Below are 48,793 nucleotides of genomic sequence, written 5' to 3' on the forward strand. Positions count from 1 at the left end.
GGATGCCTCCTTATGGAGAGAGGTGTGACGACAGTGTTCTCAGGCAACCTAATTTCCTTGATTTTGATTCTTGCAACAACACCTTCCTCAACATCGCAACTTTCAGCAGCAATTATCGGCTCCCATTCGGCAACATGGCTTCTGAAGTAGCCGAAGAACCTCGTCCTTATTCTCTCCCTTCTGACCTCTCCTCCATCCTTCCAAGTCAGATTTGCATCAACCATCTCCTCTCTGATCCTTATATCGGAGGACTTGAATCCGAGTCTCTTTCCTATCACACCCGTTCTGACGAAGAATACCTTCAAAACTCCGACTATATCTCCCTTTTCGACGAATCCATCCTCAATCGGCAAAAAAATTGAGTGTGTTATGGTCTTTTCCCCTTCAACCTTAGTCAGACCCCTTTCAACAACGTCAAAGGTTAGACCATGGGCATGCGGCATGATTGACAGTGGAGCGATTATGGTGTTCTGAGGAATTCTGACCTCTCGTAGCTTGATTAGCCTTACTTCTCCCTTCTTGACCTCTGAACTCTCATCAGCAACGAGAACTTTCCACTGGGTAAAAGGAGAAATTCTGTAGCTTATTCTGTCTTCCGCAACTCTTCTGTTCCCAATCCTTTTTCCGAGTTCTTCCCAGTAAACAATATCCATGATTTTTCAAAACAATATCGCTATAAAAATTTAACGGTGTTTTAACATTATTAAAAATAACATTTTAACATTTAACAATGTTAATTTTTCGGAAAGATTTAAAAAATTTTTGGTGTCTGGATATGCATGAATAGGAACGAGATGCTTGAATTCGCAGCTAAGCTGCACAGCCACCTAAGTCCGGGAGTTGCTCTGGGCATAAGGATGGCAGAGATTGCATATAAAAAGCTTGGAGTGAACTTCCGCGGGAAAGGACTTGTTGGGATTGCAGAGACAGCAATGTGCCTGCCGGATGCCTTACAGGTTGTTGCTGGAACAACACCAGGAAACAGGAACCTGATCATCAGGGATTACGGGAAGCTCGCCCTCTCCATCGTGAGATTCGACACCAAAGAGGGGTACAGGGTGGCGGTAAAGAAAGGAGCTGCCGAAAAATCGGATTTAATAAAAAAGTTCCTTTTCAGACTTGGAAAGCTGAATAAAGAAGAGGAGAAGAGGCTTGCTAAAGAATTTCTGAACCTTGAAGAGGAGTTTTTTGACGTTAGGAAGATAAAGATTACGATTCCGGTAGGTGGAACAAAGGAGGCGATAGTAGAGTGCGATGAATGTGGGGAACTTCAGCCGCTGGACTATGTTGCAGATGTTAACGGCAAAAAGATTTGCATTATGTGTAAAGGAGATCGTTATTTCAAGGACTCTTTTTGAGGTCTTCAACCGAAAAATTTAGGGATAAGTTTTATAATATTAATTACAACTGAATAAAGCAGGTGGTGTGATGGGGATTAGCAGGAGGGATTTTCTTAAAATATCGGCTATAGGAGGAACTCTTCTGTCTGGTCTCGGATCATATTACTTTCAGAGGGTTGCAGGAATTCAGCAGAGCGGTGTGGAACTGAAGACAGTTCGATCAGTATGCTCTCCCAACTGCACTGGAGCTTGTGGCTTTGAAGCGCTCGTTTATAATGGCAGGATTGAAACCCTGACTCAGGCAGCTGACTATCCCGAATCAGAATACGATCCGCGGGGCTGTCTGAGGGGGCAATCAATGGTCAATCTAATTTACGGGCCGGACAGGCTTAAAAAACCGCTTATTAGGGTTGGAAAAAGGGGGGAGGGGAAATTCAGAGCAGTGAGCTGGGATGAAGCTCTCGATCATGTTGCCGACAAACTTGTGGAGATAATGAGAAAATATGGTCCGGAGTCGGTTGCAATTTCGATACAAGTACCGGGTACAGGTTACGTGCATAAAGGGGCGATGGTAAGACTTGCATCAATGTTCGGCTGGAGCTCTCTACACGGCTACACCATGAACGGCGATCTACCAGCTTTCTGGTCTCAGACATTTGGTGTGCAGACTGAGGAATTTGAGTCACTCGAATGGGCAAATTCCCGCTATGTCGTCATATTCGGTTCAAACGTTATGGTCACTCGCCTTCCAGATGCGAAGTTCCTCACACTCGCCGCAGAGAGGGGAGCAAAGATAGCGGTTGTGGACCCCAACTTCACTCCCACAGCGGCGAAAGCCGATGAGTGGGTGCAGATAAACCCCTCAACTGACTCCGCCCTCGCTTTAGGAATAGTTCGAGAGATCATCAATAAGGGGCTGTACGATGAGGAGTTTATCAAAACTTACACCGACATGCCCCTGCTTGTAAGGCTCGACAACAAGAAGAGGTTGAGGGCACAGGATGTGAAAAGGCTTAAAGAGGTTGTCGAAAAGATGGATGTTCCCGAATATAGAGAGGTATTCGTCATCTATGACGTAAATAATGGCTTTAAGCCCGTTAATCCCGAAACCCTCGAGAGGGATTTTGATCCGATTTTGGAGGGAGAATTCGAGGTAAAACTTGTTGACGGGAAGACTGTAAAGGTTAAGCCCGTTTTCCAGCTTCTCAAGGAGGAGGTTGAAAAATACACGCCCGAGAAGGTTGCTGAAATCATAACCCCACCAAACAGAGACAAGTCTGAATACACTGAAACCATAAGAAGGCTTGCGGTAGAGATGGCAACTGTAAAACCTTTGCATATCATATACGGGGCGAGTAACTACCAGTGGTTCCACGGAGACCTGAAGGGAAGGGCTCTCTCCTTAATAGTAGCCCTCACGGGTAACATAGGAAAGAGTGGAGCTGGTATATCAACCTACGCTGGACAATTCAAGATAAGGTGGCCGCTCGGGGCATGGTGGAGCTTCAAGGGAAGGAAAAACAAGTGGGTTACCTACCTTCTCTGGATGAACAAAGAGTATAGGGAGAGCGAAGAATTCAAGAAGTACAACAGGGAGACACCATACCCGAAGAATGATGTCAAAGCCTTTCTCTTCGGATGGAACAATCCCTTCGACCAACACAATATGGCGAACAGAATGATAGAATATGCTGAAAGCGGGGAACTGGAGCTAATCGTTGCCATTGACTTCCAGATGACCACATCGTGCAAGTGGGCAGATGTTGTGTTGCCGGGAGTGACATGGTATGAGAAATACGAACTCACCGCAACGATTCTTCACCCCTACGTCCAGATTCAGCAGCCCGCTATTGAACCACTATTCGAGTGTATGCCGGAGATATGGATATTCAAGGAGCTGGCAAAAAGGCTTGTTGAAAGATGGGACGATGAGGAGCTTAAGAGAAGGATTGCCGAGTTCTACCCGGATTCCCAGCTGTTCATGGAAGAGGAGGAGGCTATAAGAGGAGGTAGATGGAACCTGAAACTTGCCAGAGAAATAGCGAACAAAGCCTCACTAAAGGCTATCGAGCTTATGCTCGAAACGGGAGGGGAACTTGTCGAAGGTATCACACTCGAAAAGTTGCTGAAGGGTCCCGTAAGGCTAAACCTCCCTACACCAAACAAAAGGCAGATTCCGTTCTGGGAGCAGATAAATCTCAAAAAGCCGTTTCCACCGCAGTCATTCCCAGTCCCGCTCTCAAAAACTGCAAGATTCGTTAAGAGTGGGAGGATAGAGTTCTACAAGGAAGAAGACGTTTTCATTGATCTGGGCGAAACTTTGCCGGTTCACAAAGACCCCTTCGTTGATACCGAATACAAGGTAAATCCCGAAGCGAAGATGAAGTATAAGTATGTTTATATCACAAGAAACGCCCTCTACAGAGTCCACTCGACTCACAGCAACAACATAACGATGCTCGAACTTCAGGACTTCAAGCCAAGAGTATGGATGAATCCTCAAACTGCTAAGGAGAATGGCATCAAAGAAGGAGATCTGGTTGAAGTTTACAACGATCGCGGCAAAGTTTATGGTTATGCGGTTTTTGATACAGGACTGCATCCGGGCGTCATAATCTTCGAGCAGGGATGGTGGAGCAGGTATCTGAGGGGGACTTCCTACAACTCCCTCACGTATCCATGGATCAAAGCCACTCATCTCGCCTACTTTGTTCCAGGAATATGGGAGCCCACCACAGCATGGAATGAGGCTGCATGCGCTGTGAGAAAGGTTCAGATGTAGGCGTGAAGGTGGTAGTATGGTGAGATACGGGATGGTCATTGACTTGAACAGGTGCATCGGATGCAGAAGCTGTGCCGTCATCTGCAAGATACACAACTCCTTACCGCCGGGGACTTGGTGGCACAGGGTGGAGACTGTCGGCTCCAGAGAGCATCATGTGTCTGTAGGGAAGTTTCCCGATCTGAGCGAGGTATATCTTCCAGTCCCGTGCATGCATTGCGACAATCCCCCATGCGTGAAGGTCTGTCCCGTCGGCGCTACTTGGAAGAGAGAGGATGGTGTGGTGCTGGTTGACTTTGAAAGGTGCATAGGCTGCAGATACTGCATGACCGCCTGTCCTTACGGAGTTAGACAGTTTAACTGGGAAGATAAGGAAAAGGCAATCGAGAAGGGGTTCAGGACAGCGGGTTTTGATGGAGAGTATGTTGATGGATACAGACATGGATATCCATTGGATCACAGGACGAAGGATGGTAGATTAGTTTACACCCCAGAAAGACCGAGGGGTGTGGTGGAGAAATGCACCTTCTGCGTGCAATACATTGATCAGGGATTGAAGCCCGCATGCGTCCGAGGCTGTCCGGGCAATGCCAGAATTTTCGGCGATCTCGACGATCCCAACAGCGAGATTTCGAAGGTTTTGAGAGACAAGGCTTATATCAGACTGCTTGAAGATGTCGGAACCGAACCAAAGGTTTTCTACATCCTGCCGGTGCGTAAGAAGGGCAGAGGGATTATTAGCTACTCAACCAAGCTGGAGGTGAAAAGATGAAATTTAGGGCAGCAATTGCAATACTACTCATCATCGCTGCAATAGGAATTGCAGCTTGGATTTACCAGCTTCAGGAGGGGTTGATAGTTACCAACATGCGTAATCCCTTCAGCTGGGGACTTTACATCGCCACATGGGCTTTCTTCGTCGGCACAGCTGCTGGTGGGCTTGTGGTTTCATCCGCGATCTACATCTTTGGGGCTAAGGAGTTTAAGCCGATTGCTCCTGTGGCTTCTACGACAGCTTTCATCTTCGCTGTGGGTGCAATGGTTATGGTGCTGCCAGACCTGGGTAGGGTGGACAGAATCTTCAACATCTTCCTGTATCCCAACTTCTCATCCCTCATGCCCTGGGATCTGATAGTTCTTTCCACCTATGCCTTCCTTTCGGCGATTTACACCTATGTTCTCCTCATGCCGAGGATAGCCGAAAAAGGTGTGCTGGGATTCCTGAAGAGAGGCTCTCCGAATGTGGACGAACTCAGGGAGAAGTCGGAGAGGTATGCCAAAATCCTCGCTCCCATCGCCCTGCCCTTCGCCATACTCATCCACACTGTTACTGCATGGGTTCTGGCAACACAGCTATCAAGACCTTGGTGGTACGGAGGGCTCCTTGCTCCAACCTTTATCGCAGCTGCGATTGCCACAGGTCCAGCGGTGGTGATACTTGCCTCACTTTTCGTTTACGGATACAACGAGAGACTTAAAAATGCATACAGACTGCTCGCGAAGATTTCTGCATCCTCCTCAGCAGCTCTCCTCTTCATGTATTACAACGACTTCCTCGTAAGATACTGGTGGGGAGAAGGACTGGAATACGAGGCTCTGGCAATCGTCTTTAAGGATTACCTCCACATTCACTTCCTCGAAATCGTGTTCATCCTACTCGCCGCTGCAATTCTTGCAAAAGCCGCAACGAAGATGGGGTTGGTAGTGGGTAGTGTCTTCGTGAACGTCGGTGTTTACTTCCACAGATTTCTGCTTATGCCTCCAGCCTATAACGTCTTCGCCTTCCAGATTGAAGGGTGGTCATATCCAATAGCTCTTGGAGAAGTGAGGGGAAGCCTGCTCAACCCCCAGCCCGTTTTCGTGGACTACTGGAACTATATTCCATCACCGGTAGAGATTGCGATCACCGCAGGGATTTCAGCAATTCTACTACTCGTTCTCGTTGCATTGCTGAAGGTTCTTCCAGTGAGCGAGGATACATGAAAGAGAAGATACTCAAACTCTTTTCCATAATTTTTTCCTATCCTGATGAGGAGAAACTTAAGACTGCAATTTCCCTTGCTGAAGAACTTGGATTCAGTGAGATAGCAGAGAAACTGAAAGTGGTGGATATGGTAGAACTCCAGTCTGAATACACACTTCTCTTCATTTCAGCTCACCCCTCAATCCCCTGTCCACCTTACCAGTCCTACTTCGAAGAAGGAAAGGTTTACGGGAGGGCTTCGGTGAGGATTAAGGACCTCTACCTGAAATTCGGTCTTGACTACGTTTATGAAGCTGAACCAGCAGACCACATCTCTGTCGAGCTCGAATTTCTGTCCTTCTATCCCGAACATTTGGATGAATTCAGGGATTGGTTTCTGAAGTTTGCTGACTGCGTGGAGAGAAATTCCAGCATCTATTCAATCTTTGCAAGGGCATTCAGGATATTTCTGACAGATGCGGGGCGTTGATGATTTTTACTGGCAATCAGATACAATCAGCCAGCAACTAAAAACCCTACTGCAAACATTAGATGCAAAAACAGCAGGGAAAAACCGAATTTTCGAAGGGTGAGACGTTCGGAAATCAACATTACGACAGTTGCGATTACTATGACGGGGATGGAGATGACCAAGGGGGCGAAAAAGTAGAACACTACAGCGAGAGGAATCAGGGAGAGATAATTTTTTGCATTCACCCCTGAATATATCCTGGAGTCTGCAAGAAAGAAGTTGAAAATCGTGAGGGAGAGGAGCAGAATGAGGGGGGTGACGATCTGCTGAATTCCTGCACCTGACACAAGAGCCATCATCGGGAAGGGGTAGGTTAAAGCAAGAGCTCCGAGCTTTGTTGAAAGTCTTCTGTCCCTTGTGATCTTAAGTAATGCGAAGAGAGAGGAGTAGAATATCAGAATGATAACGATTTCGGCATTCAGCAGAGCAAGGTAAATGGATACCACTGCGAGAACAGAGGGGAAGAGAAGGGAAAAATCCTTCCTTAGATTCATAAGGGGGTTGACTGAAAATAACGAAAGGATTGCGATAAGAATTCCAAGAATGCTGAAGTATTTCAACCCCAAAATGGTGGAGGCAAGCCATATGCTTATTACTCCCCCCATCCTTGGCAGGAGCTTCATAAGAAAATATTAAAGAACGGGGAAAAATAGAGGTTCTCCCTAAGATTTTCAGTTTTGTCAAACACCCTAAAAAGCTCGCTTACTTCCACCCCAGCAATCTCTTCTCTCCCTCGAGCCTCCTTATCTCAGTCACATCCTGCACAACCTCCAGCGTTCCCAGATATTCCCCCTCATCTTTAACCGCAAAATATCTTATGTGGATCATCCTTCCGCCGAGATTTATCCAGAACTCGGCAAAATTCCTCTCTCCGTTCCTGAAAGCCTTTAGGATTTTATCAACTATGTGCACACTTCTCGGCGGGTGGCAGAAGTGAACTTTTCTACCTATGATCGAAGGAGTGCGGGCGAATATCCTGTGCCCCCCTGAGTAGAACCTCACCCTGTCGTGTTTGTCAACGAAGGTGATGTCAAAAGGTAAAGCTTTGAAGATAGCGTTAATTTCTCTCTGCGAGACGTATCCCTCATCAAGTCTCAAATCCCCCTCTCTCACAACTTCGTATTCGTCGGGCTTTAGAAGCTGTCCCTTGAGCAAATTCTGCACCTCCTGAGGCAGGTTGATTAGCTGCTCGGCGGATATGGAGGTTTCGATTTGATAGGGATAAAGGGGCTCTGCTGAACTTTCCCATTTAGGAGGAGAGACTTTGTAGTAGCCTATGAGTTCCTCCTGCTCCCTTATTGCCCTCCACTCACCCTCACTCAGAAGTATCTTCAGGGTGGGATAGAAGATGTTGTTCTCCCTGAAGACCATATCGAGGAGTGCTGAGGAGACGTCTTTCGCTTTCTCAACAACCCTTCTAATGTAATCTTCCCACCTCTCTCCCGAATCGGTTGTAAGCAATTTGTGCAAAACTCTCAATCCAGCTCGAATCTCATCGTGCTTGAACCACAAAACGTTCGGGATTGCAGTTATCCCTCTCCTCTCGATGTAGGGAAATATCAGCATCTCTTCTCTATTGTAGTGGGTGTAGCCAACTTTAAGGAGTTCCGAGACAACTGTTTCCATTTCCTCCAGAATCTCGTCCTTCATCTCTTTTTCGAGAGTATTGGCTAAGAGTCCAAGCATTTCAGCGTCCTTAACTATTTCTCTGTTTTCGAGATAGAGTGTGTGAAGGGGATGCCCTTTGGGGATGTCGTCAGCACTGAATGCTCCTTCAACGCTCTCTCTGAAAAGCTCGACATGAATGTCGCACATTTTGGCTATTTCCCTCGTTGAAATCCCCTCTTTTACGAGTTCCTGCTCTATCAACGGTATTTCAAGGGGGGAGATGCTCGCAAGCACATCCTTAAACTGCTCCTTCAACTCGGCAACATCCTTTCCATCGTGTATTTGCCTGAGAAGATTCTTTAACACTTCTTTTTTATCTTCAGAATTAGCATTCATGAAAAAACACTTCCCAAAAATTATTTTATCTTTTCCCCGTAAGATTTCGATTTAACTCCCGTAAAATTTCGCGGAAAATAATTTATTGTTTAGTGTTGAGTAACGTTATGGCAGGAATAGCGGATTTGAGAGATGTATCCTTACCAGAGGCTCTGAGCAGGATGGTTGAAACGCTGGAAGAAATCAGTATTGGGGAGAAGGTTGAGTTTATCCTCGACAAGAATGCTAATATTGGAGCTATTGTTGAGCACATTTCCGATTATGCTGAGTGCGATGCAGAGCAGAAGGAAAAGTTCACCCTCCTTAGAGTGGTAAAGAAGGCCGATTTTGAAATAGGGGAAGAAGAGATTACAATAGACGAGAACACCAACGTCGGAAGGTTGATCGAGAAGTATCCCGATGCTATAGAGATTCTTGCCTCCTACGGCTTCACACCCCTCAAAAACCCGGTTCTCAGAAAAACCCTCGCCAAAACGATTACTCTTGAAAGGGCAAGGAAGTTGAAGGGCTTGAGTGATGCAGAATTTCAGGAAATGCTTGAGAAGCTGAGGGCTCTGCAGAAATGAGAGTCTCGAACAAGTGTAATTGGGTTAGATGAGGAGAGTGAGTAGTATGTCACTTGAAGAGTGGATTAAGGCTGAAAGCCTTGAAAAGGCTGAAGAGTATCACAAAAGATACAACTATGCCATAACCAATTCGATCAGGAGGAAAATACTCAGGATGATTCAGGAAGGTAAGAGCGAGGAGGAGATAATGCAGAGCTTATCCATAACCAAAAAGCAGCTGGATTATCACCTAAAAATCCTCGAATATGGATTTTGCATAAAGAGGGAGGGTGACAGGTGGATTGTTACCGAAGCAGGAAATATTGTAGACAAAATTAGGGGGTGAGGGAGCATGGAGATTGTTAAGAACGTATACTGGGTTGGTGTTAAGGACTGGAACAGAAGAATTTTTGATTCGTTGATACCTCTACCCCAGGGCACAAGCTATAACAGCTATCTGATAGTCAACAAGAAGACAGCACTTATAGATACAGTTAACCCCGGATTTGAAGAGAAACTGAGAGAAAACATCGAAAAAATTCTGGATGTGTCAGAGATAGATTACCTCGTCATGAACCATGCCGAGCCTGATCACGCTGGAGCAATTCCCTATATACTGGAGCTGAGCGATGCTGTGCTATTAACCACGGAAAAGGGAGCTGAGGTAGCCAAATCGTATTATGGAGTTCCTAAGGATAGAACAAAGGTTGTAGGAGATGGAGAGGTTATCAGCCTCGGCAGTAAAACCCTGAAGTTCATACACGCACCATGGCTTCACTGGCCAGAGACGATGTTCACATACCTCGTAGAGGACAGGATACTTTTCCCATGCGATTTCCTTGGCTGTCACACAGCTTACGGCTTCTACGACGATGAGGTGCCGGAGATCATCTACTACGCCCAGCGCTACTTCGGGGAGATAATGATGCCATTCAGAAACATGGGTAAGAAGGCGATGAAGAAGTTAAAGGAACTCGAAATAGACATCATAGCCCCCAGCCACGGTCCAATATACAGAAACCCGGAGAGAATCCTCTCTGCCTACGAGAAGTGGACTGTCGGAGAGACGAGGAGAAAGGTCATCGTTGTTTACGCGAGCATGTGGGGAGCTACGGAGAAAATGGTCAACCTGATCGCTGACATTCTTCTCTCAGAAGGTGTTGAGGTTGCAGTCCACAACCTCGCCTTCGCCGACATAGGAGAGATAGCAAAAGACCTCGTGGATTCGCGGGGAATAGTGCTGGGCACACCTACCGTTCTGGGAGGTATGCACCCCATCGCGTTGTTTGCTGTAAGCCTCGTTAAAGCACTGAGACCACCACTTCGCTACGGAGTCGCGGTTAGCTCATTTGGTTGGAGCGGTGGAGCGATGAAGCAAATCAGCGAGATGCTTTCACCTATGAAAATTGAGATTCTCGGTGCGGTGGAAGTTAAGGGCTATCCCTCTGAAGAGGACTTGGAGAAGCTTAGAAGAATAGCAAAGGAGCTTGCTGAGAAAGTAAAGGGGTAGTTGAATGAGGGTAAAAGTTGACCGATATCTGTGTGTGGGATGCGGAACGTGTGAGGAAATATGTCCTGAAGTTTTCAAGCTCGGCGATGACGGAGTAAGTAAGGTTATAGGAAGTTGCGATGATGTAGATTGCTGTGAAGAAGCTGCAGATAACTGTCCGGCTGGTGCGATAAGTATTGAAGAAGATTGACTGGGCTCAAATGTTCTGTGGTCACTATTTTTTAACCTACACTGTCGGGGAGGGTTCTAACTTCCGCCCGGTTCCTCAGCATTTTGTCAAACGTTGCCATAGTAATATTTAAGTCTAAGTCTATCTACTATAGCCATAACCCTTCCATACCAACGGCAGCGTTACAGCAAGGTAACCAAGCTGCACAAAAACTCTCAACCACTCCATCTTCACAGCATAGCCGAACATAACAGCCAGAATCCCGCCAACGATATTCTCGTTATGGAGGATGCTGCTCTCATCAAGTCCGAAATCGTATGCTGGTTCAAAGAGCCAGGTTTCCACACCTAACTCCTCCTCGGCAACCTCTATCAGCTCGTGGGTGCCATATCCTGCAAGCCCAGAGGATATGAATACCAGAAGCATGCTCGTTAAATAGAAGAACATCCTCATGCTCAGCCTGTACTCCATCCTGAGTATGGTGAAACTGAGTAAAAAGGCAACAAAAACTCCTGCCAATGATCCTATCACTGTCCCGAAGGTATCGTGGATTGCGAAGGGTGTCAGGAACAGGACAGCTTCAACCACTTCTCTGATAACAAACACATAGGCTATCAGGGCTACACCTCTCGCAATCCTCTTCCCCACCCTTGTCTCTATCTCCCTCCTCACATCTCTGCCAGCCATCCAGAGTATCATATATGTCAGAACGCCAACCGCGAGATAAGATGCAAAACCCTCAAAAAGCTCCCTTTGCCCTCCCTCCAGGCCTCCATAAACCCTGACAATAGCAAGAGCTATGCCTGCACCGGATAAAAGCGCTGCAATTGCACCATAATAGGCAAATTTGATCTCTCCCACCCTTCCAGTCCTTCTCAGATATGCTACTAGTATCGCTACAAGCAATACAGCTTCGAACCCTTCTCTCAATGAAATTACGAACTGTCCCAGCATGCTTAACACCGTTATATTTAGGCTATCCTAAATTTATAAATTTTTCGGTAAGTCTAAATTTTTACAAGTTTCAGAGCGAAAATGCCCCTCTTAAAATCTGAAAAGGAGATTGAAAATGCCAAGTTACCGATTTCACCTCCAGATTCTGATTCTCCAGACGCCCCCTTCACTCCCCTTTTCCACCTTCCATCCCTCCTTTGCTGCTATCTTCTCAATGTCCTTAACTGACGGAGGGTTATTGGTCAAAACCTCCAATTTATACACCCTCTGCATTGCGAGCTTCGTCATAATAACAGGATAAGGACAGACCATGTCTCTGCAATCAAGTTCGTAAAAATCTCCCTTCCTGACAAGACTTAGCTCCATTTCAATCACCTAAAAGTCTTTTGACATACTCAACCATCTCCTCGACGCTTAAGTTCTCTGCTTCCTTCCAGCCGTGGATGAAGACATCATAAAGCTGCTTTCCACCCTTTACCCTCCCACAAAGACCTATCTCAGCCAATGGATGACATCCACAAGCGTTGCTGCATCCGCTGACAGCAACAAACCCTCCATTTTCGGGCAATAGTCTTAAAACATCCTTTGCATGGAGAATTGTTTTGCCACAGAAGTTTGAAGCGCATGCAACATACATTCTCGGTTTGCTCAGGTCAAATTTCTCGCTCAGATGCTCCTTCAAAGCTTCGACATCGTCAACATCGGTAAACAAAACATTCTGCCAGGGTGTGAGCCTTATCCCGCCGAATTCATCAGCAACATCTGCAAGGAATCGCAGCTTGGAGGAGTCGAGAAGTCCGGCAAAGACCGGAAGGGTGTAGTAGAACTTTCCATCGTCCTGTAAACCCTCTAAATGTTCCGATGGAGCATTCAGGCTGAAATTATTCGCCCTTTCAAACTTAACCCCCATTCTTTGCTCGATTTCCTCCCTTATCCTCTTGCAACCCACCTTCTCAACAAAATTCTTGAACCTCGCCTCCCCTTTTCTCTCAGCATCGAACTCTCTGTAGAGATCAACTACAGCCTTTGCGAACTCAAAAGCCTCATCTTCGTAAACCAGAATTCCCAAATTCTTCGCCTTCCTCACCCCAGGCTTTGAGGCTCCTATTCCACCTCCAACCAAAGGAACGAAACCATCACCATTCCAGCAGAGTGTTAAGTCATGATTTTCTTCCCTTATACAATTATTCTCGCAGGTGGAAATGCCGATTTTGAACTTATGAGGGAGTCTGACGTAGTCCGGGTTGCCTGAGAAAAATTCCGTAATCTCCTTAACGAGCCAGTATGCATCATAACCCTTTTTCCCCGACAAAGGGCAGCAGACTGTGTTTCTAACATCTCCATGACAGACTTCAGAGAAAGCCTGACCGCATAAGTCTGTGGTGAAACCGAGCTTCTCCATCTCAAGGAATATTTCCAGAGCATCTTCAGCCTCAATCCAGTGTAACTGGATATCCTGCCTCGTGGTTATCTCGGCATAACCCCTACCATATTTGTCCGATAACTCTGCTATCCCTCTGAGTTGTTCTGTCGTCAGACTCCCTCCAGGTATTTTGACCCTGAGGAAATGGTCTGACCCGTTGCCATTGTCTCTACCCAAGGAAAACCTCCAGATGAACCTATCCAGCTTTGGCAGTTCAATATCTATTGCCATACTGGAATTAACATTGTTAAGTTAATAAATTTTTTGGATTAAGCCATTATTTTAAAATCATGGTCAAATCAGTCGTATAGGTTTACCTCAACCTCCTCTCCAGCCTTCAAATCCCTGTCAGTCACGACGAATCCGTCCGAAACTGCACTTCTCGCCATAGCCGAAACAAGGCTGACCTCATACTTCTCATCCGGTATTATAGATACGTGCGAGTGTCTAAAGCCTGCTGGCACAGCAAAACCATCCTTAAGCTTGATGAAGAGGAAGTAGCTAAAGCCCTTCGTGGGCAAAAAAACGTCTCCGGCAATCCTTGCCCTAATCTTCGGGAAGGGTCTGTCTCCCACGAAGAACCTTCTGAGGGAAAGCATTGCCGTAAAGCAACCGGCAGGCTTTCCGGGTAGGGCGAAAACAAGCTTATCGTCAACCACAGCAACAACCATCGGCTTTCCCGGTCTCTGCCTGACCCTGTAAAGTAGCATCTCTCCCATCTCTGTAAGAGCCTTCACGACGTAGTCCTTCTTACCTACACTGACTCCACCACTCGTCAGAACAACATCGTAATCCATCACTCCTCTCCTAATCATCTCCTTCACTCCGCTCTCACTGTCTCCAGCGGTGCCGAGAAAGTGAACTTCACAACCCCACTTTCTGAGAAAAGCAGCAATCATCGCCGAGTTTGAATCTGCAATAATCCCCTTCCTTATCTCATCTCCGTTGGAGAAGATTGCAGCCCTCAATCTCCTGTAAACCTTAACTCTCTCCACCCCAGCGCTGATCATTGCAGCGATTTCCTGCGGACCTATTTTCGAGTTCTTTGGTAGGAGTAGGTCGCCTCTTCTAATTTCACTACCCTTTTTAAGCACGTATTTCCCCCTGTCCACCCTGTCGGTTATTCTCATCAAGCCATCCTCTACCTCGGTTATTTCGACTTTAACAACCGTGTCGGCATTCTTCGGCATCTTTGCTCCGGTAGTGATGTAATAACACTCCCCCTCCCTTACATCTCTGTCCGTTACCTCTCCGGCGTAAATCTCCCCCACAATTCTGTAGCCTCTCATTCCTTCCTCAAGCCTAAGGGCATAGCCGTCCATCGTGGCGATGTCAAAGGGCGGTAGGTCCCTCTCCGCAAAAACGTCCTCTGCAAGCTCTCTGTCGAGGGAGTCCTCAACTCTAACCTCTTCCGTCTCCCGCCTGAAGTAGTACTTCTCCCTCAGCTCATCCATCAGCTTCCATGTTTCGTCTATAGTTGTCAGTTCTCGCATGAAAAATCAAGAAACTAAAAAAATATAACAGTTTGGTGGTTACCTTACTTCAAGGCTTCTGGTTTGAAGTGCTTTGCCAGCTTTTCGATGAAGTCCTCGAAACTTATCTTCGATAGCAATCCCCAGTCAAAGGGTTCAGCCTCTCTCAGCTCAATATAGAGGGCATTTGAGGGGCAAACTGCGATGCACGAGCCGAAACCATCGCAAAGCTTCTCATCTTTTAACCTTGCTTTATCATCCTTTAGTTCCAAAGCTGCAGTTGGACACGAATTGACGCATCTTCCACAGCCCGTGCAGAAGTCCTCGTCAATTGCTATGACCATCCTTCTCGTCTTCATACTCAGTGTCCTCTGTGTGCTTTCCTTTCAGCCTCCATCATGCTCTCGTCTATCTTGCCTGAGTATGGTTGAACATTTCCACTGACTCTGACGATGAACCCTTCCGTATCAAGTCCCCTGTTGAACTCTTCCTTCGCTTTTTCAACCATGAGATGGAGAGCATGACAGCATGGAACTTCCATCGTGTATATCTCCAGTTTACGAGCATCTGTTTCAGATACGAGCATCTTTATCCTCTCGAACATCCTCTTCGGGTCTTCGAGCATCGGACAGCCGATGATTACCGTTTCATCTTCGAACTTATCCCTAATCTCTTGATTAATGAGGACAGCACAATCAGCAGCAATGACTATCCTCTCTTTCTTCAGGAAGGGAGCCTTTGGATGCACGAGCATTATCTTAACCGGCCATTGTTTGACTTCCTGCATGTTTATCTTTTTATTTCTACGCCGACTTTTACCTTTCCCCTAAAATCTTCGTTTTTTTAACGATTTCAAAAATGGGCAACCGTTAAATACTCTCTTAACAACGTTAAAAATATGAAGAGTGTTGATTGTATAGGTCTTTACTGCCCTGAACCTGTATTCAGGGCAAGGAAAGCAATTGAGGAGGCTAAGGTAGGGGAGATTATAGAGGTTCTCGCTGATGATCCTGCAGCAGAGTCAGATATACCAGTTCTTGTCAAAAAACTTGGTCAAGAACTTGTTGAATTTGAGAAAGGAGAAGATGGGGTTATGAGGTTTGTGATTAAAATCGTGAGAGAGGTGAGCTGAATGGCAAAGATTATTTACGTTCAGACGAGCGGCGTTGATACGCCCGAAAGGCTGTATGCACCCTTCATACTCGCTATGACAGCAAAGGCAATGGGAGACGAAGCAGTCATATACTTCGTCATAAAGGGTGTAACTGTGGTCAAGAAAGGGAATGCAGAGAAAGTGAAAATCAAGAACTTTCCTTCTCTTAAGGAGATAATGGATCAGGCAATGCAGAACGGGGTTGAGATGATGGCCTGCGACAGAAGTTCCGAACTTCTCGGGATAGATAAAGGCGATATAGTTGACGGGGTTAAAGTAGTCGGTGCTGCTACGCTGAATCAGCTTGTGCTTGAAGCCGATGCAGCCCTGTTCTTCTGACGTTAAAGGGGTGATGAAAAATGCCCTACTTCGACTACGCCTCTGGAAGTCCGGTGGATGAAAGGGTAATCGAGGCAATGCTGCCTTACATGAAGCAACACTATGGAAATCCTTCTTCAGTCCACTCCTATGGCTTTGAGGCAAGAAAGGCGGTGGAAGAGGCGAGAGAAAAGGTATTGTCGCTGGTCAACGGTAAAAATGGAGACATTATTTTCACTTCTGGTGCGACCGAGGCGAATAACCTCGCCGTTATAGGTTATGCTTTGAGGAACGCACGAAGAGGGAAGCACGTAATGGTTTCAGCAGTAGAGCACATGTCTGTGATAAATCCGGCGAAGTTCCTGCAGAAACAGGGTTTTGAGGTCGAGTTCATCCCAGTCAACAAGTATGGAGAAGTTGATATTGGTTTCATCGAAGAAAGGTTGAGGGATGACACAATTTTGGTTTCAGTGCAGCACGCGAACAACGAAATCGGGACGATTCAGCCCATAGTGGAGATTTCGAAAGTTATGGAGAACGCAGATGCAGCCCTTCACGTTGATGCAACGGCATCTCTTGGCAAGATAGAAGTTGATACGGAAAGTTTGAAGGTAGATATGATGACTCTCTCCTCAAACGACATCCACGGTCCAAGGGGGGTTGGTGGTCTTTTTGTGAAAGAGGGTGTGAGGTTGCAACCCATAATACTTGGCGGCGGGCAGGAGAGAGGTTTGAGGAGTGGGACCGAGAACGTGGCTGCGATAGTTGGCTTTGGAGTTGCTGCTGAAATAGCAAAAAAGGAGTGGAAGGGAGATGCCGAGAAAATGGAGAGGCTGAGGGACAGGATTATTGAGAATGTGCTCAAAATCGAGGAATCATACCTAAACGGCCATCCAAAGAAGAGGCTGCCGAATAACGTCAACGTTAGGTTTAGCTACATAGAAGGAGAATCCATAATTCTCAGCCTTGATATGGAGGGTATTCAAGCTTCAACAGGCTCAGCGTGCAGTTCCAAAACCTTACAGCCCAGTCACGTGCTTATTGCATGCGGTCTTAAACATGAGGAGGCTCATGGGTCACTCCTCCTTACCCTCGGAAAGTACAATACTGATGAGGATGTTGATAAACTACTTAACGTCTTGCCGGGTGTGGTAGAGAGATTGAGGATGATGTCTCCACTCTACAAAGCAAAAAGGGGGTGATCGGATATGTATAGCGATAAAGTGTTTGAGCATTTCAGAAATCCCAGAAATGTTGGTGAAATCAAAGATGCTGACGGTGTTGGCACTGTTGGCAATCCTGTTTGCGGAGACCTCATGACCATCTACATCAAGGTTGAGAATGACAGGATTAAAGATATAAAGTTCCAGACTTTCGGTTGTGCTGCAGCGATAGCAACGAGTAGCATGGCAACAGAGCTTGCAAAAGGAAAAACGCTGAAAGAAGCTTTAGAGATAACCAGAGACGTCGTTGCAGAGGCTCTCGGCGGTCTCCCAAAACAGAAGATGCACTGCTCGAACCTCGCTGCAGATGCACTGAGAAGAGCAATCGTTGATTACCTAAGAAAAAATGGAAAGTTTGATAAGATAAAAGAACTGGGATTGGAAAAGGAACTGGAGAAAATGGAAAAGGGTGAAACGGATGATCATGGGGAGTACTGTGAGGCTTAACCGAACATGCTGGGGTGAAAAATGAAACCGCACTGTCTGATCATGGTAAAATACATTCTCCCAGCCTTGAGAGCAAAAGTGGCAGAAGAACTTATAGAGAGGGGGTACAGAGTGAAGGATGCAGCAGAGATGCTCGGTTTAACCCAAGCTGCGGTTTCTCAGTATATCAGGAGTAAGAGAGGGCAAAAGGGAAAGGAAATCATAGAAAAATCGAAAAAGGCTTGTGAGATAATTGATGAACTTGTTAACGCAATAATTGCAAGAAGAGCCACAATGGAAGACGAAGTAGATTATCTCTGCAAGATTTGCGAAGTTTTGAGAGAAGAGGGGATCGTGGAGGATAAATATGCCGTTTGAACTTGACAAGAGCGCTGCAAAAATGAGATGTAATGTCTGTGGTAGGATTGCGAAAGACCCGATAGTTGTCAAAACCTGCTGCGTTGATCATCCCGTTACCTTCTGCAGTAGGAGCTGCTACCAAAAGTGGAAGGCTGGATGGATGAGGAGGCAGGAGCAGATAGCTGACAGAAGAAGGAGACTTCTTTAAAATTTCATAAAAACTATGCCTTTGGCTGCTTTCGGGATGCTCTTTAAAGAGGTTGAAATGAAGAATCAAGAAAGTGAGGGAGCAAAGGTTGATATCCGCTTAAAGGGTCGAAACTGAAATTGCTCAACCCATGCTCGCCTCTTTGAACTCCCTCAGACATGTTCTGCAGCAGAGAACATAGAATTTATTGCGGTATCTGTAAACTATGGGCTCATCGGTCATCTCCTTGCCGCAGTAATCGCACCTGAAGGTTATCTTCAGTCTGAACGGTCTCTCCCTCACCTTTCTCTCGATTACGGGCATGACTTCGATAACTTCAAACTTCCCCCTGTCCATCATTTCGGAGAGTTCGCTTAAATCCTTCAGTGTAACCCTGATAAGGTATTTTTTACTTGTGATTTTGTTGATCTCCACGATTTCCTCGATTTCCCACATTTTTTCGGGTTCCTCAGAGTAAACAAGCAAATATACCGAAGTTCCAAAATCCTCTACAGAACTGGCGAGTTTGACTGTATACTTTTCGATAATACCTTCCTTTTCGAGTCTGCTGATTCTTGATTTGACTGTCTGCCTGCTCAGCCTAAGCTCCCTTGCAATTTCCGAAAAACTCGCTCTTGAGTCCTCTTTCAGGATATTTATCAGCTTCAGGTCAATTTCATCAATTTTCATTACTCACTATTGTTTTGACGACCTATAAAATATTTTCGTGTTGAATTTAACAATATGGTAAAGATTAACCTTATCTTATTTGACAGCAATATCAGTATGATGGAAGAGCTAACGTTGAAGATAAAGGGAATGACGTGTGCAATGTGTGTTAAGTCAATTGAGACTGCCGTAAGAAGTCTCGAAGGTGTTGATGAGATCAAAGTAAACCTCGCAACCGAGTCTGCCTTTTTAAAGTATGATCCATCGAAGGTCACTCTGGATGAAATCAAGAAGTTGATAGAGGAGATGGGGTATGAGGTTGAGGATAACATTGAGAAAGTTATCACCGTCAAAATTGGTGGAATGACCTGTGCTGCGTGCGTTAGAGCTGTTGAAAAGGCAATTGGGGAGATTGAGGGTGTGAGAGATGTTAAGGTTAACCTCTCAACGGAGAAGGCGAGGATAGTCTATAATCCATCCCTCGTCAGCTTGGAGGAGATAAAGGGAGCTGTAGAGAGCATTGGATACACCTTTGTGGTGGAGAGTGCTGAAGAGAAAGAAGAGCATATTGGTGGGATGAAGAGGAAGCTTTACTTTGCAGCCTCAGCCGGTTCCTTTTTGTTTCTCAGCAGCTATTTAGGACTTGCAATTCCACACACTCTCCAGCTTATTATTGCTCTGTCTGTGATGCTTTACTCCGGAAGGGAGATGTTTCTGGCAGCCTTACGGGCTTTGAGTCACAGAACGCTCAATATGGATGTGATGTACTCGATGGGTGTTGGTTCCGCCTTTTTTGCAAGTGTCCTTGCAACTCTTAAGATTCTTCCGGAGGATTACACCTTCTACGAGACCTCCGTTCTGCTTCTCGCATTCCTTTTGCTCGGCAGAACACTCGAAGCATCGGCTAAGAAAAGGACAGGTGAGGCTATAAGGAAGCTAATCGGACTCCAGGCTAATACCGCCACAGTCGTGCGAGATGGCGAAGAGGTGGAGATTCCAGTTGATGAAGTTAGGGTTGGAGATGTTGTCATCGTAAAGCCCGGCGAGAGGATACCGGTGGATGGAGTAGTTGTTGATGGTGAAAGCTATGTTGATGAGTCAATGTTCACAGGAGAGCCTCTGCCGGTTTTGAAGAGGACTGGAGACGAGGTTTTCGGTGGAGCGGTTAGCAAAAACGGAGTTTTAAAAATAAGGGCAACGAGGATTGGTGCAGAAACGCTTTTGGCGCAGATAATAAGAATGGTTGAAGAAGCGATGGGGAGCAGACCGCCGATTCAGAGATTGGCAGATAGGGTTGTCACTTATTTCATTCCGGCAGTCCTGACAATTGCCATAGCGTCCTTTATTTTCTGGTATTTCATAGCAGGAATGCCGGCTTTGTTTGCATTCACAACTCTCATCGCAGTTTTGGTGGTTGCCTGTCCCTGCGCCTTCGGACTTGCAACTCCCACCGCTTTGGCTGTTGGAATGGGCAAGGGTGCGGAACTCGGTTTGCTTGTAAAGAACGGTGAGGCTTTGGAGACTGCGAGGAAAGTTACCACTGTCATCTTCGATAAGACTGGCACCCTGACGAAGGGAAAGATGGAGGTCACGGATTTGATTCCAGTAAAGGCATCAGAGGCTGAATTGCTCTCAATCGCTGCAACCGCTGAAAAAAGGAGTACGCATCCTTTAGCCGAGGCTATTGTGGAGAGGGCAGTAATGGAAGGTGTTGAAATAGCCGAGCCAGAAAGGTTTGAGGTTCTTGCAGGAAAGGGTGTAATTGCAGAAGTTAACGGCAGCAAAATACTCGTGGGGAACAGAAGACTCTTGGCAGAGAATGGCGTAAGCCTTGACACTCTGGATGAGGTTTTATCCGGGCTTGAGAGAGAAACAAAGACGACGATAGTAGTGGCAAAGGATGGAGAGATGGTAGGTGCTATTGGAGTGGCAGACACTCTGAAAGATTCAGCTAAGGTTGCAATTGGGGAACTCAGAAGGATGGGTAAGAAGGTTGGTATCATTACTGGAGACAACAGGAGGAGTGCAGAGGCAATTGCTGAAAAGCTTGGGGTGGATTTCGTAATCGCTGAAGTTCTACCTCACGAGAAGGCTCAGGAGGTCAAGAGGCTTCAGGAAGGGGGAGAGGTCGTTGCCTTCGTTGGAGATGGAATTAACGATGCCCCCGCACTGGCTCAGGCAGACCTTGGGATTGCGATTGGAAGCGGAACTGATATAGCCATTGAGAGCGGTGACATTGTACTTATCAGAGATGATCTGAGGGATGTCGTTGCAGCGATACAGTTAAGCGAGAAAACGCTGAGCAAAATCAAGCAGAACATCTTCTGGGCAATGATTTACAACGCCCTCCTCATCCCCGCTGCAGCAGGCCTTCTGTATCCTCTGTTCGGCATCGTTTTCAAACCAGAGTTAGCGGGCTTTGCGATGGCGATGAGCAGCGTTAGTGTTGTTACAAACTCGCTGCTCATGAAAAATTACGTTCCTCCCATTTTAAAAAAGGAGGAAGGGGGTGATAGAATGGGTAAGGTCGTGCTTGAACTGTCCGGACTTTCGTGCGGGCATTGTGTGATGAGGGTTAGGAAAGCTCTGGAGGAAGCTGGAGCGAAAGTTGAGGAGATAACACTCTACAGGGCGGTTATTGAAGCCCCAGAAGGTGATGCTGAAAGATTCGTAAAGGCTGTGGAAGCTGTTGGATACGGAGCGAGTGTGAAGAGATGAACTTTAAATTTTTTAATTTCCATTGTTTAATCTCTACCACCATAAAAACTGGTTCAATGATCGAAAGGCTGTCCCACCGGCAAGCTCATAACCCTTGGAGATGCTACCAAAAACCGTTTCCCTGTAAATTCCCATGTGGGGATTCATCCGGAGAACTATGAAGAAGGTTGTCAGCATCTCGGCGATGAGGCAGATTCTGGACAATTCTCAAGAATGCCGGGAGAGATACGTATCTGACGGAGGCGTTGTGGTTTCACTTCCGGGCTTTGTGGAGTCGTGATGTGAAAAGCTTGTGGACAAAGCTGATGATTGCGATGCAGTATGACAGAATAGCCATAACGACTGGCAGGAAGAGATGTGATTTATGGGAGATGGAGTCAGGGAGAGGTTTATAGGAGATGATATGAATATGAATAGTTGAGTCTGGGATACGTGAGGGGCAGATCGCCGAGAAGGTTAAAAAATCGTTAAAGGGGTGGATGTCGTAATCGGGGGCAGAAAGGGCCATTGGGTTGAAGATGACAGATTCTGAAAAGTTCGCCAAGGAGGAGGTTGGTGGTGAAATAGCATCATCATTGAAAGGGAGGTGACGGAATGAGGAGAGGTTTGCTTATCGTCGGCCATGGTAGCCAGCTCAACTATTACAGGCAGGTTATGGAGCTGCACAGGAAGAGGATTGAGGATAGTGGGGCTTTTGATGAAGTCAGGATTGCCTTCGCTGCGAAGAATAGAAGGCCGATGCCAGATGAGGTGGTAAAGGAGATGAACTGCGATGTCGTTTATGTCGTCCCGCTCTTCATCTCCTACGGGCTGCATGTGACTGAAGACCTGCCCGAAATTTTCGGATTTTCGAAGGGAGAGGGTATAAAGGAGGGAGAGTTTGAGGGGAAAAAGGTCGTGATCTGCGAACCGATTGGCGAGGATTATTTCGCTACCTACGCAATCCTCAACTCTGTCTTCAGAATAGGGAGGGATTGAATAGCAACAATTGCGATGTGGAGAAGGATGGCTACCTCGCTTTATAGAGGGCGTTAAAAATACGTGCTTAGTTGGTACATCACAATCAAAAACGCTGAAAAAGGTAGAAACGTATTATCTAATCCTTTCCTAATAACTCCCTAACAGCCTCAATAATCATCTCCTTTGGCGGAACGCCAGAACCATTCTCGTAAATCCTGCAGCCCATCACTGCTCTCTCCCCTCTCCTCCTTTTTTCTATATCCAGACCGTTTATCTGGATTGTAGGAGATCCGAGAAAATTGTATCTCTCTGCATCCTCCAGCGTTTTTACCTCGGTAATCTCTATCTCTCCCTGCACGTTCAGCTCCTTCAGAGTTTCTCTGAGGAGTTTTAAGGCAGGTTCGGCATGAGGACATCCCTCGAAGTATAAAAACCTAACCTTAACCTTGTTCATAAAGCACTCTCTTTAATTTATCCATACTATCCATAATCTTCCTCTCAAGGTTTCTCGCCTCTTCCAGCACATCCATCAGTCCAAACTTTTTAATATCCTCAATCATCTCGGGATGGGACATCAAGAAGTCTTGAAGATAATAAACCATGTTTCTGGTGTCGGCAAAGGCATCATTCAGTAAACCGAGCATAAGCATGGCTTTTGCTCTTTCATCCATCACCGTCATGACTTCACCACATTAAAAAATAAATTAAAGGTTATCGAGAACCTCTTGAAGCATTGAATAATACAACTCCCTGTCCTTCGTTAGATTCGTGAAACTGAACTTGGCGTGTGGCTGATAGAACTCATCAATGGCAATTGTAGTAATCTTTGAGAAGTGCTTCAGCGAAGAAAGCATTCTCGACAGGTAGTAGGGCAGGAATCCAAGGAAAACTACTGTATCGTAGTTCCCGCTGCCATCAAATCCTTTGAACTCCTCATCCTGCAGAAACTGGGTTATCTGATGGAGAGTGTAGGTTTTAGAGACTGGTTTTACCCCTTTCTCGATCAGAGGTTTGCTTGAGCCTGCTGTTGCCGCTATTGGAATTCCCTTCTCTGCAAATTTTACAGCAAACTCCACAAGCTTTTCATCCTTCAACAACTGTCCTCCAGTGATGAGCAGTGGTCTCTTCGCCTTCTTTATAACGTTGGCAACAATCTTTGGCTTCACCGCAGTTGCATCTCTGCTAACCTGCACATCTGCAATATCAAACCGCTTTGCGACCGGAAACTTTTCCTCCTTAGTTACCGCCATTTTCAGTCACCCCTTTGTGTACTTAGCATACACTTCTTCAACCAGCGTCGGGTTGAAACCAGCATCGTATGGCCTTATGGGCCCATCTACAATCTTCTTCTTGTCCCAGTCAATCTTCCAGCCGTGCTGCTCTTCGAGAATCCTCAACAGCTCCTCCCTCTGCTTAAGCGGCAGGTCTGCCTCGCTCCTGACATAAACTGGCCAGTCGTCTGGCAGATCACCATAATACTTCTGATGTAGCTCGATGTAGTGCGTCAGCTTGATCTGCCTGCCTGCTGACGTGTCATTTGGTCTGATACACAGCCTTGCAAGCTGAACGATCGCTTCCTCCTTCGTCTCAACTGCCACAAGCAGAGAGTCTGGGGCAGGCTCGATGTTGATCTTCTGTTTCGTCTTTATGTCGTAAACCCACCACTTGTCCTTCTTCCATGGTTTTCCGATGTATGCTCTTCTGTACTTTGTTCCATGAGGCCCAACAACCACGGGCACACCCAATCTGTTAAAACCCGTTGCGATGGATGCAGCTTTATGGCTGTAGGGTCCCCAACTGAATCCAACTGCTCCAACCCTGTTCAGAACATAGTCGGCTATTTCAGCATAGTTACCTCTAAGTGGCCTCATTGCGAAGATGTTGGCGATTTTAATTGTAGCTCCAGAGATGTGGGCGTTACTCACACAGCTCCCGACATTTACAAGCCCACCGGCATCGAAATCTCCTGGGTATTTCTCATAAAGGGTCTTACCCTCTTCGTCCTTTATCATTCCAATGTCCATCGCGTGGCAGCCGGAAGTTACCACAATATAGCGTCTTTTCAGAAACTCCTCGAGTATTTCCACGATTGACTTCATCTCGTCTGGATAGTTGATACACCCAACTGCAGCTATAACTCCCGGAATCTGCCCGAAGACGATCGGCTGACCAACCTTTCTGATTTCAGTGTCCTGTATTGGCCCCCTTCCGACTCTCGTCTTTCCTGTTTTGTTGTAGAGATTGTCGTAGTTGGCTCTCATGATGACATTTATGATCTTGATATTCTTAGGACAGGCCTGTTCGCATTTTCCACATGCAATGCAAATCTCCTCAAGCTTTGCGAGCTTGCTCAGATCACCCGTCTTTTGAGCATGAACCATTCCCTGATCAACTCTCAGGCTGTGCGGGCAAGCAAAAACGCAGTTCATACACTGCGTACATTTATTTACCTCTTCCATCAACTGCTCGTCATTCTCGAAGAACTTGTATTTCCTCTCTCCACCATGCTTCCTGAACACAGCTTCAGCAACAAGCGGTGCAACCTGCCCCACTTTCTCTGGAACCGGCAGGAATACGCCTGGTAGCTTTCCACTCACAAGAGCATCAACTATCTTTTCCACTGGCCACTCGCTAACGTCAGGCAGGCCTCTCACAGCAGCATCGCTCGTTGCGATAAGTGGGACTCCAGCCTTCTTGCAGGCATCGAGAAGGTCTGCCCTTATGCACTGCTCGTCACTGATTACAACATCCGCGAGTCCGGCTCTTATTACCCTCAACTGGTAATATATCGGTCCGAATATTTTTGCTTTCGCGCTGTATCTTGTCATATCGTGTGCTGTGCAGCAAAGCCCTGCAATCTCAAAGTCATCCAGTCTCCCTTGTTCGTCCAGATAGTCGGTAACCGGTCTCGCATACATTACATTGTGCCCTACGACTACAATCGTTGGCTTGGATACATCAACTATCCCGAACCCCGTGTCAACCAGCGGTGTGTTGGGCTCCGCTTTGGGAAAGTTATAGGCTACTATCTGCGCTATATCCGCAACCTCCATCCCAACATGGTCAGCCATTGAAACATGCAGAGCCTTGCTTTCGTAATCGAAGTAACTTTCCTCATTTCCTATGTGGACGGAGTGCAGAACTTTTACTATCTCTTTCTCAGCCCAGCTGAGGGCTTCCCTTAAATCACCTAAGGTCTTGGGTTTTATTCCCACAACAGTCCTCATCACGGGTGCCTCTACGTTCACGTTTCCTCCAAGGTCTATCGGTAAATCCTCACCGTATTCTTCAATCAGATGATCCACAAGATGTCTGGCATGAGCTGTATGGGCTGATGCTCCTATGCAGCAGGCAATGGTTACAAGCCTTGCCTTGGCAGTTTTCAGATCAATACCACATGCACCTTTTTTGTTCATTGATAAATCGCAGGGACCCATTGTGCAGAGATTGCAGAAATCCTGCATCGGGGCGTAGAATGGCTCATAGCGCTCAAGTAGCTTGTGGTCCCACTTCCTAAGCTCTATAATACCGGGCTTTGGTGTAGGCCCAGCCTCTTCCCATTCCTCTTCTTCCTCCTCGACAATTTTTCCGATATGGATGCTGACATTTCTCAATTCATCCACAACAAAAGCTCCCTTTTTCAGTTCAAACATAATACCACCTACTTATCAAGTATATGGTGAAATTTTAAAATTTATAATCCTTTTGGTGTTTTGGGTTTATTACACAAAATCAAAATTAATCAAGTATCCTCACATCTGAAGACACTAATGTCGTTTTTTCAACTTTACCAATCACGGCTTCAAAACTCTTCGTCTGCTCTGTCGGATGAAGTGATCTCAGGAAAGGGTATGATACTGGCTGATACATCAGTTCCGCAACAACCCTTATTGGTTTTGAGAAATTTCCCTTGACAATATAGGTTACCTCGTCTCGACCACCAACAAAGTTGGTGTCTGTTGCAGCAAGACCTCTTACCAAAGTATCGGGATGCGCTCTGGATTTTTCAAAGCCTTCAGGCAGAATTCTGTTGTCCTTCACGTAGCCGAATGCTTCGAGTAATGTCCTCGTCACTCTACCATCTTTATTCACCATTATTGATTCGTAAATCTGAACATCTCCCTCACTCCCTACAACATCGTGATGGGGTTCGAAAGGCTCATCCTCTCCCTCAATCCTTCCGTCAGAGTAGTACTTTCCGGACTCGAACACTTTGCCGCTTGAATCCTCCACAAAGAGGTGAATGAATGCTCTTCTTGATGGAAATCCGGTGGGGAACTTGTGGCCAGCAAAATTCTCAACAGTAACCTTAATAACGATTTTACCCTTTTCTAACTCTACTGATTCTATTTTAATTCTTGCGGCAGATTTTAGCTGAGTCTCTGATCTCTTGGCTCCAACCTCATCCCCCTGTATTTTTAGTATCTGAACGTTAGCTCCGACAAAGTAATGTGCCTTCATGTCCCTTAAAGGTGCATTTTTTGGCATTGTGGTTACTTTCGCTTTTCCTGCCTTCATGTGACACATCTGGCAGGTTATATTCTGGCTGTAAATGCTATTTAACCACTCAAGGAATGGTGTTTGCTCTGGAAAAGTTCCAATGACCTTCCCGTTCTCAATTGTGGGTGTGTAGAGTGTGTGGCAGATTGCACAGAGTTCTGCTCTCTCAACCACTTCCCCCTTTACGGGACGGTAACCTGAAGCTCCAGCCATCAGCTCTGGCCAACTCGGGTCAAATGGTCCATAAATTTTTCTTTGAGGTTTTTTAGTTGTGAAATCTATGACATAATGTCCGCTGAAGCTGCTCTCTTTCCCTAAATCCCGATTTTCTATCTGATGGCAGATTGTGCAGGAGACACCCTCGATGGCAAAATCATGGAACTCGTAGTCTTCACGCAGTCCCTCACTCACCGTTAGTTTAAAACCCTCCGATGCAGCCTGAGCTGAGGCGAGGGGCATGTGGCATCGGGCACATTCTGCCTCTATCTCGTCTTTAAGTTCTGGAAATTCAGCAGTTTCACTGCTGAGCTTCGCAAGGAAATAGGGGTCAACAGCGGCGTTGGAGTGAATACTCTGCTGCCAGTCTGAGTAGATGGACACATCCCTTCCACTGACATCAATCAGGCGATCATGACATTTAGAGCAGGTGGTTGAAGTTGTGAAAAGCTCCTCTTTGTGAGGATAGATGTTTTTTTCATAATGCTGGACGCAAAGAGTAATAGAAAGGGCGACAAGAACAATTACTAAGGTTTCTTTTTTGTTCATGAGTTTTGTTATCTCAAAACGTAAATTAAACTTTCGAATGGAAACCTTTAAAGTTGTGGGAAGAATTAGTATTATGGCAGAGATTTTGATGTATGGGCTAACAACTTGTCCTCACTGTAAGAGAACCTTGGAGTTTCTTAAGAAATCGGGAGCAGATTTTGAGGTAATATGGGTTGATAAGCTGAAAGGAGAGGAGAGAAAGAAGGTCGTAGAGGAAGTTCACAGAATATCCGGAAGTTATTCAGTGCCCGTTGTTGTCAAAGGGAACAAGTATGTTCTGGGCTACAATGAGGAAAGGCTTAGAGAGCTTTTGAGCAACTAATTGGTGGCAGGATGGAAGTAGAGGATTACCTACGCATTTTCGAGAGGGTTGCCGAAAAGAGAGGGTGGAGAGTGAATCCCGACACCAAACTGGTTAAAGAGTTTGCTAAGGGTCTGATAGAGAATAAAAAGAATTATGGAATGGCTACTTGTCCGTGCAGACTTGTTACGGGAAAAAGGGAGATAGATAAGCTGATAATCTGCCCCTGCGTTTATGCTGAAGAGGATATTAAGGAATACGGAAGGTGCTACTGCGGACTTTATCTGAGCAAAGAGAAGGAGCCAGCTGATAGTCTTCCCGACAGGCATGTAAAGTATTATTTGGAACCCTAAAAATCCCTCCGACAATGAAGTCAAAAAATTAAGATTTAATCAATTTTCTCAAACTGATCTTTACTCGCTCCACAAACAGGGCAAACCCAGTCTTCAGGCAAATCCTCCCATCTGGTTCCTGCTGGGATATCGTTATCTGGATCTCCCTCATTCTCGTCGAAAACGTATCCACAAACCTGACACTCATACCTTGCCACGATATCACCCGCTATAGGCTAAATCTACACCATCCTCTGTAAGATAAAGCTTTCCATCCTTCTCCACGACAAAACCTTCTGCAATGAGAAAATCAAGGTTGAACTTAAACTCGAAGTCTGTTATGTCTCTTATTTTTCTCCTCAGCTCATCCCTCGTTATCCCGCCACTTCCTATCCCCTCTGCCATCTTTTTTCTTACGGGATTCGAGGCGGCTTTGAACAGTCTTTCGTGCTGTTCTCTATCCCTCTCCCTTTCGACCATTCCTGTCACCTCCCCTTGTTATTCTCTGCAATTTTATTTATTTCTTCCTCATCAGGCTGAACTCTTCCCCTATCTACCATCTTCTGAATTTTGTAATGTGTGAATCTGCTGTCATCTTTATGACACTCAAAGCATTTGGCTTTAAATAGCTCTTCCCCTGTTTTTCCCACTTTCCTGAGTACAACTGACAGTTAAGAGAAGCGAGCGATGCGACAAGCAAAAGCGACATGCAAGAACTTCGAATACCGAATCAGCTAAACTAATTCTCAACCCTGAAAAAGAACTCGAAATTGTTTACCTTCACTCTCAAATTTGCCCCTCTACTGCATGCATAGACCTCCCAAGGCTTTTCACCACAGCAGTAGACTTCAGGTGCTCTGTATCCAGTTCTCAAATCACACATTGAGAGAAGAATGTATTCCCCTCGTTTTGAAGCAATAGCTTTGGCGTATTTTTCAGCCTCCTCAAGGCTGACATCCTTTTTAAGATTTATTTTTACCTCTTCCATAGTCCGACTTATGCTTTTGAAATATTAAAGTCTTTTCCGATATTTATGCAAGTTAAAAATTGAAGCTTATAAAAAATCAGCAGCATGCGTTTATGATTATGGCGTTTTCGGGACATGCCTCAACACATGCACAGCACTCAATGCAGTCATCACTTCTTTCAGGGACGGCGTAGGAATCCGATATTTCGAAAACTGCGAAAGGGCATACATCTACACATTTCCCACATCCAGTGCAGGTTTCAAGGACAACTATTGCGACCATGATCGGAGTGTCGGCGGTGATTTATTAGCACTATCTCGTTTAGTAAAAGATAGTATCATCATTTTAAATCGTAATCTTTTAATCCCAATATTTTAAACTATTGAATACATATAATTTAGAAAGTTTAAATTAGACGACATCCCAGAACATAGTATGCTCGTATCTGAGATGCACGGTGATGTCGAGGCTGTAAAGGTTGGGACAGAGGTTCAGGGGAGAGTGCTGCACTGGGTTTACCTTTACTATTACAAGACTCTGCTCTTCGATACTGGATGTGTAAATACTGCTCACGAGGTTTTTGAGCACTTCAGGGGGAAGAAAATTAGGGCTGTTCTGATAACCCACTACCATGAGGACCATATCGGTGCCGTAAACCTCTTCAAAGAAATAACAAGAGTACTTGTCCCTGCCGAATCTCTTGAGATTCTCAAAAATCCTCCCGATGTTCCAGAATACAGAAAGATTGGATGGGGGCAGCCGGAAAGCATTGTTGGTGTGGAGGTGGCTGAAGAGAGGATGGTTTTTGACGATGTGGATGTGAAGATGATAAAAACTCCCGGTCACAGCTTTGATCATGTCAGTTATCTCGTTGATGACAAGCTCTTCTGCGGTGATCTAGTAATAAACACAGCCCAGATAGTGTGCATGAGAGAGGAGGACTTGTTGAAGACCATAGAGTCTATAGAGAAGGTTTTGAGTTACGACTTCAGTCATGCTTACACGGGAGTGGGAGTGGCTTCGAGGGACGAGGTTGTGGAATATCTGAACTACCTTAAAGGTCTGAAAGCTAAAGCTGAGGAGTTATACGCTGCTGGTAAAAGTATTGAGGAGATAATCAACGCAGTTTTCCCGAATCCGTCCCAGAAAGCCATACTGATGGAATTCGTCAGTGAGAAGGAGTGGGCGAGGGAAAATATGGTCAAGTCTCTTCTCGGTTTGCCGAGAGAATGATGCAAAATTTTTATACTTTGTTCGACCAATAAAAACGTGGAGTACCTTCTCTTTGCCGGCAGAGAACTCGAAGATGTTTTGTCGGAGTTAAAGGGGGCTAAACCAGCCTTTAAAAGACACCGGTATGTCGAAATCCTCGCCCAGTTCGAGGGTGGTGTTGTCGGTAAATACGGCGATTTTGTTTTTCTTTTTACCGACCGTGAACCCTCACTTACAACAGAACCTTTGGAGAGGGTTGTGGTGGAAATATCAGAAGACGATGGCAGCTACAAACCCTTCAGATTTGGAAAGTACAGATACGACGGAAAGCTGTTGATAGACGTCGAGTTCACGGAAGATTTCCTCCATGACTATCTCCCTGCCCTCCTGTCAGAGATCGCGAAGGCTAAAATTCTGATAAAGGAGTGTAACATGAGGGTAAGCTATCTTGCGGACAGAGAGACGAAAATCGTGCACGAGGTCACGAAGCTATCCGAAGAGACAAAAACACTGAGTCCTGAGAGGCTTGAAGAGCTATCATTTGAAGTTTCAAGTATGCGAGCAGAATTCTTTTCGAGCTACATGCACTTCAAGGATGCTGTAGAGGAAATTTTCTCTGCGATCTCTGGAGCAGAGAAGATTTCAAATTTTCTCGGAGGGATGCTGGAAGAGAAGATTCGTGAGATGAAACTGGAGCTGGAAAGGATGAAATACTATGAGTCCAGCTTCGAACAAACTCTATCGGGGGTTAGAGATGCTCTTGATGTCGTGCATCTCCGCCTTGAAATGCTGAGGGGGAAAGAGAACCTTGAGCTTCAGAAAAGAACTTCGGCATTACAGGCTGCTGCTGCAATTATCGAGTTCGTTGCGGTATACTACTACACGCTGAAAATATGGGAGACTTTTCTCCCCGTAAAGAAGGTGCCAACAACCATTTCTTTCTCACTGCTTGTTGCTTTTACAACAGTTGTCGTTATTCTGACTGATGCTCTCGGCGAATATATAAAGGACAGGAGAGTTACAGTAAAGTTCACACTACTATCTGCTCTACTTCTGGCGATCCTCGTTTTAATGGCGTATCTCCCTATTCTCTTCTCAAAAGCCTGATAGCCTTAAGCCTATCATTAAGCAACTTAACATGTTCCCTTTCCTGAGCTATCAGAAAGTCCAGTAGCTCAGCCGTTTGCATATCGGCGTCTTTTTTCAGTTTAGTATACTCTTCTATTGCTTCCCTTTCAAGTTCGATTGCTTTTTTCAGAATTTCTTCAGGGGTCATAGAATCAGTGTGGGTGATAAAAAATAAAGATAACTCCAAGCAAATTTCGAAAAATATATATTAATAATGAAGTAGATTTTTCCGATGAGTGGAGAAGAACTGGTTGAATTTGTCACCAGAATTTGCAGAGAGTGTGGACCAAGACTTGCAGGAAGTGAGGGAGAGAAAAAAGCGGGTGAAATTCTATATAAAGAGATGTCAGAGTTCTGTGATGAAGTTAATAAGGAATACTTCAGATCGAGACCGGGTGGTTTTCTTGACTATATATGGTTCACAGCCGGGCTTTACATTGGAGGAGTGGTGGTCAATCTGCTGGGCTACCCGCTAATTGCTGCGTTTCTGATGCTAATTGCCTTTCTGATTTTCCTTTTCCAGCAGTGCCTGCACTACGAGATAATAGACTTCTTCTTTCCCGAAGTTGAAGAGTTCCACATTGTTGGAAAGATAAAGCCGAAAGGAGAAGCAAAAAAGCTTGTCATTATCTCCGCCCACTACGACTCGCCCTATGAGTTTCCACTGCTCGGTAGATTGAAGAAAAAGTCCGTTTACATTATTGGTCCAGCAATTATTATCACACTTCTAACAATGTTTCTGTCCATCGTTGAGGGTATCACCTATATCCCGCTTGTGAGTTTTGCCCAGATGCCACTAATGCTGATAGGCAGCCTGCTTCTGCTCTTCATAGCCTTCAACCTGAGGTCAAGCAGGGGAGTGCTTGGTGCAAACGATGATCTCGCTGGAGTTGCAGCAGTCATGGAAGCAGGGAGATTTATCAGTCAGAACAGACCGGAAAATACAGAGGTGTGGGTTGTTGCCTTCGCTGGAGAGGAGCATATGAGAGGCTCAAAGAGATTCGTTCAAAAGCATTACGATGAACTGAAGAGGAGGAATGCTATCCTGTTCAACCTCGAATGTCCTTCGGCTGATTACTTCCTGATAGGGACCGAGGAGAAAATGTTCTTCGCCAAACATTCCCCAACTGCTGTTGAGTATGCGAAAAGGGCTGCAGAAAATATTGACTTTGAGGTGAAAGTTGGAGTCTTGCCCTTCGCTGGGAGTGATGCTGCAAATTTCTCGAGAAAGGGTTTGCATGCCGTTTGTGTTTTTGGTTTTTCCGCAAAGGAGGATGCTCCTTACTACTGGCACACAGTGGATGATATTCCGGAGAACCTCAAACCCGAGCCGATAGCTAAGGCTGTGGAACTTACAAAAAATTTTGTTTACATCGTTGATTCTTCCTGAAACTATTTTTTGGTAACAATTTCTTTGAGTCTCGACTTCAGAATCTTTCCTACGGGATTTCTCGGGATCGCCTCTGTGATTATGAGTTTCTCTGGCAGTTTGTAAACGGCAAATCCCTTCTCCTTCAAATATTCCCGCAACTCTTCAAGCGTCGGTTCTTCATCTCTCGGGACAACGAAGATGCAAACTCTCTCACCAAGAACTTCATCAGGCATTCCAATGGCAGCAACCTCCAGAACCTTTGGATGCTCAAGTAGGGCATTCTCAATCTCTGCAGCACTGATGTTGAACCCTCCTCTGATTATTATGTCCTTCTTCCTGTCATAGAAGCCAATATGACACTCATCCTTGATCACGAAAAGGTCTCCGGTTCTAAAGAATCTCTTTCCATCATACTCCACAAAAGCTCTTTCTGTCAAATCTGGTCTGTTGAAGTAGCAAGGTATTACTCCGGGACTTCTGTAAAGCAGTTCTCCGATCTCTCCCGGTTTTGTAAGCTCTTTGCCTTCTCCATCTACAATCTTGGTTTCAACACCTCTGACTCCGCTCTTCCATCCGCAATCCTTGCCCCAGTTCGGAAAGTGATCAACCCTCTTCGCTGTATCGGGGACGTCGAGTGGGCCAGCTATTAATGCAGTCCCCTCGTTCTGCCCCCAGATGTTCACGATGTCAATCCCCCACCTTCTCTTAAACTCATCTATCGCCCACTTTGATGGAGGAGCACTTCCCGTTGTAATTGTTTTAACAACACTTAGATCGAACTTCTCGATTCCCGGAAATTTGAGAGCCATGTTCAGAACCGCTGGAACAAGAATGGTGAAGTCTATCCTTTCCTCAACGAGTTGTCTAAGGCAGATGACGGGATCGAAGGGGTGGTGGAGAACCAAAGTACCAGCTTCAAATATCCACGGAATATAGTTCACTCCAACACCTGTCATGTTAACAAGCGGGGCAACACAGAGAATTCGTGGATTCGGCGGGACATTCATTGCACTTCTGAAGCCTGATATGTAATACCAGTTGTTGTGGGTCATTGGACAGCCCTTCGGGTCAGCCTCAGTACCAGAAGTCCAGCAGATCGTAAAAACGTCGTTAGCATCTACTTCAACTTCATCAGGCTTTCTATTCCTGTTTGCCATTTCTCTAACTTCATCAAGTGTTATGACTCTCTCAACAACTTCTTTCCCGGCTTCTGCATGTTTATAACCTTTGAATTCCTCAACAGTTATGTATTGCTCAGCCTTTGTTAGTTTTGCAACGTACTTCAACTCCTTTGCTCTCCATTGCATAGGCATTGGAGATATCACTCCTCCTGCCCTCGCTATGGCCAGATATAGCATCGCAAGCTCCCAAACGTTCGGAAGCTGCACCAAAACGACGCTATCCTTCTCTACTCCTACATCCTGAAGCTCTGCAGCAACTGAATCTACAATCCTGCCAAGTTCCCCGTAATTCAGCCTTTCGGCATCGCTGCCAACAAGCTCCTTTCTGTTTGGGGGGTCAACGAGAGCTTCTCTCTCAGGAAAATCCTTCACGTTTTCAAAAAACCTGTCAAGCAAGGTGCTTTTGCCCCAAAAACCCTTTTCCGTATATTCTTTAATCAAATCTTCGTCATGCAAAATCATAAAGTTTCTCGACCTTGACGAATAAATATTTTTTGAGAGAAAACTAACTACACAGACAACCTCACTTTCTTTCTCTAATCGAATGAAGATTGTTATGAGAAGTGCAGGGCAGAAAGGTGGCTGTTTCCGGAAGTAGAGAAAAGATTGGGGTAAAGCTGGAATAAGTAAAAGATGTTACGTTCATCCCTAAAGCATTTGCCACTCCTGCTCGAAAGCGGAGTTTATCTGAGATACATTCAGGAGTTGCTGGACATAAAAGCTCTAAAACGACAGAGATTTATACTCATGTTGTCATGAAAGATTTAAGGAAGATTAAGAGTCCATTGGATTTGATGAATGGTGGGGAGGATGAATAAGCTCGTATATCCTTCCAAATTGGAACAAAATACGAAGTTCGTATATACCGAGATAGGGCGAAGCGGCAATGGAGGTAGAACAGCATGATGTTTAAAATTAATGATGTTAAATGGAAGAAGAGCTTAAACAATATAATTTTTGTTGGAATAATAAAAACAAATTGCCTTCGGCAACTTCCGATATCCGCCGGACGTTAAATGAAATGCCCAAGCCCACCCTGAAAACATTTATATAGACAGTTACTAAATCAGTAAAAAGGAGATAGAATGTTAAAAATTGCTCTGATTATTATAGGCTTAATTGTTGCTCTAATAGTATCAGGTTGTGTTATAGGCAGCTTTGCATTTACCAAAAAGGCGAAAGAAGGGGCGGAGGCACTCTTTATAGGGGGCAAAGAGATGGAACTAGAAGTCGTTACTGATAAGGATATAGAAGGATTGCCCGAACCTGTTCAAAGGTATTTGAAACATACGCAAATTATAGGCAAGGAAAAGATCAAAACCGTGAGGTTGAAACAGGGAGGATATTTTCGGATGAAAGAGAATCAAAAGTGGATGCCAATAAAAGCAGAACAATACTTCAATGTCGATTCTGTTGGGTTTGTCTGGGTAGCAAAAGTAAGAATCGCTCCATTAGTGTCAATATTCGCAAAAGACGAATTTATCGCTGGTAAAGGAAATTTAGTGGTGAAACTGCTTGGACTTATCAAGGTTGTTGATGCAAAGGGACATGAAGTCGATCATGGAGAAATCTTGAGATTTCTTGCTGAATGCATATGGTTTCCTTCAGCGTTTTTGAATGACTATATTAGGTGGGAAGGCATTGATAACGGTTCAGCAAAAGCAACGATTAGTTATAAAGGAATCACTGCCTCTGCTATTTTTCATTTTAATGAAAAAGGAGAGATAACAAAGATAACAGCAAAGCGATATAGAGAAGCGAACGGTAGATTTGCACTTGAGGATTGGGAAGGGCAAATCGTAGAATACAGGGAGTTTAACGGCGTTATTATTCCAAACAAGGTAGATATTATCTGGAAATTAAAAACCGGAGATTTTTGCTATGATAAAGTTGAGATCGTTGACATTGAATACAATAGGCCTTCAGTATATTAAGTGGATAGAGGAAGATATTGTTGCGTGCTTGGGCACTCTGCGGTGCTTCGCACCTTGCCCCATTAAGGTCGTCTAACAGGTGGATACGCGGTTCTTACAGAATCCAAATCGCCTTTGGCAACTTCACATACTCGCCAATTCGTTAGGCAACATCTTTTTAAATAAGATGAAAACAGATGAAATATAAGAGTGCAAAAATCGGGAGAAAGTTTAAGTTTGATTGGGAAGGTGGGTTATCAGAGATACAAGAGAAATTTACTTCTGTTGAGTTGCAACATAAAGCTCTGGAGTGGAGATAGTGTTTTTAGTAGATACAAATGTATTTCTGGAGATCCTCCTGAAACAGGATAAAAAAGAAGATTGCAAGAAGTTTTAAACGATAATATTGGAAATCTTAGCATAACAGATTTTTCTTTGCACTCCATCGGTGTAATCCTCTTTAGATATAGCAAGGAAGAAGTTTTTAGGAAATTTGTCGAAAATATCATGCTCAACATCAAACTCCTTTCATGCCAGTGGAACTACATGGAGAAGTTACAAACGTCAGAAAAAGCCTGAGTTTGGATTTTGATGATGCTTATCAGTATAGCGTAGCCAATATTATGGATTGAAAGTTGTTACAATGGACAGAGATTTCGAGAGAGTAAGGGATGTGGAAATTTTATTTTTATAGAACATCACCTAATAGGCGAATATGTAACACGCCTTCGCCTTCGTCCAAATTTGCTATCGCAAACTTCACATATCCTCAGAACGTTAAACGAAATGCTCGCTACGGGCAAAATGTTTAATAAGGTTAAAATTATGGAGGAATACAAGATGACAAACAAAAAATGTCCAAAATGCGGTAGCGGAAACATTGATGAAGGTAGTATTGGTGGATTTGTTTTTGGATATAAATCACATAAACAAGGTTTATTTTCAGAGCCTGTTAAAGACTTTGAAGCAAAGCTTTGTTTAGATTGTGGATATGTAGAATTTTATATAAATGTTAACGAATTAAAGAAAAAGTTGAAAAAGTAATTTTGCCCCTCGCTCACACTCTCACTTGCTATCGCTCGTTCGGGTCTATTGACTTTGTCTAACAGCAGATATGATGCTACAGCCTTCGACTTCTACCCAAATCCTTGCTACGCTCGAACTTCTCATACCCGCCAAGACGTTAGGTATAATCGAGAACGATCGTCATGAACGAAATAGAAGAAAAAATATTCTTTGAAACTTTCTTAACAACTCCATTGATTTGATTCAGCTTTAAAGATGACTTACAGAGACGCAAGTGATGAAATAAACCGCTTTACCTCTCCCCCATCCCATCAAATCATATGGGGATACGTTCAGGAATTAGGAGAAAAGATAAGTCAGAAGTTTAAAGCTAATGCATATAGTCTCTACTATCATCCTCCCATCCTCGAAAATCTGAGCTCTTCGATAATTTCAGCGTGAACATTTTCAGCACACTCAAAAATCACTTCAGTTTGGGGTATGTTGAGATTGCTTTTTCCCATAAACCTCATTTCTATCCTTACCTTTTCCTTATCCCTTGATGCAACGATTTCAAAATCTTTTTCAAAAATCTCGAATCCAAGTCTCTCCAGCACTCTCCTAATCTCGGCCTTTATCTCCTCAGTACTCATTCCAAAGAGATGTATGAACTTCACAGAAACATCTTTGCTATTCTGAGAGAGTTGGCTATGTGCCTGCTGGCATTGCCCTCCACAACGTCCTCATGCCCTGGATACATGTTCTCAACGTCAAGCTTCGAAAGCATTTCTAAGGATTTAATCAGCTCTCTTGCACTTCCGCCAGGCAAATCAACCCTGCCAAAGCTTCCATGGGCGAAGACAGTGTCTCCACTAAAAAGCCACTTCTTTTCTGGCTCGTAAAGGCAAATACTTCCAGGAGAGTGGCCGGGAGTGTGAATTACCTCCAAATTTGTCTCTCCAAGCTCTATTCTTTCTCCGCCTTCAAGCATAATATCGGGCTCGAAGGGTTTGAAGCTGACACCAAACATGAACGATGTAAACCCCTGAGCCTTTATCAGCGAATACTCATCCCTGTGTATTGCAATCTTGGCGATGCTCTTAAAGTGGCCTGCAGCTGCAGCATGGTCGTAGTGGGAATGGGTAAGGATTACATAATCAAGCTCTTTTGGGCTGATATATCTCGAAACTGCGTTGATAATAAACTGAATGTCTCCTCCAACATCTATTAAGGCTTTCTTCTCGTCCAGTAACAGATAGCAGTTTGCAGCCAGTGGTGGTGCCACAATCCTTATCGGCTTCATAGCAACTCCATGTCCTCTATTTCGACGCTCTCCACTCCGTCTATCTTGCCTATTTCTTCGATATACCTGTCTCCAATCCCTTCTGCATCAGGCATTACTGCCATTAGCACAATCGCCTTTAATCCGAAAGCTATGGGCTGTATGGCTGTGTCCCTCACCTCTACCTCCTCCATTTGAATACCCTTGATTTTCTCCAGAACTTCATCGAGGTTAACGTCAACATCGCTCGGCATCACCCGAATCTTCATCACAACACTACCCATCTCATCACCTCACGGCCCCTCAAATCCACAGCTCTCGCAAACGTAGGGGTTTGCGAGTTTTCTACATTTTTTACAGCGGTGAATCATCTCACCACATTCAGGACATGGAAAGGCGACATAGTTAGCACCCACGAGGACTGCTCCGCAGCTAACACATCTCGTTATGTCCACTGAAATCACCTCCCTTCTATCAGCGTGCCTTTCGCTCTTCCTCTCAATATATAATCTTTTAGCTCTTCAGGGGAGCATACGAACATGTTTATTCCATACTTTAAGAGCAGTTCAGGAGTATATGGATCAACAACGTTGCTCTTCACATCCGAAGCCTTTACTGCCGGCAGAATGTCCTTTTCTCCACTTATCCCACCCGCAGCAGTTACCTTAACGACCTCTTTGAAGCCGAGCATATGGGCAAACCATACTGATATGCTGTCCGATGTAACGTCCCATGAGTGAGGTAACTCGTCATATTTCCTGAGCAACATATAGGGCAGCACCACAGCCCTCTTGCATTTTTCAAACTCCTTAAATTCGTTCGGCTCTAAGACAGAGAAACCGTAATTTTCCGCCACTTCAGCAATAAAAAGTCCATAAATATTCATTGCAGCAATCGCCATCCAGTGGGATGTTGTGGGTGACAAGCCCGCATCAACTTTTCTCACAGCATCTGCAAAAACCCATCCACCAGGGATAACATAAGCTCTTTCAGCCTTGCTGAGCGCTCGAAAAATAACCTCCAATCTATCCGCTACACTTCCTCCAACCTTAACGATCACAGAAATCACTTCGTTTTCTCCAGAACAGACTTCACCTTATCCTCCATCTTGCCTCCTTTTACCCTTTGGTCAATCTTTATCACATAGTAGTTTCTTGGTGATCCGCTTTGAAGTAAAACAGCATCAATTTGCTCGAGAATTTCGGCAAGCTTCTCGAAGCTTTCAACTTCAAACGAGGTTCCCATCGGGTTCACTTCATACTTCAATCCGGCCTTTTTCAAAATTTCTATGGCTTTTGCCACATAACTGCTGAGCGACTCGCCAACGCCTATCGGAACTACAGAAAGTTCTACAATCATATAAAAAATAAGGGAGGTGGAGATATTTAAAGTTTTAAAGCCGGTCTATCACGGGAATGGGGAGCTTATTTGACTTAGTACTCTCTCTGACCCTGGATTTGGGTTTCGAAAACGCCCTCTCCTCAATATTTCTCAAATCCTTTATTTTCCTCTGTTGCGGTATGTGCTCGTAGTTCAGTGAGCCAACAAACTCTTTGTCCTTTATTCCGGTCATAATCGAGACGACTCTGACGAACCCCTCAAACTCCTTATCAATTCTTGCACCCCATATCACGTTGGCGTTGTCGTCAATCTCGAAGGTTAGATTCCTTATGATTTCCTCAGCCTCCTTGAGCGTTAGGTCATGCCCGCCGGATATATGCACAAGAGAGCCAGTTGCACCTCTGTAGTCAACATCGAGGAGTGGGTGAGACAGGCAATCCCTGACCACAGCATTTGCCTTGTCCTGTGCCTTAGCCTCCCCAACAAGCATTACCGCAACTCCACCCTGACCCATTATCGCCTTAACATCTGCAAAATCAATATTCACAAGGGATGGAGTGGTTATTGTGTCTGAAATACCCTTAATTGTCTCGGCGATGAGCTGATCCATCACACTGAATGCAGCATCAATGGGCAGATTGGGATAGTATTCAAGAAGCTTGTTGTTATCCAGCACCACAACCGTGTCGCAAATCTCCTTCAGTTCATCAAGCCCCTCAAGTGCCTTCTGAATTCTCGCCCTTTCAACCTTAAAGGGCATCTGTGCAAATCCGATAACAATTGCGCCCTGTTTTTTTGCCACATCAGCAACAACAGGTGCTGAGCCCGTTCCTGTTCCTCCACCCATACCAGCACAGATGAAAACCATGTCAGAATCACATAGTAACTCTTCAAGCACGTTTCTCGCAAGTTCAGCAGCTTTCCTTCCAATCTCAGGATATCCGCCAGCACCAAGACCACGTGTTATGCTCCTCCCTATGAGCACTCTCTTGTCAGCCTTTGTTCTCAATAACTGCTGCTTGTCGGTGTTTATCGCAATCGTCATCGCACTTTCGACTTCCATTTTTGACAGCCTGTTCACTGTATTGTTTCCACTGCCACCACATCCCACAACCACTATCTTCGGAGTTTCAAAGTCCTTTATGTCATCGCTCCCTCTGCTCATCCTTTCCTGCTCCAAAAACATCTGGGCTTTACTAACAATACTCTTCATTTCAAACAACCTCCTATCTGAAACTATCCAGTTCGGCAATTTTCTCAAGCTGCTCCTTATATTCATCCAGCAGAAGCTTTACCGCATGTCTAATTGCCTCGCTAACTGACGTGAACTCCCCAGATTCAACGAGGAGTTCGAGCTTATTATAGTACTTCTCCGTCAGTCTTATGCTTATCTTTCTGGTCGGAGGCATTTTTCCACCGGAAATTGTGCCCTCTATCGGCGGACATGGTGGGTCACATGAGCCTCCACCTGTCCGCCAATGTACCTCAATTAGGTATCAATTGTCCGACATTATAATATTTAAGAGTTTCGGTTTCTATTATGATAAAAGGTTTAAAAAATGAACAAGAAGGCTTAATTAAGCAGTAATAAAATTAGATCATGTTCTCCGCCTACGCACCGGCACTTGTTGATTACATATACCTTATTGACTTTTATCCACCCAAGGGAGGACATTCTGTAATCAGAGCGTCAGGTAAGTCTCCGGGAGGGGCAGGGGCGAACGTTGCCCACAACATCGCTTCACTCGGAGTTGATGCCACACTTTACACAACACTCGGCAAGGACGAGGACTCTGTTTATTTCGTTGAAAACACCAAAGCAGAGGTTGTGGCAGAAATTACTGACGAAAAGACAGGTAAAGTGCACGTTTTTGTTGATTCTGAGGGAGAGAGGACGTTCTTTGTCGAACCAAACGCAGCAGGAAAGCCTTATGTTAAGGTCGAGAAGGGAGATTATCTGTATCTTGATCCATTTCCGTCGGAAAACAGCCTCGAATTGCAGATTGAAGCTGCAAGAAATTTTGATGGCTTTGTTATTCTAAATCCCGGCCACCCATACGTAAATTTGGGGTTCAAAAAGCTAATTTCAATTCTTGAGCATACCGACATGCTGATCCTTTCATCTGATGAGTTCTCAGCTCTCAAAGTTGATGTTTCGGAAATGCTGAGGCATGTTGACTATCTCATCGTGACGCAGGGGAAGCTCGGTAGTGTATGTTACACCAGAGACAGGAGTTTTCAGGCTGAGGCATTCAGAGCGAATGTCGTTGATACAACCGGTGCTGGAGATGCTTTTGCAGCGGGTTTTATTTACGGATTTATGATGGATCTACCCATTGAAATATGTCTCAAACTCGGAAACCTCTGTGGAGCTTACAATGTCGAGAGGATAGGTGCGAGAAATTTTCCTTCAAGGGAGAAGATTGAAGACTTTCTCGCAAGAGTTTTAAGGAGAGGGCATGATAATTAACTAATGGACATAAGAATTATGGCTGAGAAGCTCGGATTCAAAAGGGTATATAAAGAGGATTGTGAACTGTGCATTGTTGGATATACCGGTAAGAAGTGTCCTTATTTACGTAAGATAGGGAAAGAGTTTTTTTGTGTCAGAGAAGCTGCGAAGAAAGACCCAAGACTCAAATTCTAAAAACCCAAAAATTTATTATTTAAACAGGGAGTGAATCAGCAATGGGCTGGAAAAGATGGAGACACATCACAAAGCTTGACCCTGACAGAGAAAACAGCGAGGAGATAATAAAGGCAGTAGTTGAGAGTGGAACTGACGCGGTCATGGTTTCAGGGACGCAAAATGTTACATACGAGAAATCAAAGGAGCTGATTGAGAAAATAGCAGAGTATGGTTTGCCAGTGGTAGTCGAACCTTCAGACCCGTCCAATGTCGTTTATGGGGTAGACCACCTTTTCATTCCAACCGTTCTGAATTCATCAGAAGGAGAATGGATTACGGGAAAGCATGCTGAATGGGTTAATATGCACTACAAGAACATCGAGCGGTTTTTTGAGATGATAGAGTCAGAATACATTGTTTTCGAGGGATATATCGTCCTCAATGCCCAATCAGCGGTTGGAAGAGTCACAAATGCAAGATGTGAAATAAGTAAGGAGCTTGCAGCGAGCTACGCGGTTGTTGGAGAGAGGATGATGAAACTGCCAATAATTTACATCGAATACAGCGGAACTTATGGCGATCCGGAGGTTTTGGCAGAGGTGAAAAAGGTTCTTTCGAAAGCAAGACTGTTCTATGGAGGTGGGATAGATAGCAGAAAGAGAGCCAACGAAATGCTGAGATATGCCGACACGATTGTTGTTGGAAATGTAATCTACGAGAAGGGTGTAGATGCCTACCTCGAAACAATTCCTTAAAGCTTTATGGGAGCTTTTCAGACTTGAACACGGTTTGATGTATGGTTTTGGTGTGGTTATAGGCGTGTATGTTTCCAATCCCCACTTCACTGATTTTTCAAAGGTGCTGTTTGGTTATCTGACGGCCGTCTTTCTTCAGGCTTCAGCCTTTGCCCTCAACGACTACTCCGATTATGAAGTAGATGTTGCCAACAACAGGCTTGACAGACCGCTTGTCAGAGGAGATTTGAGCAGAGATGCCGCTTTAAAGTCAGGTCTGCTGATGATGCCTCTCGGTTTTACTGCTGCAGGACTGATTTCTCCTCTCGCCCTTCTTTTTGCGGTTGTCGTGACCATTATCGGATACTCCTACAACATAAAGCTCAAGGAGTATGGATTTGCGGGTAATGTTTACATAGCCTTCACCATGGCTGCCCCTTTTCTTTTCGGAAGTATAGTTGTTAGTGATAGGATAACCGAGAGTGCTGTCCTGCTTTCATCAATGGCATTCCTATCAGGGTTGGGTAGAGAGGTAATGAAGGGGATTGAGGATGTTGAGGGTGACGCACTGAGGAATGTGAGGAGTATTGCGAGGGTAATGGGTCTGAGAGTGGCAGCACTAATTTCCGCCTTGCTTTATGCTGCGGCTGTGTTGATAAGTCCTCTCCCCCTTCTGGTGCTGGAAGAATATATGACGGATATAAAATATGCGATTCCGGTTGTGATTACAGATGTAATGCTGCTATACGTTGCGGTGATGGTTGTCAGAAAGTATGAGAAAGAGCTAATACCCAAATACAGAAAGCTGACCTTGATTGCAATGAGTTTCGGACTCATTGGTTTTCTCGCCGGAGCCTTTTAGAGCAAGATTTATAATACCAGCAGCCGATTTTAGCCAAGGACCCGTAGCCTAGCAGGACAGGGCGTGGGCCTCCTAAGCCCAAGGTCGCGGGTTCGAATCCCGCCGGGTCCGCTTTTGTTTTTGGTGTGAAATCTTATCGCTCTTCACCGATCTGATTATAACAATAGTAACAGTAACAATAGTTACTTGTTCATATAAACATTATGTTGAAAATTGAGTATGAAATCGAAAAGGAAGATACCAAGCCTCAACGAAAAAAGTTTGCAGTAGTAGAGAAAACAGTAAAAAAAGGTTCTGAGAACCTGAGTAAAAAGGACATAATGGTATGGATTGGAATTATAGTGTCAGACATAATAAATTTAACCAATCAGGAATTTACTTAATCCACCTCCTCGCATAACTCAGCTTCTTGCTAAACCTGTTAAAACACTCCCTAATCACGTTTTTCAGCTCATCCAGAGTTTTTATCAGCAGAGGAGAAAGCTCTCGCTTTATACTCTTCCATATGAACTCTATTGGATTTAAGTCAGGAGAATAAAGAGGAAGAAACACCAGAATGATACTCAGCCTCGTTGTCAGCACATTCAATTATGTTCAACTGGCACGCGATTGCCTCAGATTCGGGATCTATCACAGCCACATACTCGACGATATTCGTCTGCCCGTGGTAGATGTGATAGATTATCAGGGCCGAGTACATTGCAAGAGCTGCTGAAAGTATTGCTGTAACTTTGAGTTTGCCCTTTTGACAATGCGGCGCTAAACAAACCTCTCACCTACCCAACCCGTGAAAAGCAGAGCGTAACCGAGCAAAAGTGGTAGCGGTATGAAGACCAGAAAAACTCTGAATCGCTTGTAGAGCAGCACGAGCAGAGACGGAATCGCTGCAAGTTCGAGGTAAAGCACCAAGAGGGCGAGCAACTGAAACGGCGGAGAGGGGTTCGACCTTGCTGAATGTACGATTCCGGAATTCGATGACATCAGGAAGAGGATTGCCAACCCCACAGAGATCAAGAACCAGAAATAGAAGGCAAAGATTTCCCAGCTCTTCGCCTTCTCGTCCGCAAGCAGTGAAGTTGCAGCAGCGTCCGGTATAATCACTAAGGTGTAGATCATAAGCGACGTCAGGGCTATTCCCAGATCCGGATTTTCCGTGTGCAGCACGGAGTAAAGAAGGACGACGTTAATTATTGCCCCGAAGGCAAGCATTGATGCGATCACCGAGGTTTTCGAGAAAAACATGCGGAACTTTGCGATCATCGCCGGCAGCACTGCGAGCTGCAGAACCATTCCTGCAAAGGACAGGGTTGGCTGGAATTTCAGGGAGAGAGCTATGATTGCCAAGGTTGTCGTAAAAACAGCGATGTTAATGTAATCTCTATTGCTCTTCACACCTTTCGACGCATCTGTATTACGCATTTTAGTCACCTCATTATTAAAAATAAAATTAAAAATAAATTATTATTTTTGTACAACATAATCTACGAGTCCTAAGAGGTATCTGGTTGTTTCCATGATACAATTCTGTGTCAAATTTCTAATATTCTGATTATTCTGCCAACCATCTGGGTTTGTAAAGATCGCCCAGACAATGGTGTCAGCGTACTGATGTGTATAGCCAGCCAAGTTTTTCACTGCTTGTTCAGGGTCTGTTATTGGTACATAGTGATGTACTGGAACCCCATAAACGTAGCTCCTAAAATTATACCCCGAATACCAGTTTGAGGAGACGTATCCCTCATATGCATAGTGAATGTACTCTGGAGCTCTTAATAACAGAAGTGAGAGAGCTACCTGCCTAGCTTCAGCTCCAGTATGTAAAGGTTGCCCGACATCAGCCAAAAAGTGACTGGCATATCCGAGATTTTCGAATGCGAGGTTATACTTTGCAGAGGAGTAATAGTTCTTAGCTATATTTGTATATTTTTCAAATTCATCCGGTGCTGAACCCCAATCTCTTTCCGGATTGTAGTAATGTGTCCACGAATGCACAACCTGCATTATGAACTTCCACATCCAGTCGGGATAGCCGGGTGGTGGAGGCACCTGATACCAGAAATCTGGATCGTCTGCATGGTCGCGAGCGATGTTGCAGAGGTTATTTGGAACGTCCCATTTCTGGCACGCTATGTAAATCATGTCCTGATGTACATCGGTAAACCACTTGACTTCAACGTTCCCATTCTCTACATACCTTTCTTTAAAGTACTCATTTGCCGCTTTGGCAATTTTCTCGAGAATTGCGTTTTCCCCTTCTTTCATCGGTTTTGCTCCTGACTTGAGAGTAATCAAAGTTATATCGCCCTTTTTTACTTTTACAACCCCGTATTTTTTCCACAGACTTATGATAGATTTTTTCAATTTCAATTTCTCTTTTTCTGCTAGATTTTTGCTACTATCTATGTATTCGAAGACAGCTTTTTTACCCTCTTCGGATGCCCCCGCAGCTATTATAATCCAGTAGGGGGTTACATTCTCCAATACCGGATCAAATTTCACAATCTTAACTCTTTTGTAATGCATTTCCGCTGCCACCGTCGCATTCGTTGCGGCCATCGCCGTACCCATACTTCCGAGGACTACCAACGCTAACAATACTCCCACCATCTTATTCATCTCATCACCTATTAGACACTGTGAGTCTAACAGACAAGATATTTAAATTTTTCTTTAAGATAGAAATCTAAAACTAATTTTGTTTTAAAATTAATAGCTTAACTTTTGTAGGCATTTTTTAAGTAACAGACTCAAATTTTACCTATCAAAAAACTATTTTGTCGTATTTCAACTTGATGGACATGCAAATCACTTTCGATTATGATCTGTTCTGCAACGTTTTGTTGAAACCCGCAACCGAACCATAAATCGAATGCAGAATGCTGCCTACACCAAGGGCTGTTATGAAAAACAGGAGGTTCAGGTACGCGAGTACGAGAAATCCCCTAATCCACTCCAACCTTTCTAATTGGCATAGTTAAATTCCAAATTCTTCCGCATCGTACTACAACCTCTCGACGTACAGGAATACGACATAAAACGCGAGAGAGACAATGAAAACCTTAGCGCAGAGAGAGTAAATGGTCAGAACGGCATCAAAAGCATTGTTGTACGGTCTGAGAAGAATATAAAAAGAAGTGGGAATACTAATATCTTTTTCTTGCATATTCGGTAACTTTTCCAAGCACGCTAACCGCAGTTATGACATCGGGATAAACGGGGAATCCATTAAGCTCGTAGTTGTTCTTAAGTTCAAAAACAACGTCTCTCGGACCTTCTGCTGTAAAGTAAACTGGTTTCCCATACTTTTTAATCCTCTTATAGTCCGGCTGATAGTTCATGTTAAACATTCTGCTCGCCCAGACACAAACAACTAACGAATCTACTCCATCATCTTCCAAAAGGGCTTCAATAGCTGTTTCATATGCTCTGTAAACTCCGTTGTACTCGACCATAGGCCATATGTCCACTGGATTGTTTACATTATGCCACTCTGGAGTGACCTCAAGAATTTTCCCAATCGTCTCATCGGAGAACTCTGCAAGTTTTAAACCTGCGAAATAGGTCGCATCAGACCCCTGAACACATCCAGAACCAGTGTAGTGAATTATAGCTACCCTATCCCCCTTTGGTAGCGGTTGAAGGGCGAAGGCCTTTGTAACATTGAAAAGCTCTTCAAAGCTGTAAACTCTTGTCATGTTCGCCTGTCTGCAAACAGCATCGAAAACATCATCGTCACCACATATTGACGCCGTATGGCTCATCGCGGCCATCTGACCGTATTCTGTTCTACCACTCTTGAAAACAACGACCGGCTTATCAGCCTTACTCGCAACATCATAGAAGGCTCTACCGTTCTTTATTCCCTCCATGTATAATCCAACAACACTTGTATGCTCATCCTTGAGCAGGAAACTCAGAACTTCATAATCCTCAACATCAATCTTGTTTCCCATCCCTACAATCTTGCTAAAACCAATGCTTGGATGGTTGGATGCTACAGTATCCATCATTATTCCGAGAAACAGTCCAGTTTGCGCTATGATGCCAATATTTCCCTTCCTTATGACCGGTTGAATCGCAAAGGATGTTATAAAGCCATTTTCTGTATTCAGAACTCCCGTTGTGTTGGGGCCAAAAATTCTTATCCCATGCTTTCTGGCCACTTCAAGAACTGCTCTTTCGTATTTCGCCCCTTCCTCACCCTCCTCGCTGAAACCGGAACTGACTATAACTGCTCCCTTTACGCTCTTTTTGGCGCATTCCTCCATCACCTTCGGAACGATTTTTGCCGGCACCGCTATAATGGCCATATCTACCTCATCTGGGACGTCAAGGATGGAAGGATAGCATTTAAAGTCCAGAATACTATCCGCATTGGGGTTGACAGGATATATTTTACCTGCAAATCCGTTTTGCTTCAGATTCCAGACTATGTTGAAACCCGGCTTTCCAACAGTTCTCGAAGCACCTATTACCGCAACGCTCTTGGGATAAAACAGGTCTGACAGGTCGGAAATCGAGTAATTAAACCTTTTCCTCTCACCAACAACCATCCTCGCA

65 protein-coding genes, 1 tRNA gene and 1 pseudogene (1 of these 67 cut by a window edge) are annotated in these 48,793 nt (G+C 44.9%); 31 read left to right on the plus strand and 36 right to left on the minus strand.

Annotated features, from left to right (window positions below; translation table 11 throughout):
- Nucleotides 1-653 carry the 5' portion of a DUF22 domain-containing protein gene (locus BP688_RS07595; protein WP_290596225.1) on the minus strand. The gene continues 634 nt to the left of window position 1, outside the view, so the window shows 653 of its 1,287 coding nt (coding positions 1-653); its start codon is at nt 651-653; its stop codon lies off the left edge, out of view.
- A gap of 126 nt (nt 654-779) precedes the next feature.
- Here BP688_RS07595 and BP688_RS07600 point away from each other — a divergent pair, with 126 nt between their 5' ends.
- From BP688_RS07600 to BP688_RS07620, 5 genes are all read left to right on the plus strand, one after another.
- Complete coding sequence (locus BP688_RS07600) at nt 780-1,358, plus strand: FmdE family protein (RefSeq protein ID WP_290623650.1); 579 nt, start codon at nt 780-782, stop codon at nt 1,356-1,358.
- Nucleotides 1,359-1,428: 70 nt separating this feature from the next.
- Nucleotides 1,429-4,122, plus strand: a complete 2,694-nt coding sequence (locus tag BP688_RS07605; protein WP_290623652.1) for a molybdopterin-dependent oxidoreductase — start codon at nt 1,429-1,431, stop codon at nt 4,120-4,122.
- A gap of 19 nt (nt 4,123-4,141) precedes the next feature.
- Nucleotides 4,142-4,894, plus strand: coding sequence for a 4Fe-4S dicluster domain-containing protein (locus tag BP688_RS07610; RefSeq protein ID WP_349677317.1), 753 nt, complete (start codon nt 4,142-4,144; stop codon nt 4,892-4,894).
- Nucleotides 4,891-6,105 carry an NrfD/PsrC family molybdoenzyme membrane anchor subunit gene (gene nrfD, locus BP688_RS07615; protein WP_290623654.1) on the plus strand — a complete coding sequence of 405 codons (1,215 nt, stop codon included), beginning with the start codon at nt 4,891-4,893 and terminating at the stop codon, nt 6,103-6,105. The genes BP688_RS07610 and nrfD overlap by 4 nt, the downstream gene beginning before the upstream one ends.
- Nucleotides 6,102-6,575, plus strand: coding sequence for a TorD/DmsD family molecular chaperone (locus tag BP688_RS07620; RefSeq protein ID WP_290623656.1), 474 nt, complete (start codon nt 6,102-6,104; stop codon nt 6,573-6,575). Before nrfD ends, BP688_RS07620 begins: the two co-directional genes overlap by 4 nt.
- Nucleotides 6,576-6,601: 26 nt before the next feature.
- Here the strand turns inward: BP688_RS07620 and BP688_RS07625 are convergent, their stop codons facing one another.
- Both BP688_RS07625 and BP688_RS07630 read right to left on the minus strand, forming a co-directional pair.
- On the minus strand, nt 6,602-7,240 hold the full coding sequence (locus BP688_RS07625) for a hypothetical protein (RefSeq protein ID WP_290623658.1): 639 nt from the start codon (nt 7,238-7,240) through the stop codon (nt 6,602-6,604).
- Nucleotides 7,241-7,319: 79 nt separating this feature from the next.
- Nucleotides 7,320-8,621 (minus strand): DUF438 domain-containing protein, encoded by a 1,302-nt coding sequence (locus BP688_RS07630; RefSeq protein WP_290596219.1) that lies wholly within the window; start codon nt 8,619-8,621, stop codon nt 7,320-7,322.
- Nucleotides 8,622-8,728: 107 nt separating this feature from the next.
- Here BP688_RS07630 and BP688_RS07635 point away from each other — a divergent pair, with 107 nt between their 5' ends.
- From BP688_RS07635 to BP688_RS07650, 4 genes are read left to right on the plus strand one after another with little or no spacing between them, the layout of a single operon-like run.
- Entirely contained in the window at nt 8,729-9,187 is a 459-nt protein-coding gene (locus BP688_RS07635; protein ID WP_290623660.1) for a DUF1858 domain-containing protein, read from the plus strand.
- A 46-nt stretch (nt 9,188-9,233) separates the two neighbouring features.
- Nucleotides 9,234-9,512, plus strand: coding sequence for a helix-turn-helix domain-containing protein (locus BP688_RS07640; protein ID WP_290596217.1), 279 nt, complete (start codon nt 9,234-9,236; stop codon nt 9,510-9,512).
- Nucleotides 9,513-9,518: 6 nt separating this feature from the next.
- Complete coding sequence (locus BP688_RS07645; RefSeq protein WP_290596216.1) at nt 9,519-10,676, plus strand: FprA family A-type flavoprotein; 1,158 nt, start codon at nt 9,519-9,521, stop codon at nt 10,674-10,676.
- 4 nt (nt 10,677-10,680) lie between these two features.
- Nucleotides 10,681-10,866, plus strand: a complete 186-nt coding sequence (locus BP688_RS07650; protein WP_290596215.1) for a ferredoxin — start codon at nt 10,681-10,683, stop codon at nt 10,864-10,866.
- A gap of 120 nt (nt 10,867-10,986) precedes the next feature.
- Here BP688_RS07650 and BP688_RS07655 read toward each other — a convergent pair whose 3' ends face one another.
- From BP688_RS07655 to BP688_RS07680, 6 genes are all read right to left on the minus strand, one after another.
- Nucleotides 10,987-11,799 (minus strand): FTR1 family iron permease, encoded by an 813-nt coding sequence (locus BP688_RS07655; RefSeq protein ID WP_290596355.1) that lies wholly within the window; start codon nt 11,797-11,799, stop codon nt 10,987-10,989.
- Between the two features lie 132 nt (nt 11,800-11,931).
- Nucleotides 11,932-12,165, minus strand: coding sequence for a sulfurtransferase TusA family protein (locus tag BP688_RS07660; RefSeq protein ID WP_290596214.1), 234 nt, complete (start codon nt 12,163-12,165; stop codon nt 11,932-11,934).
- Nucleotide 12,166: 1 nt separating this feature from the next.
- Complete coding sequence (locus tag BP688_RS07665) at nt 12,167-13,453, minus strand: nitrite/sulfite reductase (RefSeq protein ID WP_290623662.1); 1,287 nt, start codon at nt 13,451-13,453, stop codon at nt 12,167-12,169.
- A gap of 68 nt (nt 13,454-13,521) precedes the next feature.
- Nucleotides 13,522-14,715: a molybdopterin molybdotransferase MoeA gene (locus tag BP688_RS07670; protein WP_290623664.1), complete on the minus strand. Its 1,194-nt coding sequence runs from the start codon at nt 14,713-14,715 to the stop codon at nt 13,522-13,524.
- A 44-nt stretch (nt 14,716-14,759) separates the two neighbouring features.
- Nucleotides 14,760-15,053, minus strand: a complete 294-nt coding sequence (locus BP688_RS07675) for an ATP-binding protein (protein WP_290596211.1) — start codon at nt 15,051-15,053, stop codon at nt 14,760-14,762.
- Nucleotides 15,054-15,055: 2 nt separating this feature from the next.
- Entirely contained in the window at nt 15,056-15,481 is a 426-nt protein-coding gene (locus BP688_RS07680) for a hypothetical protein (RefSeq protein WP_290596210.1), read from the minus strand.
- A gap of 111 nt (nt 15,482-15,592) precedes the next feature.
- Between BP688_RS07680 and BP688_RS07685 the strand changes: the two genes are divergently transcribed.
- From BP688_RS07685 to BP688_RS07710, 6 genes are read left to right on the plus strand one after another with little or no spacing between them, the layout of a single operon-like run.
- A complete protein-coding gene (locus tag BP688_RS07685) occupies nt 15,593-15,826 on the plus strand; it encodes a sulfurtransferase TusA family protein (protein WP_290596209.1) in 234 nt (77 codons plus the stop codon).
- Nucleotides 15,827-16,186, plus strand: a complete 360-nt coding sequence (locus tag BP688_RS07690) for a DsrE/DsrF/DrsH-like family protein (protein WP_290596208.1) — start codon at nt 15,827-15,829, stop codon at nt 16,184-16,186.
- A 20-nt stretch (nt 16,187-16,206) separates the two neighbouring features.
- Complete coding sequence (locus BP688_RS07695; protein WP_290596207.1) at nt 16,207-17,367, plus strand: cysteine desulfurase family protein; 1,161 nt, start codon at nt 16,207-16,209, stop codon at nt 17,365-17,367.
- 6 nt (nt 17,368-17,373) lie between these two features.
- Nucleotides 17,374-17,835 (plus strand): Fe-S cluster assembly scaffold protein NifU, encoded by a 462-nt coding sequence (gene nifU, locus BP688_RS07700; RefSeq protein WP_290596206.1) that lies wholly within the window; start codon nt 17,374-17,376, stop codon nt 17,833-17,835.
- A 21-nt stretch (nt 17,836-17,856) separates the two neighbouring features.
- Nucleotides 17,857-18,192, plus strand: a complete 336-nt coding sequence (locus tag BP688_RS07705; protein ID WP_290596205.1) for a transcriptional regulator — start codon at nt 17,857-17,859, stop codon at nt 18,190-18,192.
- Nucleotides 18,182-18,382: a hypothetical protein gene (locus tag BP688_RS07710; RefSeq protein ID WP_290596204.1), complete on the plus strand. Its 201-nt coding sequence runs from the start codon at nt 18,182-18,184 to the stop codon at nt 18,380-18,382. Before BP688_RS07705 ends, BP688_RS07710 begins: the two co-directional genes overlap by 11 nt.
- A gap of 123 nt (nt 18,383-18,505) precedes the next feature.
- On the opposite strand, the gene BP688_RS07715 is transcribed toward BP688_RS07710, so the two are convergent.
- Complete coding sequence (locus BP688_RS07715) at nt 18,506-19,051, minus strand: TRASH domain-containing protein (RefSeq protein ID WP_290596203.1); 546 nt, start codon at nt 19,049-19,051, stop codon at nt 18,506-18,508.
- 54 nt (nt 19,052-19,105) lie between these two features.
- Here BP688_RS07715 and BP688_RS07720 point away from each other — a divergent pair, with 54 nt between their 5' ends.
- The 3 genes from BP688_RS07720 (at nt 19,106) to cbiX (ending at nt 22,726) form a co-directional block, all read left to right on the plus strand.
- Nucleotides 19,106-21,748 carry a heavy metal translocating P-type ATPase gene (locus tag BP688_RS07720; RefSeq protein ID WP_290624577.1) on the plus strand — a complete coding sequence of 881 codons (2,643 nt, stop codon included), beginning with the start codon at nt 19,106-19,108 and terminating at the stop codon, nt 21,746-21,748.
- A 133-nt stretch (nt 21,749-21,881) separates the two neighbouring features.
- Nucleotides 21,882-22,028, plus strand: a complete 147-nt coding sequence (locus tag BP688_RS07725; RefSeq protein WP_290624579.1) for a hypothetical protein — start codon at nt 21,882-21,884, stop codon at nt 22,026-22,028.
- Between the two features lie 314 nt (nt 22,029-22,342).
- Entirely contained in the window at nt 22,343-22,726 is a 384-nt protein-coding gene (gene cbiX, locus BP688_RS07730; RefSeq protein WP_290596200.1) for a sirohydrochlorin cobaltochelatase, read from the plus strand.
- Between the two features lie 118 nt (nt 22,727-22,844).
- On the opposite strand, the gene BP688_RS07735 is transcribed toward cbiX, so the two are convergent.
- The 5 genes from BP688_RS07735 to BP688_RS07755 all read right to left on the minus strand — a co-directional run bounded on the left by BP688_RS07735 (nt 22,845) and on the right by BP688_RS07755 (nt 27,973).
- Entirely contained in the window at nt 22,845-23,162 is a 318-nt protein-coding gene (locus tag BP688_RS07735; RefSeq protein WP_290596199.1) for a DF family (seleno)protein, read from the minus strand.
- Nucleotides 23,149-23,388: a hypothetical protein gene (locus BP688_RS07740; protein WP_290623666.1), complete on the minus strand. Its 240-nt coding sequence runs from the start codon at nt 23,386-23,388 to the stop codon at nt 23,149-23,151. The genes BP688_RS07735 and BP688_RS07740 overlap by 14 nt, the downstream gene beginning before the upstream one ends.
- A 24-nt stretch (nt 23,389-23,412) precedes the next feature.
- Nucleotides 23,413-23,958, minus strand: a complete 546-nt coding sequence (gene cdhB / locus BP688_RS07745) for a CO dehydrogenase/acetyl-CoA synthase complex subunit epsilon (protein ID WP_290596197.1) — start codon at nt 23,956-23,958, stop codon at nt 23,413-23,415.
- Nucleotides 23,959-23,964: 6 nt separating this feature from the next.
- A complete protein-coding gene (gene cdhA / locus BP688_RS07750; RefSeq protein ID WP_290596196.1) occupies nt 23,965-26,361 on the minus strand; it encodes a CO dehydrogenase/acetyl-CoA synthase complex subunit alpha in 2,397 nt (798 codons plus the stop codon).
- Nucleotides 26,362-26,446: 85 nt separating this feature from the next.
- The gene (locus BP688_RS07755) at nt 26,447-27,973 is read right to left on the minus strand and encodes a multiheme c-type cytochrome (protein ID WP_290596195.1); all 1,527 of its coding nucleotides are present in this window, start codon (nt 27,971-27,973) and stop codon (nt 26,447-26,449) included.
- A gap of 73 nt (nt 27,974-28,046) precedes the next feature.
- On the opposite strand from BP688_RS07755, the gene BP688_RS07760 reads away from it, so the two are divergent.
- Nucleotides 28,047-28,295, plus strand: a complete 249-nt coding sequence (locus BP688_RS07760; RefSeq protein WP_290596194.1) for a glutaredoxin family protein — start codon at nt 28,047-28,049, stop codon at nt 28,293-28,295.
- Nucleotides 28,296-28,306: 11 nt separating this feature from the next.
- Nucleotides 28,307-28,627 carry a ferredoxin-thioredoxin reductase catalytic domain-containing protein gene (locus BP688_RS07765; RefSeq protein WP_290596193.1) on the plus strand — a complete coding sequence of 107 codons (321 nt, stop codon included), beginning with the start codon at nt 28,307-28,309 and terminating at the stop codon, nt 28,625-28,627.
- A 35-nt stretch (nt 28,628-28,662) separates the two neighbouring features.
- On the opposite strand, the gene rd is transcribed toward BP688_RS07765, so the two are convergent.
- The 5 genes from rd to BP688_RS07790 form a co-directional block, all read right to left on the minus strand.
- On the minus strand, nt 28,663-28,824 hold the full coding sequence (rd, locus tag BP688_RS07770; RefSeq protein ID WP_290596192.1) for a rubredoxin: 162 nt from the start codon (nt 28,822-28,824) through the stop codon (nt 28,663-28,665).
- Between the two features lie 4 nt (nt 28,825-28,828).
- Nucleotides 28,829-29,086 (minus strand): hypothetical protein, encoded by a 258-nt coding sequence (locus BP688_RS07775; RefSeq protein ID WP_290596191.1) that lies wholly within the window; start codon nt 29,084-29,086, stop codon nt 28,829-28,831.
- Nucleotides 29,087-29,091: 5 nt separating this feature from the next.
- Nucleotides 29,092-29,256 carry a hypothetical protein gene (locus tag BP688_RS07780; RefSeq protein WP_290596190.1) on the minus strand — a complete coding sequence of 55 codons (165 nt, stop codon included), beginning with the start codon at nt 29,254-29,256 and terminating at the stop codon, nt 29,092-29,094.
- A gap of 89 nt (nt 29,257-29,345) precedes the next feature.
- Nucleotides 29,346-29,594 (minus strand): AF1514 family protein, encoded by a 249-nt coding sequence (locus BP688_RS07785; protein ID WP_290596189.1) that lies wholly within the window; start codon nt 29,592-29,594, stop codon nt 29,346-29,348.
- A 76-nt stretch (nt 29,595-29,670) separates the two neighbouring features.
- A complete protein-coding gene (locus BP688_RS07790; protein ID WP_290596188.1) occupies nt 29,671-29,856 on the minus strand; it encodes an ATP-binding protein in 186 nt (61 codons plus the stop codon).
- A 153-nt stretch (nt 29,857-30,009) separates the two neighbouring features.
- Between BP688_RS07790 and BP688_RS07795 the strand changes: the two genes are divergently transcribed.
- Nucleotides 30,010-30,807, plus strand: coding sequence for an MBL fold metallo-hydrolase (locus BP688_RS07795; RefSeq protein WP_290623668.1), 798 nt, complete (start codon nt 30,010-30,012; stop codon nt 30,805-30,807).
- A gap of 36 nt (nt 30,808-30,843) precedes the next feature.
- Nucleotides 30,844-31,893: a hypothetical protein gene (locus BP688_RS07800; RefSeq protein ID WP_290623670.1), complete on the plus strand. Its 1,050-nt coding sequence runs from the start codon at nt 30,844-30,846 to the stop codon at nt 31,891-31,893.
- On the opposite strand, the gene BP688_RS07805 is transcribed toward BP688_RS07800, so the two are convergent.
- Complete coding sequence (locus BP688_RS07805; protein ID WP_290596186.1) at nt 31,871-32,062, minus strand: ferritin family protein; 192 nt, start codon at nt 32,060-32,062, stop codon at nt 31,871-31,873. The genes BP688_RS07800 and BP688_RS07805 overlap by 23 nt on opposite strands.
- Nucleotides 32,063-32,146: 84 nt before the next feature.
- On the opposite strand from BP688_RS07805, the gene BP688_RS07810 reads away from it, so the two are divergent.
- Nucleotides 32,147-33,304 carry a M28 family metallopeptidase gene (locus BP688_RS07810; protein WP_290623671.1) on the plus strand — a complete coding sequence of 386 codons (1,158 nt, stop codon included), beginning with the start codon at nt 32,147-32,149 and terminating at the stop codon, nt 33,302-33,304.
- Nucleotides 33,305-33,306: 2 nt separating this feature from the next.
- Here BP688_RS07810 and BP688_RS07815 read toward each other — a convergent pair whose 3' ends face one another.
- Nucleotides 33,307-34,929, minus strand: coding sequence for a class I adenylate-forming enzyme family protein (locus BP688_RS07815; protein WP_290623673.1), 1,623 nt, complete (start codon nt 34,927-34,929; stop codon nt 33,307-33,309).
- Nucleotides 34,930-35,552: 623 nt separating this feature from the next.
- Here BP688_RS07815 and BP688_RS07820 point away from each other — a divergent pair.
- On the plus strand, nt 35,553-36,401 hold the full coding sequence (locus BP688_RS07820) for a DUF6544 family protein (RefSeq protein WP_290596183.1): 849 nt from the start codon (nt 35,553-35,555) through the stop codon (nt 36,399-36,401).
- A gap of 804 nt (nt 36,402-37,205) precedes the next feature.
- Nucleotides 37,206-37,424 (plus strand): zinc ribbon domain-containing protein, encoded by a 219-nt coding sequence (locus tag BP688_RS07825; RefSeq protein ID WP_290596182.1) that lies wholly within the window; start codon nt 37,206-37,208, stop codon nt 37,422-37,424.
- 374 nt (nt 37,425-37,798) lie between these two features.
- Here the strand turns inward: BP688_RS07825 and BP688_RS07830 are convergent, their stop codons facing one another.
- The 8 genes from BP688_RS07830 to BP688_RS07865 are packed head-to-tail and all read right to left on the minus strand — an operon-like array spanning nt 37,799 to nt 41,417.
- Nucleotides 37,799-38,062, minus strand: coding sequence for a TIGR04140 family protein (locus tag BP688_RS07830; RefSeq protein WP_290596181.1), 264 nt, complete (start codon nt 38,060-38,062; stop codon nt 37,799-37,801).
- On the minus strand, nt 38,059-38,688 hold the full coding sequence (locus BP688_RS07835) for an MBL fold metallo-hydrolase (protein ID WP_290596180.1): 630 nt from the start codon (nt 38,686-38,688) through the stop codon (nt 38,059-38,061). Before BP688_RS07835 ends, BP688_RS07830 begins: the two co-directional genes overlap by 4 nt.
- Entirely contained in the window at nt 38,685-38,951 is a 267-nt protein-coding gene (locus BP688_RS07840; RefSeq protein WP_290596179.1) for an elongation factor 1-beta, read from the minus strand. Before BP688_RS07840 ends, BP688_RS07835 begins: the two co-directional genes overlap by 4 nt.
- 9 nt (nt 38,952-38,960) lie before the next feature.
- Nucleotides 38,961-39,122, minus strand: a complete 162-nt coding sequence (locus BP688_RS07845; RefSeq protein WP_290596178.1) for a zinc finger domain-containing protein — start codon at nt 39,120-39,122, stop codon at nt 38,961-38,963.
- A gap of 5 nt (nt 39,123-39,127) precedes the next feature.
- Nucleotides 39,128-39,727 carry an amino acid kinase family protein gene (locus BP688_RS07850; RefSeq protein WP_290596177.1) on the minus strand — a complete coding sequence of 200 codons (600 nt, stop codon included), beginning with the start codon at nt 39,725-39,727 and terminating at the stop codon, nt 39,128-39,130.
- Between the two features lie 5 nt (nt 39,728-39,732).
- The gene (locus tag BP688_RS07855; RefSeq protein ID WP_290623675.1) at nt 39,733-40,026 is read right to left on the minus strand and encodes an MTH1187 family thiamine-binding protein; all 294 of its coding nucleotides are present in this window, start codon (nt 40,024-40,026) and stop codon (nt 39,733-39,735) included.
- 34 nt (nt 40,027-40,060) lie between these two features.
- Complete coding sequence (ftsZ, locus tag BP688_RS07860; protein WP_290596175.1) at nt 40,061-41,221, minus strand: cell division protein FtsZ; 1,161 nt, start codon at nt 41,219-41,221, stop codon at nt 40,061-40,063.
- A 13-nt stretch (nt 41,222-41,234) separates the two neighbouring features.
- Entirely contained in the window at nt 41,235-41,417 is a 183-nt protein-coding gene (locus tag BP688_RS07865; protein ID WP_290596174.1) for a ribbon-helix-helix domain-containing protein, read from the minus strand.
- A 191-nt stretch (nt 41,418-41,608) separates the two neighbouring features.
- Here BP688_RS07865 and BP688_RS07870 point away from each other — a divergent pair, with 191 nt between their 5' ends.
- The 6 genes from BP688_RS07870 (at nt 41,609) to BP688_RS07895 (ending at nt 44,616) form a co-directional block, all read left to right on the plus strand.
- Complete coding sequence (locus tag BP688_RS07870; protein WP_290596173.1) at nt 41,609-42,478, plus strand: PfkB family carbohydrate kinase; 870 nt, start codon at nt 41,609-41,611, stop codon at nt 42,476-42,478.
- Between the two features lie 3 nt (nt 42,479-42,481).
- Entirely contained in the window at nt 42,482-42,655 is a 174-nt protein-coding gene (locus BP688_RS07875; protein WP_290623677.1) for a hypothetical protein, read from the plus strand.
- A gap of 41 nt (nt 42,656-42,696) precedes the next feature.
- Nucleotides 42,697-43,392 carry a phosphoglycerol geranylgeranyltransferase gene (locus tag BP688_RS07880; protein WP_290596171.1) on the plus strand — a complete coding sequence of 232 codons (696 nt, stop codon included), beginning with the start codon at nt 42,697-42,699 and terminating at the stop codon, nt 43,390-43,392.
- The gene (locus BP688_RS07885; RefSeq protein WP_290596170.1) at nt 43,367-44,233 is read left to right on the plus strand and encodes a UbiA family prenyltransferase; all 867 of its coding nucleotides are present in this window, start codon (nt 43,367-43,369) and stop codon (nt 44,231-44,233) included. The genes BP688_RS07880 and BP688_RS07885 overlap by 26 nt, the downstream gene beginning before the upstream one ends.
- A gap of 37 nt (nt 44,234-44,270) precedes the next feature.
- Nucleotides 44,271-44,344, plus strand: a tRNA-Arg gene (locus tag BP688_RS07890).
- Nucleotides 44,345-44,436: 92 nt separating this feature from the next.
- On the plus strand, nt 44,437-44,616 hold the full coding sequence (locus BP688_RS07895) for a hypothetical protein (RefSeq protein WP_290596169.1): 180 nt from the start codon (nt 44,437-44,439) through the stop codon (nt 44,614-44,616).
- 93 nt (nt 44,617-44,709) lie between these two features.
- On the opposite strand, the pseudogene BP688_RS13560 reads toward BP688_RS07895, so the two are convergent.
- From BP688_RS13560 to BP688_RS07925, 6 genes and pseudogenes are all read right to left on the minus strand, one after another.
- A pseudogene (locus BP688_RS13560) lies at nt 44,710-44,800 on the minus strand (transposase); the annotation flags it as partial.
- On the minus strand, nt 44,760-44,933 hold the full coding sequence (locus tag BP688_RS07905) for a hypothetical protein (protein WP_290596168.1): 174 nt from the start codon (nt 44,931-44,933) through the stop codon (nt 44,760-44,762). The pseudogene BP688_RS13560 and the gene BP688_RS07905, both read right to left, overlap by 41 nt.
- Before the next feature lie 59 nt (nt 44,934-44,992).
- A complete protein-coding gene (locus BP688_RS07910) occupies nt 44,993-45,652 on the minus strand; it encodes a hypothetical protein (protein ID WP_290596167.1) in 660 nt (219 codons plus the stop codon).
- A gap of 42 nt (nt 45,653-45,694) precedes the next feature.
- On the minus strand, nt 45,695-46,849 hold the full coding sequence (locus BP688_RS07915; RefSeq protein ID WP_290596166.1) for a phospholipase C/P1 nuclease family protein: 1,155 nt from the start codon (nt 46,847-46,849) through the stop codon (nt 45,695-45,697).
- Nucleotides 46,850-47,048: 199 nt separating this feature from the next.
- Nucleotides 47,049-47,189 carry a hypothetical protein gene (locus BP688_RS07920; protein WP_290596165.1) on the minus strand — a complete coding sequence of 47 codons (141 nt, stop codon included), beginning with the start codon at nt 47,187-47,189 and terminating at the stop codon, nt 47,049-47,051.
- A gap of 187 nt (nt 47,190-47,376) precedes the next feature.
- The coding region (locus BP688_RS07925) for an acetate--CoA ligase family protein (protein WP_290624582.1) at nt 47,377-48,793 on the minus strand (1,417 nt) is incomplete at its 5' end.

It is taken from the genome of Archaeoglobus sp. UBA230, assembly GCA_002507545.1.
Classification (GTDB): Archaea; Halobacteriota; Archaeoglobi; order Archaeoglobales; family Archaeoglobaceae; genus Archaeoglobus.

Excerpts from the sequence above, each read along its gene's own strand:
- BP688_RS07795 (WP_290623668.1), top strand. The coding sequence starts at position 30,010 with ATGCTCGTATCTGAGATGCACGGTGATGTCGAGGCTGTAAAGGTTGGG.
- BP688_RS07915 (WP_290596166.1), bottom strand. The coding sequence starts at position 46,849 with ATGAATAAGATGGTGGGAGTATTGTTAGCGTTGGTAGTCCTCGGAAGT.
- BP688_RS07835 (WP_290596180.1), bottom strand. The coding sequence starts at position 38,688 with ATGAAGCCGATAAGGATTGTGGCACCACCACTGGCTGCAAACTGCTAT.
- BP688_RS07600 (WP_290623650.1), top strand. The coding sequence starts at position 780 with ATGAATAGGAACGAGATGCTTGAATTCGCAGCTAAGCTGCACAGCCAC.
- BP688_RS07670 (WP_290623664.1), bottom strand. The coding sequence starts at position 14,715 with ATGCGAGAACTGACAACTATAGACGAAACATGGAAGCTGATGGATGAG.
- cdhB (WP_290596197.1), bottom strand. The coding sequence starts at position 23,958 with ATGGCGGTAACTAAGGAGGAAAAGTTTCCGGTCGCAAAGCGGTTTGAT.
- BP688_RS07715 (WP_290596203.1), bottom strand. The coding sequence starts at position 19,051 with ATGAAAATTGATGAAATTGACCTGAAGCTGATAAATATCCTGAAAGAG.
- BP688_RS07805 (WP_290596186.1), bottom strand. The coding sequence starts at position 32,062 with ATGACCCCTGAAGAAATTCTGAAAAAAGCAATCGAACTTGAAAGGGAA.
- BP688_RS07710 (WP_290596204.1), top strand. The coding sequence starts at position 18,182 with ATGCCGTTTGAACTTGACAAGAGCGCTGCAAAAATGAGATGTAATGTC.
- nrfD (WP_290623654.1), top strand. The coding sequence starts at position 4,891 with ATGAAATTTAGGGCAGCAATTGCAATACTACTCATCATCGCTGCAATA.
- BP688_RS07740 (WP_290623666.1), bottom strand. The coding sequence starts at position 23,388 with ATGACGGTGATGGATGAAAGAGCAAAAGCCATGCTTATGCTCGGTTTA.
- BP688_RS07655 (WP_290596355.1), bottom strand. The coding sequence starts at position 11,799 with ATGCTGGGACAGTTCGTAATTTCATTGAGAGAAGGGTTCGAAGCTGTA.
- BP688_RS07630 (WP_290596219.1), bottom strand. The coding sequence starts at position 8,621 with ATGAATGCTAATTCTGAAGATAAAAAAGAAGTGTTAAAGAATCTTCTC.
- BP688_RS07775 (WP_290596191.1), bottom strand. The coding sequence starts at position 29,086 with ATGGTCGAAAGGGAGAGGGATAGAGAACAGCACGAAAGACTGTTCAAA.
- BP688_RS07820 (WP_290596183.1), top strand. The coding sequence starts at position 35,553 with ATGTTAAAAATTGCTCTGATTATTATAGGCTTAATTGTTGCTCTAATA.
- BP688_RS07790 (WP_290596188.1), bottom strand. The coding sequence starts at position 29,856 with ATGGTCGCAATAGTTGTCCTTGAAACCTGCACTGGATGTGGGAAATGT.
- BP688_RS07650 (WP_290596215.1), top strand. The coding sequence starts at position 10,681 with ATGAGGGTAAAAGTTGACCGATATCTGTGTGTGGGATGCGGAACGTGT.
- BP688_RS07785 (WP_290596189.1), bottom strand. The coding sequence starts at position 29,594 with ATGGAAGAGGTAAAAATAAATCTTAAAAAGGATGTCAGCCTTGAGGAG.
- BP688_RS07725 (WP_290624579.1), top strand. The coding sequence starts at position 21,882 with ATGTGGGGATTCATCCGGAGAACTATGAAGAAGGTTGTCAGCATCTCG.
- BP688_RS07760 (WP_290596194.1), top strand. The coding sequence starts at position 28,047 with ATGGCAGAGATTTTGATGTATGGGCTAACAACTTGTCCTCACTGTAAG.
- BP688_RS07885 (WP_290596170.1), top strand. The coding sequence starts at position 43,367 with ATGCCTACCTCGAAACAATTCCTTAAAGCTTTATGGGAGCTTTTCAGA.
- BP688_RS07895 (WP_290596169.1), top strand. The coding sequence starts at position 44,437 with ATGTTGAAAATTGAGTATGAAATCGAAAAGGAAGATACCAAGCCTCAA.
- BP688_RS07905 (WP_290596168.1), bottom strand. The coding sequence starts at position 44,933 with ATGTACTCGGCCCTGATAATCTATCACATCTACCACGGGCAGACGAAT.
- BP688_RS07910 (WP_290596167.1), bottom strand. The coding sequence starts at position 45,652 with ATGCGTAATACAGATGCGTCGAAAGGTGTGAAGAGCAATAGAGATTAC.
- cbiX (WP_290596200.1), top strand. The coding sequence starts at position 22,343 with ATGAGGAGAGGTTTGCTTATCGTCGGCCATGGTAGCCAGCTCAACTAT.
- BP688_RS07680 (WP_290596210.1), bottom strand. The coding sequence starts at position 15,481 with ATGCAGGAAGTCAAACAATGGCCGGTTAAGATAATGCTCGTGCATCCA.
- BP688_RS07690 (WP_290596208.1), top strand. The coding sequence starts at position 15,827 with ATGGCAAAGATTATTTACGTTCAGACGAGCGGCGTTGATACGCCCGAA.
- BP688_RS07840 (WP_290596179.1), bottom strand. The coding sequence starts at position 38,951 with ATGGGTAGTGTTGTGATGAAGATTCGGGTGATGCCGAGCGATGTTGAC.
- BP688_RS07675 (WP_290596211.1), bottom strand. The coding sequence starts at position 15,053 with ATGAAGACGAGAAGGATGGTCATAGCAATTGACGAGGACTTCTGCACG.
- BP688_RS07720 (WP_290624577.1), top strand. The coding sequence starts at position 19,106 with ATGGTAAAGATTAACCTTATCTTATTTGACAGCAATATCAGTATGATG.
- BP688_RS07870 (WP_290596173.1), top strand. The coding sequence starts at position 41,609 with ATGTTCTCCGCCTACGCACCGGCACTTGTTGATTACATATACCTTATT.
- BP688_RS07660 (WP_290596214.1), bottom strand. The coding sequence starts at position 12,165 with ATGGAGCTAAGTCTTGTCAGGAAGGGAGATTTTTACGAACTTGATTGC.
- BP688_RS07815 (WP_290623673.1), bottom strand. The coding sequence starts at position 34,929 with ATGATTTTGCATGACGAAGATTTGATTAAAGAATATACGGAAAAGGGT.
- BP688_RS07705 (WP_290596205.1), top strand. The coding sequence starts at position 17,857 with ATGAAACCGCACTGTCTGATCATGGTAAAATACATTCTCCCAGCCTTG.
- BP688_RS07635 (WP_290623660.1), top strand. The coding sequence starts at position 8,729 with ATGGCAGGAATAGCGGATTTGAGAGATGTATCCTTACCAGAGGCTCTG.
- BP688_RS07625 (WP_290623658.1), bottom strand. The coding sequence starts at position 7,240 with ATGAAGCTCCTGCCAAGGATGGGGGGAGTAATAAGCATATGGCTTGCC.
- BP688_RS07755 (WP_290596195.1), bottom strand. The coding sequence starts at position 27,973 with ATGAACAAAAAAGAAACCTTAGTAATTGTTCTTGTCGCCCTTTCTATT.
- BP688_RS07880 (WP_290596171.1), top strand. The coding sequence starts at position 42,697 with ATGGGCTGGAAAAGATGGAGACACATCACAAAGCTTGACCCTGACAGA.
- BP688_RS07865 (WP_290596174.1), bottom strand. The coding sequence starts at position 41,417 with ATGCCTCCGACCAGAAAGATAAGCATAAGACTGACGGAGAAGTACTAT.
- cdhA (WP_290596196.1), bottom strand. The coding sequence starts at position 26,361 with ATGTTTGAACTGAAAAAGGGAGCTTTTGTTGTGGATGAATTGAGAAAT.
- nifU (WP_290596206.1), top strand. The coding sequence starts at position 17,374 with ATGTATAGCGATAAAGTGTTTGAGCATTTCAGAAATCCCAGAAATGTT.
- BP688_RS07855 (WP_290623675.1), bottom strand. The coding sequence starts at position 40,026 with ATGATTGTAGAACTTTCTGTAGTTCCGATAGGCGTTGGCGAGTCGCTC.
- BP688_RS07620 (WP_290623656.1), top strand. The coding sequence starts at position 6,102 with ATGAAAGAGAAGATACTCAAACTCTTTTCCATAATTTTTTCCTATCCT.
- BP688_RS07875 (WP_290623677.1), top strand. The coding sequence starts at position 42,482 with ATGGACATAAGAATTATGGCTGAGAAGCTCGGATTCAAAAGGGTATAT.
- BP688_RS07825 (WP_290596182.1), top strand. The coding sequence starts at position 37,206 with ATGGAGGAATACAAGATGACAAACAAAAAATGTCCAAAATGCGGTAGC.
- BP688_RS07645 (WP_290596216.1), top strand. The coding sequence starts at position 9,519 with ATGGAGATTGTTAAGAACGTATACTGGGTTGGTGTTAAGGACTGGAAC.
- BP688_RS07810 (WP_290623671.1), top strand. The coding sequence starts at position 32,147 with ATGAGTGGAGAAGAACTGGTTGAATTTGTCACCAGAATTTGCAGAGAG.
- BP688_RS07685 (WP_290596209.1), top strand. The coding sequence starts at position 15,593 with ATGAAGAGTGTTGATTGTATAGGTCTTTACTGCCCTGAACCTGTATTC.
- BP688_RS07695 (WP_290596207.1), top strand. The coding sequence starts at position 16,207 with ATGCCCTACTTCGACTACGCCTCTGGAAGTCCGGTGGATGAAAGGGTA.
- BP688_RS07765 (WP_290596193.1), top strand. The coding sequence starts at position 28,307 with ATGGAAGTAGAGGATTACCTACGCATTTTCGAGAGGGTTGCCGAAAAG.
- ftsZ (WP_290596175.1), bottom strand. The coding sequence starts at position 41,221 with ATGAAGAGTATTGTTAGTAAAGCCCAGATGTTTTTGGAGCAGGAAAGG.
- BP688_RS07640 (WP_290596217.1), top strand. The coding sequence starts at position 9,234 with ATGTCACTTGAAGAGTGGATTAAGGCTGAAAGCCTTGAAAAGGCTGAA.
- BP688_RS07665 (WP_290623662.1), bottom strand. The coding sequence starts at position 13,453 with ATGGCAATAGATATTGAACTGCCAAAGCTGGATAGGTTCATCTGGAGG.
- BP688_RS07605 (WP_290623652.1), top strand. The coding sequence starts at position 1,429 with ATGGGGATTAGCAGGAGGGATTTTCTTAAAATATCGGCTATAGGAGGA.
- BP688_RS07735 (WP_290596199.1), bottom strand. The coding sequence starts at position 23,162 with ATGAACAAGGTTAAGGTTAGGTTTTTATACTTCGAGGGATGTCCTCAT.